Annotated in this window: 31 protein-coding genes, 1 tRNA gene and 5 pseudogenes; 16 read left to right on the forward strand and 21 right to left on the reverse strand. The window is 72.4% G+C overall.

The window, feature by feature from the left end; all coding sequences use genetic code 11:
• Window positions 1–197: 197 nt before the first annotated feature.
• Complete coding sequence (locus tag B1205_RS20745; RefSeq protein WP_089157135.1) at window positions 198–866, reverse strand: class I SAM-dependent methyltransferase; 669 nt, start codon at window positions 864–866, stop codon at window positions 198–200.
• 49 nt (window positions 867–915) lie between these two features.
• Here B1205_RS20745 and B1205_RS20750 point away from each other — a divergent pair, with 49 nt between their 5' ends.
• Entirely contained in the window at window positions 916–1,761 is an 846-nt protein-coding gene (locus tag B1205_RS20750; RefSeq protein ID WP_089157136.1) for a serine hydrolase, read from the forward strand.
• 1 nt (window position 1,762) lies between these two features.
• On the opposite strand, the gene B1205_RS20755 is transcribed toward B1205_RS20750, so the two are convergent.
• On the reverse strand, window positions 1,763–2,560 hold the full coding sequence (locus B1205_RS20755) for a tyrosine-protein phosphatase (RefSeq protein ID WP_089157137.1): 798 nt from the start codon (window positions 2,558–2,560) through the stop codon (window positions 1,763–1,765).
• Window positions 2,561–2,604: 44 nt separating this feature from the next.
• On the opposite strand from B1205_RS20755, the pseudogene B1205_RS32005 reads away from it, so the two are divergent.
• From B1205_RS32005 to B1205_RS20765, 3 genes and pseudogenes are all read left to right on the forward strand, one after another.
• Window positions 2,605–2,916, forward strand: a pseudogene (locus B1205_RS32005) (dipeptide epimerase); the annotation flags it as partial.
• Between the two features lie 181 nt (window positions 2,917–3,097).
• Window positions 3,098–3,667 (forward strand): mandelate racemase/muconate lactonizing enzyme family protein, encoded by a 570-nt coding sequence (locus B1205_RS32010; RefSeq protein WP_254910100.1) that lies wholly within the window; start codon window positions 3,098–3,100, stop codon window positions 3,665–3,667.
• Window positions 3,668–3,723: 56 nt separating this feature from the next.
• Entirely contained in the window at window positions 3,724–4,641 is a 918-nt protein-coding gene (locus tag B1205_RS20765; protein ID WP_089157138.1) for a C40 family peptidase, read from the forward strand.
• Between the two features lie 61 nt (window positions 4,642–4,702).
• Here B1205_RS20765 and B1205_RS20770 read toward each other — a convergent pair whose 3' ends face one another.
• A complete protein-coding gene (locus B1205_RS20770) occupies window positions 4,703–5,701 on the reverse strand; it encodes a TerC family protein (RefSeq protein WP_089157139.1) in 999 nt (332 codons plus the stop codon).
• Between the two features lie 535 nt (window positions 5,702–6,236).
• Between B1205_RS20770 and B1205_RS20775 the strand changes: the two genes are divergently transcribed.
• Window positions 6,237–6,530, forward strand: a complete 294-nt coding sequence (locus B1205_RS20775; RefSeq protein ID WP_089157140.1) for an antibiotic biosynthesis monooxygenase family protein — start codon at window positions 6,237–6,239, stop codon at window positions 6,528–6,530.
• 39 nt (window positions 6,531–6,569) lie between these two features.
• Here the strand turns inward: B1205_RS20775 and B1205_RS20780 are convergent, their stop codons facing one another.
• From B1205_RS20780 to rpsA, 4 genes are all read right to left on the reverse strand, one after another.
• Complete coding sequence (locus B1205_RS20780; RefSeq protein WP_089157141.1) at window positions 6,570–7,523, reverse strand: DUF5753 domain-containing protein; 954 nt, start codon at window positions 7,521–7,523, stop codon at window positions 6,570–6,572.
• Between the two features lie 73 nt (window positions 7,524–7,596).
• Complete coding sequence (uvrB, locus tag B1205_RS20785) at window positions 7,597–9,708, reverse strand: excinuclease ABC subunit UvrB (RefSeq protein ID WP_089157142.1); 2,112 nt, start codon at window positions 9,706–9,708, stop codon at window positions 7,597–7,599.
• A gap of 276 nt (window positions 9,709–9,984) precedes the next feature.
• Window positions 9,985–11,163: a dephospho-CoA kinase gene (gene coaE, locus B1205_RS20790; protein WP_089157143.1), complete on the reverse strand. Its 1,179-nt coding sequence runs from the start codon at window positions 11,161–11,163 to the stop codon at window positions 9,985–9,987.
• A 184-nt stretch (window positions 11,164–11,347) separates the two neighbouring features.
• Window positions 11,348–12,877 carry a 30S ribosomal protein S1 gene (gene rpsA / locus B1205_RS20795; RefSeq protein WP_089157144.1) on the reverse strand — a complete coding sequence of 510 codons (1,530 nt, stop codon included), beginning with the start codon at window positions 12,875–12,877 and terminating at the stop codon, window positions 11,348–11,350.
• Between the two features lie 319 nt (window positions 12,878–13,196).
• Here rpsA and B1205_RS20800 point away from each other — a divergent pair.
• The 4 genes and pseudogenes from B1205_RS20800 to B1205_RS20815 all read left to right on the forward strand — a co-directional run bounded on the left by B1205_RS20800 (window position 13,197) and on the right by B1205_RS20815 (window position 15,210).
• Window positions 13,197–13,965: pseudogene (locus tag B1205_RS20800) on the forward strand (class I SAM-dependent methyltransferase).
• Window positions 13,966–14,103: 138 nt separating this feature from the next.
• Window positions 14,104–14,619, forward strand: a complete 516-nt coding sequence (locus tag B1205_RS20805; protein WP_089157364.1) for a Uma2 family endonuclease — start codon at window positions 14,104–14,106, stop codon at window positions 14,617–14,619.
• A gap of 38 nt (window positions 14,620–14,657) precedes the next feature.
• Window positions 14,658–14,876 (forward strand): DUF2945 domain-containing protein, encoded by a 219-nt coding sequence (locus B1205_RS20810; RefSeq protein WP_089157145.1) that lies wholly within the window; start codon window positions 14,658–14,660, stop codon window positions 14,874–14,876.
• Entirely contained in the window at window positions 14,863–15,210 is a 348-nt protein-coding gene (locus tag B1205_RS20815) for a DUF3140 domain-containing protein (RefSeq protein WP_089157146.1), read from the forward strand. Before B1205_RS20810 ends, B1205_RS20815 begins: the two co-directional genes overlap by 14 nt.
• A gap of 9 nt (window positions 15,211–15,219) precedes the next feature.
• On the opposite strand, the gene polA is transcribed toward B1205_RS20815, so the two are convergent.
• The 8 genes and pseudogenes from polA to B1205_RS20865 form a co-directional block, all read right to left on the reverse strand.
• On the reverse strand, window positions 15,220–17,919 hold the full coding sequence (gene polA, locus B1205_RS20820) for a DNA polymerase I (protein ID WP_089157147.1): 2,700 nt from the start codon (window positions 17,917–17,919) through the stop codon (window positions 15,220–15,222).
• Between the two features lie 105 nt (window positions 17,920–18,024).
• On the reverse strand, window positions 18,025–18,735 hold the full coding sequence (locus tag B1205_RS20825; protein WP_089157148.1) for an ABC transporter ATP-binding protein: 711 nt from the start codon (window positions 18,733–18,735) through the stop codon (window positions 18,025–18,027).
• On the reverse strand, window positions 18,725–19,645 hold the full coding sequence (locus B1205_RS20830; RefSeq protein ID WP_176308715.1) for an ABC transporter ATP-binding protein: 921 nt from the start codon (window positions 19,643–19,645) through the stop codon (window positions 18,725–18,727). Before B1205_RS20830 ends, B1205_RS20825 begins: the two co-directional genes overlap by 11 nt.
• Window positions 19,638–20,792 (reverse strand): branched-chain amino acid ABC transporter permease, encoded by a 1,155-nt coding sequence (locus B1205_RS20835; RefSeq protein WP_089157150.1) that lies wholly within the window; start codon window positions 20,790–20,792, stop codon window positions 19,638–19,640. The genes B1205_RS20830 and B1205_RS20835 overlap by 8 nt, the downstream gene beginning before the upstream one ends.
• A pseudogene (locus tag B1205_RS20840) lies at window positions 20,789–21,684 on the reverse strand (branched-chain amino acid ABC transporter permease). Before B1205_RS20840 ends, B1205_RS20835 begins: the two are co-directional and overlap by 4 nt.
• Window positions 21,685–21,777: 93 nt before the next feature.
• Window positions 21,778–22,944 carry a branched-chain amino acid ABC transporter substrate-binding protein gene (locus B1205_RS20845; RefSeq protein ID WP_089157151.1) on the reverse strand — a complete coding sequence of 389 codons (1,167 nt, stop codon included), beginning with the start codon at window positions 22,942–22,944 and terminating at the stop codon, window positions 21,778–21,780.
• A 261-nt stretch (window positions 22,945–23,205) separates the two neighbouring features.
• Window positions 23,206–24,366, reverse strand: a complete 1,161-nt coding sequence (locus B1205_RS29260; protein WP_140158116.1) for a hypothetical protein — start codon at window positions 24,364–24,366, stop codon at window positions 23,206–23,208.
• Between the two features lie 48 nt (window positions 24,367–24,414).
• On the reverse strand, window positions 24,415–25,035 hold the full coding sequence (locus tag B1205_RS20865; RefSeq protein WP_089157154.1) for an ANTAR domain-containing response regulator: 621 nt from the start codon (window positions 25,033–25,035) through the stop codon (window positions 24,415–24,417).
• Window positions 25,036–25,116: 81 nt separating this feature from the next.
• Between B1205_RS20865 and B1205_RS20870 the strand changes: the two genes are divergently transcribed.
• Both B1205_RS20870 and B1205_RS20875 read left to right on the forward strand, forming a co-directional pair.
• Window positions 25,117–25,199 (forward strand) — tRNA-Leu (locus B1205_RS20870).
• Window positions 25,200–25,246: 47 nt separating this feature from the next.
• Window positions 25,247–25,981: a transcriptional regulator gene (locus B1205_RS20875; protein ID WP_254910101.1), complete on the forward strand. Its 735-nt coding sequence runs from the start codon at window positions 25,247–25,249 to the stop codon at window positions 25,979–25,981.
• Window positions 25,982–25,988: 7 nt separating this feature from the next.
• On the opposite strand, the gene B1205_RS20880 is transcribed toward B1205_RS20875, so the two are convergent.
• Entirely contained in the window at window positions 25,989–27,146 is a 1,158-nt protein-coding gene (locus B1205_RS20880; protein ID WP_089157156.1) for a trans-sulfuration enzyme family protein, read from the reverse strand.
• A gap of 103 nt (window positions 27,147–27,249) precedes the next feature.
• On the opposite strand from B1205_RS20880, the gene B1205_RS20885 reads away from it, so the two are divergent.
• Together B1205_RS20885 and B1205_RS20890 are read left to right on the forward strand one after the other, a co-directional pair.
• A complete protein-coding gene (locus B1205_RS20885) occupies window positions 27,250–27,729 on the forward strand; it encodes an Lrp/AsnC family transcriptional regulator (RefSeq protein WP_089157157.1) in 480 nt (159 codons plus the stop codon).
• Window positions 27,730–27,775: 46 nt separating this feature from the next.
• The gene (locus tag B1205_RS20890; protein WP_254910102.1) at window positions 27,776–28,786 is read left to right on the forward strand and encodes an LLM class flavin-dependent oxidoreductase; all 1,011 of its coding nucleotides are present in this window, start codon (window positions 27,776–27,778) and stop codon (window positions 28,784–28,786) included.
• Between the two features lie 175 nt (window positions 28,787–28,961).
• Here the strand turns inward: B1205_RS20890 and B1205_RS20895 are convergent, their stop codons facing one another.
• From B1205_RS20895 to pyk, 5 genes and pseudogenes are all read right to left on the reverse strand, one after another.
• Window positions 28,962–31,271 carry a rhamnogalacturonan lyase family protein gene (locus B1205_RS20895; protein ID WP_089157159.1) on the reverse strand — a complete coding sequence of 770 codons (2,310 nt, stop codon included), beginning with the start codon at window positions 31,269–31,271 and terminating at the stop codon, window positions 28,962–28,964.
• A 628-nt stretch (window positions 31,272–31,899) separates the two neighbouring features.
• Window positions 31,900–32,943 carry a sulfite exporter TauE/SafE family protein gene (locus B1205_RS20900; RefSeq protein ID WP_089157160.1) on the reverse strand — a complete coding sequence of 348 codons (1,044 nt, stop codon included), beginning with the start codon at window positions 32,941–32,943 and terminating at the stop codon, window positions 31,900–31,902.
• Between the two features lie 141 nt (window positions 32,944–33,084).
• Window positions 33,085–33,555, reverse strand: coding sequence for an RrF2 family transcriptional regulator (locus tag B1205_RS20905; RefSeq protein ID WP_089157161.1), 471 nt, complete (start codon window positions 33,553–33,555; stop codon window positions 33,085–33,087).
• A gap of 112 nt (window positions 33,556–33,667) precedes the next feature.
• Window positions 33,668–34,549, reverse strand: a complete 882-nt coding sequence (locus B1205_RS20910) for an acyl-CoA thioesterase (protein WP_089157162.1) — start codon at window positions 34,547–34,549, stop codon at window positions 33,668–33,670.
• Window positions 34,546–35,939: pseudogene (gene pyk, locus B1205_RS20915) on the reverse strand (pyruvate kinase). The gene B1205_RS20910 and the pseudogene pyk overlap by 4 nt, the downstream one beginning before the upstream one ends.
• Before the next feature lie 845 nt (window positions 35,940–36,784).
• On the opposite strand from pyk, the gene B1205_RS20920 reads away from it, so the two are divergent.
• From B1205_RS20920 to B1205_RS20930, 3 genes and pseudogenes are all read left to right on the forward strand, one after another.
• Window positions 36,785–38,767, forward strand: coding sequence for a SpoIIE family protein phosphatase (locus B1205_RS20920; protein ID WP_441338536.1), 1,983 nt, complete (start codon window positions 36,785–36,787; stop codon window positions 38,765–38,767).
• Window positions 38,768–38,850: 83 nt separating this feature from the next.
• Window positions 38,851–39,662: pseudogene (locus tag B1205_RS20925) on the forward strand (aldo/keto reductase).
• A 91-nt stretch (window positions 39,663–39,753) separates the two neighbouring features.
• Window positions 39,754–41,346 carry a GMC family oxidoreductase gene (locus B1205_RS20930; RefSeq protein WP_089157164.1) on the forward strand — a complete coding sequence of 531 codons (1,593 nt, stop codon included), beginning with the start codon at window positions 39,754–39,756 and terminating at the stop codon, window positions 41,344–41,346.
• Window positions 41,347–41,393: the final 47 nt, after the last annotated feature.

The raw sequence follows: 41,393 nt of genomic DNA on the forward strand, positions 1-41,393 counted from the left end.
CGCATCACACCACGACACCGCCACCTCGCCGAAGTGGCGGCATCCGCCCGCCACGATCCCGCCATACCGCCGAACTGGCGGCACCCGCCNGGCATCCGCCCGCCAGGATCCCGCCATATCGCCGAAGGGGCGTGGCGAGAGCCGCCCGCCGGACTGGCGGCAAGGGCGGGCAGGGCGGGAAGGCGAATCAGTGGGCGTCAGCGGGGCTTGGTGGCCTGGAGGGCCAGGACATCGGGGATGCCGGCGGCCGGGCCGGCCTCGCGGACCCGGGTGACCGTGAGACCGGCGGCGGTGACGGCGTTGAGCAGGTCCGCCAGCGGCAGGTGCCAGGCGCCGACCCGCGCCCGCACCCCGGACGGGTTCCACGAGCGGAACGTCCGCTCCCGCTCGGCGTAACCGCCGTCGATCACGATCCGCTCCAGGTCGGACCGGTCGGCGAACGCGCCGCAGAAGCACGGATGCACCCCGAGGTGCACCAGCCGGCCACCCGGCGCCAGCACCCGCGCCGCCTCGGCGATCGCGGCCGGGTAGTCCGGCATGTCGGTGTGCGCCAGCACGCAGGCCACGGCCGGCACCGCGCCGTCGGCGAACGGCAGCGCCGTCGCGTCACCTCGGACCACCGGCAGCCGGGCGGCGGCGTGACGCAACTGCCCGCCGGACAGGTCCACGCCCACCGGGGTCCAACCGAGGCGGCGCAGCTCGGCGGCGTGCGCCCCGGTGCCGCAGCACAGGTCCAGGCAGCGGCCCGGGCCGCCGCCCAGCAGCTCCGCCAGCACCGACCGGGCCCGGTCCAGGTACGGCGCGGAGGTGTCGGAAGCGTACTCCTCGTACCAGTCGGCGATGTCGTCGTACAGGGCGGTCGTCATCCCTCCACGCTAAACCCTGCCCGCCGCGGGGATCCGCTACCGTGCCCCCATGATCTTCGACGAGCTCGACGCGGACCTGGACCGGGCGGCCGGCATCGTCTCCGGGTACGTGGGACGCCTCGGCGCCCGGCCCACCTGGAGCCGGCGGGCCGACGCCACCCACTACGCGGCGAGCACGATGAAGGTGGCCGTGCTGGTGGCGTTGCACCGGGCCGCGGAGGCCGGCCGGCTCGACCTGGACGCGCCGGTGCCGGTACGCAACTCGTTCGACTCCGCCCTGCCCGGCGCGACCCGGTTCGCCAACGACCGGAACGAGGACAACGACGAGGCGGTCTGGGACGCCGTCGGCGGCACCGCGCCGCTGCGCTGGCTCGCCGAACGGATGATCGTCCGCTCCAGCAACCTGGCCACCAACCTCTGCATCGGCCAGGTCGGGCTGCCCGCCGTGGCGCAGGCCTGGACGCTGGCCGGCGCCCGGCACAGCGTCACCGGCCGCGGCATCGAGGACTTCGCCGCCCGCGACGCCGGCATCGACAACCTGGTCACCGCCGCCGACCTGGCCGCCCTCCTGGGCGGGCTGGCGCTCGGCGCGACCCGGCCCGGACCGCTCGCCTCGCCGGCCGGCTGCGCGGCCATGCTCGACGTGCTCGTCGCCCAGGAACACCGCGAGGACCTGGCCGCCGGGCTGCCCGACGGCACCCGCATCGCGCACAAGAACGGCTGGGTACGCGGTGTGCGCCACGGCGCCGGCGTGGTCTTCCCGGCCGACGCTCCGCCGTACGCGATCGTCGTGTGCACCACCACCGACCCGGCCGACGGCGACGACGACGCCTGCCGGCTGATCGCGGACGTCTCCGCGCGGGTCTGGGCGGCCCGGCACGGGCTGGCCGACTGACCTACTCCAGCAGGTGCTCCCGCAGCGCCGCGCGCACCGGTTCGGTCACCCCCAGACCGTCGCGCAGGTACGCGTCGAAGGAGCCGTGCACGCGCCGCACCTCGTCGTACGCGGCGTCCAGGTACTCCGGGCGCACCTCCAGCAGCGGCCAGGCCACCGCCGGGTCCAGGTCCGGCCGGCGCCGGGTCATCGCGCCCAGCAGCACCTCGCGCAGGCTCTCGGTCAGCTCGTTGTGCCGCAGGTAGTCGGCCCGGATCGCCGGCTCCGGCACGCCCAGCGCGGTCAGCAGCACCACCGACAGCCAGCCGGTGCGGTCCTTGCCGGCCGAGCAGTGAAACAGCAGCGGCAGGTTCGCGTCGTCCGCGGCCAGCCGCACCGCCGCGCCGAACCCGGCCCGCGCCGACTCCCCGGTGACGAACCAGCGGTAGATCGTCGTCATCGCCCCGGGCATGCCCTCGCCGGCCAGCTCCGCGTACGCGTCGAGATCGTGGCCCTGCAACACGGCCGAGACGTACGTGAACACCGGATGGGCCGGGTCGTGGACCGGCAGGTGCACCACCCGGGGCTCACCGACCAGCCGGTCCGGCGGGGCCACCGCCTGCTCCTGCGCGTCGCGCAGGTCCACCACGCAGGCCGGGCCGAGCTTGCCCAGCACCGGCAGGTCGGAGTCGGTGAGCCGGCCCAGCGCCGCCGTGCGGATGAGCCGCCCGGCGCGGACCCGACGTCCGTCGCCTGTCGGCAGCCCGCCCAGGTCGCGGGCGTTCGGCGCGCCCACCAGCTCCCAGTCCCGCACCGTCATCGGCCCTCCCCTGCTCGCCGTCGGTTGCCTATAGGGTGCCCCACATGACGATCGCCGCGGTACGCACCCACCGGCTCTCGGCCCCCCTGCACACCCCGTTCGTCACCGCGCTGCGCCGCACCACCACCGTGGAAACCCTGGTCGTCGAGGTGGTCGACAGCGACGGGCGCTCGGGCTTCGGTGAGGCTCCGCAGGTCTGGCAGGTCACCGGCGCGTCGGTGGCCGGTTCGGAGGCGTGCGTACGCGAACTGCTCGCACCACTGCTGGCCGGGCACGACGCCGACGACCTCCAGGCCCGCTGCGCGCAGGTGCGCCGCGCGGTGGTGGGCAACGAGGCGGCGAAGGCGGCCGTCGACGTGGCGCTGCACGACCTGGCCGCGCGGCGGCTCGGCGTACCCCTGGTGCGGTTGCTCGGTGGCACCGCGCTGCGCGTCCCGACGGACGTCACCCTCTCCGCCGGCGACGCGGTCGACCTGGCCGCGGCGGCCGGCCGCCGGCGGGNCGGACCCCGCCGGCGACCTGGACCGGGTCCGGTCGGTGCGCGCCGCCGTCGGCCCGGACGTGCGGATCCGGTTGGACGCCAACCAGGGCTGGACGCCGCGGGAGGCGGTCCGGGTGATCCGCGGCATCACCGACGCCGGGCTCGACGTCGAGTTGGTCGAGCAGCCGGTGCACCGTCGTGACCTGGACGGGATGGCCTGGGTCAGCGACCGGGTGGAGGTGCCGATCCTCGCCGACGAGTCGGTCTTCGACGTGCGCGACCTGGTCGAGGTGATCCGGCGGCGGGCGGCCGACATGGTCAACGTCAAGCTGGCGAAGTGCGGTGGCCTGCAACCGGCCCGCACGCTGCTCGACCTGGCCGCCGCGCACGGCATGGGCACGATCGTCGGTTCCATGATGGAGGGTCCGGTCGGCGTGGGCGCGGCGGCCAGTCTGGTCGCCGCGTGCGGCACCACGGCGGTGTCCGACCTGGACGCCGCCTGGTGGCTGGCCTGGTCGCCGGTCGCGGGTGGCATCCGGTACGACGGCGCGAGCGTGCTCCTGCCGGACGCGCCGGGTCTCGGCATCGCCGACGTGAATGAAGCTAAGGTTCAGCGTCACGGTTGAGTGTTGGCGAAATTTTTCATAGTGTCGCCCGCAGGAGTGTGGGAGGAGGGGTGCGGATGGCGCCTCAGCCGGGCCACCAGGCCGTCGTACGGGTCCCGGTGGCGACCCTCTGGACCGCCCCCGAGGCGGTCCGCCCGATCGATCGTCCCGCCCTGGCCGACGCCCCCGACGTCGCCGCCTGGGTCGCCGGGACGGAGCACGCCCAGCGCATCGGCGACTGCGTGCTGACCCAACTGCTGCTCGGCGAGCCGGCGCTGGTCACCGAGGCCCGGCCGGACGGCTGGGTCCGGATGCTCGCCCTCGGGCAGCCCGCCGCCGAACTCGACGTACGCGGTTATCCGGGCTGGATGCGCACCGCCCACCTGGCCCCGGCCGCCGACGTCGATCCGCCCACCGACACGCTGGTGGTCGACGTCCTCCGCACCACGCTGCGCGCCGCCCCCGACGGCCCGCCGGCGCTTCCCGGCGTGGTCCTCGGCACCCGCCTGGCCATGGCCGGACGACCGGTGGACGGCTGGCAACCCGTCCGGGCACCCGGCCGGACCGACCCGCTCTGGGCCCCGGAAGGCGACCTGGTGCCGCTGCCCACCGAGCGGCCCGAGGCGAAGGAGGTCCTCGCGGTCGCCGAACGCCTACGTGACCTGCCCTACGTCTGGGGCGGGTTGTCCACCGACGGCATCGACTGCTCCGGCCTGGTCCACCTGGCCTGGCGGCGGTACGGGGTCACGCTGCCCCGCGACGCCGACGACCAGGCCGAGGCGACCACGACCCTGGCCCTGGACGACGAGCGTCCCGGCGACCTCTACTTCTTCGCCCGGCCCGGCCGGCGCATCCACCACGTCGGCATCGTCTCCGCCGAACCGCACGGCGGCCGACGCCGGATGCTGCACGCGTGCTACCGCACCCGCCGGGTGGTCGAGGAGGAACTGCCGCCGGACCGGGTCGACACCCTGGTCGGCGCGCACCGCGTCTGACCTCCGGACGCGCCACCGGGGCGCTCCCGACCCGCGGGACCGCCCCGGACGTGCGCGACGGTCAGCGTCGGGCCTCGGCCAGCTCTCGACGCCGGTCCCGGGACGACTTGGCCAGGCTCGCCGCCGTGGCCACGGCCAGCGTGCCGAGGATGACGGTCAACGACAGCCAGATCGGGATGTGCGGAGCCCACGCGACGTGCTCACCGCCGTTGATGAACGGCAGGTTGTTGTCGGCCAGCGCCTCCAGCACCAGCTTCACGCCGATGAAGCCCAGCACCACGGCCAGCCCGTAGCTGAGGTAGATGAGCCGGTCCAGCAGACCACCGAGCAGGAAGTAGAGCTGCCGCAACCCCATCAGCGCGAAGACGTTCGCGGTGAAGACCAGGTACGGCTCCTGGGTGATGCCGAAGATCGCCGGGATCGAGTCGAGCGCGAAGATCAGGTCGGTGGTGCCGATCGCGATCATCACGATCAGCATCGGGGTGAAGAGCCGCCGCCCGTGCTCATGGGTGGTCATCCGGGCCCCGTCGAAGTCGCGGGAGATCGGCAACGCCTTGCGGCTCCAGCGGATCAGCACGTTCTCGCTGAACTCGTCCTCGTCCGGCTCGCCCTGCCGGGCCAGGTTCACCGCGGTGTAGATGAGGAACGCCCCGAAGATGTAGAACACCCAGGAGAACTGGGAGATCAGCGCCGCGCCGGCGGCGATGAAGCCACCCCGCATGACCAGCGCCAGCAGGATGCCGATCAGCAGCACCTTCTGTTGGTACTGCCGGGGCACCCCGAAGCGGGCCATGATGATCACGAAGACGAAGAGGTTGTCCACCGAGAGGCTGTACTCGGTGAGCCAACCGGTGTAGAACTGGCCGGCCACGCCCGCCCCGGCGGTCAACCAGAGCACCGCGCCGAAGACCAGCGCCAACGCCACGTAGAAGCCGACCCACAGGCTCGACTCGCGGACGCTCGGCTCGTGCGGGCGACGACCGATGATGAACAGGTCGGCGAGCAGGACCGCGATCATCGCGACCAGCGTTACCGCCCACACCAATGCGGACACGTTCAAATCCATCCTCCGGCAGACACGCAGCGTCGGGCACACCGTACGCCGGGTGTGGAGCCGGGGTGCGTCGACGCTGACTCTGGTGACTGTCGGAGGTCTCTTCCGCCGGTGCCCGGGTGGGCACCGACCGACGGAGCCGGGTCGAGCCGCCGGGGGTGCTGGCGGTCTTCCGTGCTGACGACTCCGTCGCGGGGGAATACTCCCCTCCTCGGCCGCCATTGTTCACCATCCACACCGGCTGGCGCATCTCCGGGCGCATGAATCACAGACGATGGCTCACATCCCGTCGCGCATCCTAGGAGGATAGGCGTATTTGCCTGGCACTGATGATGCGACCCGAGCGCCGTATACCTCCTGGTCATAATTATGACCAGGAGGTATACGGCCTGAAACGGGATTGCCCTTCAGGGCTCGACACGCCCGGCCGCCCCGCGCTCGCCCCGCCACCGCGGACGCCGGCACTGCGGACGACCAGCCGGCCGCCAGCAGAGCACCCCCGAGGCGTACCGGTGGTCGCCGGGCATGGGAGGCTTCGGGCATGGTTCTTGAGGTCGCGCTGATCGACGTGACGCCCGGACACGAGGACGCCTTCGCCGCCGCCTACGCGCAGGCGCGTCCGATCCTCGCCGGTGCGCAGGGGTGCCGCTCCGTGCGGATGACCCGCGGGGTGGAGTCGCCCACCCGGTTCGTGCTGCTGGTCGAGTGGGACTCGGTCGAGGCGCACGACGTCAACTTCCGGCAGACCGAGCGCTTCGGGCAGTGGCGCGGGCTGATCGGGCCCTACTTCGCCGGCCCGCCGCTGGTCGAGCACTTCACCGACGTGCCGGCCTGAACTGTCGTACCCCGCACGTAGTCTGCGCGCGACGCGCGGTCACCGGTCCCGACGGGCATCGGGGGCGCCGGGCCCGGTGGACGCGCGGCTCCAGTGCAGCTCGTGCGGCTCGCGCGGCCGGGGCACCGGCGCGGCGCCCAGCCGTCGGGCCAGCAGCTCGACCGTCGCCTCCGCCGGCAGCGCGGCCGCGAGCAGCCGCTCGATCATCTGCTCGTAGCGCGCCACGTCGGCCTCGGCGACCAGGCGCAGGTCGGTGGTGAGCGTCTCCACCAGCACCGTGCGCGGGTCGTCCGGGTCGGGATAGGCGTAGTACGAGAAGGGCGCGAGCGGGTACGGGTCGCCGCCGCCGGGCGAGGCGCCGCAGGGCATCACCCGCACGGTGACACGCGGCCGCTCGACCAGGGCCAACAGGTGCCGCAGTTGCTCCCGCCACACCTCACCCGGCAGCCCGCCCGGGTCGCAGGCCCGCTCGTCGATGAGCGCGGTGTAGTCCGGAGGGTCCGGCCGGTCCAGCAGCTTCTGGCGCACCGCCCGGGCCCGGACGTCGGCGTCCACATCCACCCCGTCGGCGAACAGCGCACCCGCCGCCACCCGCAGCCGGGCGTACGCCGGGGTCTGGAGCAGGCCGGGCACGAGCGCCGGTTGATATTCGACGATGCGCTCGGCGCCCGCCTCCAGCTCCGCGTACGCCCGCTGCCGCTCGCCCATCTCGCCGAGCGCCTTGGACCAGCCCCGCCCGGTGGCGGCGTCACGGGCGATGACGATCAGGTCGTCCCGCTGGTGCGGTGGCACCGCGTACACGTCGAGCAGGTCGAGCACGTCGGCCAGGTCGGGCCGGCTCTGGCCCAGCTCGATGCGGGACAACTTCGACGTCGATGCCCAGCCGAGCTGGGCACAGACCTGCTCCAGCGTGAGTGACTCACGTCGGCGCAGCCGGCGTAGCTCGACGCCGAGCCGGACTCGTCGGACAACAGGACTTGCTGACAACGGCATGCGCGCCTCCCAGGGAGGGAGCGTACGCATGACCATCACACACGGCAATACCTCGCTTGCGCAGAGCGACCGATCATCGCACTCCGGCGGCGTCCATTCCGCGCAGCTCCTTCTTCAGATCGGCGACCTCGTCGCGGATCCTCGCGGCCAGCTCGAACTGCAACTCGCGCGCGGCGGCCAGCATCTGGTCGTTGAGTTCCTGGATGAGGTTGGCCAGGTCGGCCCGGGCCATCCCTTCGCGGGAGGGTGCCGCCGCGCCACCCCGGCCGGCCCGGCTGCGGGTTTCCTTGACCGGCGCCTTGCCCCGGGAGAGCTGCCGCGCGGCCCCGCCGACCGTGGTGTTCTCCGTGTCCTCCGCCTCGCGGTAGATGTCGTCGAGGATGTCGTGGATCTTCTTGCGCAGCGGCTCGGGGGTGATCCCGTGGGCCTCGTTGTGCGCGACCTGCTTGGCCCGGCGCCGGTTCGTCTCGTCGATCGCGCTCGCCATCGACGGGGTGATCTTGTCGGCGTACATGTGGACCTGGCCGGAGACGTTGCGGGCCGCGCGGCCGATGGTCTGGATCAGCGACCGGCCGCTGCGCAGGAACCCCTCCTTGTCGGCGTCCAGGATCGCCACCAGCGAGACCTCCGGCAGGTCGAGGCCCTCGCGGAGCAGGTTGATGCCGACCAGCACGTCGTAGTCGCCCTTGCGCAGCTCGCGCAGCAGCTCGACCCGGCGCAGCGTGTCGACCTCGGAGTGCAGGTAGCGCACCCGGATGCCGTTCTCCAGCAGGTAGTCGGAGAGGTCCTCGGCCATCTTCTTGGTCAGCGTGGTGACCAGCACCCGCTCGTCCCGTTCGGTGCGCAGCTTGATCTCGTGCATGAGGTCGTCGATCTGCCCCTTGGTCGGCTTCACCACCACCTCGGGGTCGATCAGGCCGGTCGGCCGGATCACCTGCTCGACGAACTCACCCTGAGCCTGTTCCAGCTCCCACGGGCCGGGGGTGGCGGAGAGAAAGACCGACTGGCCCACCCGCTCCAGGTATTCGTCGAAGCGCAGGGGCCGGTTGTCGGCGGCGCTGGGCAGCCGGAAGCCGTGGTCGATCAGCATCCGCTTGCGGGAGGCGTCACCCTCGTACATGCCGCCGATCTGCGGGATCGTCACGTGCGACTCGTCGACGACGGTGAGGAAGTCGTCGGGGAAGTAGTCGAGCAGGCAGTGCGGCGGGCTGCCGGGCAACCGGCCGTCCATGTGCATCGAGTAGTTCTCGATGCCGGAGCAGAAGCCGACCTGCCGCATCATCTCGATGTCGTAGGTGGTGCGCATCCGCAGCCGCTGCGCCTCCAGCAGCTTGCCCTGCCGCTCCAGCTCGGCCAGCCGCTCGGCCAGCTCGGCCTCGATGTCGCGGATGGCCCGCTCCATCCGCTCCGGACCGGCGGCGTAGTGCGTCGCCGGGAAGATGACCAGGCTGTCCACCTCGCGGACCACGTCACCGGTCAGCGGGTTGAGGTAGTAGAGCTTCTCGATCTCGTCGCCGAACAGCTCGATCCGGACGGCCAGTTCCTCGTAGGCCGGGATGATCTCCAGCGTGTCGCCGCGGACCCGGAACGTGCCGCGCTGGAAGGCCATGTCGTTGCGCGTGTACTGGATGTCGACCAACCGGCGCAGCAGTTGGTCGCGGTCGAGCTCCTGCCCCACCGCGGCCCGCACGGCGCGGTCGAGGTATTCCTCCGGCGTGCCCAGCCCGTAGATCGCCGAGACGGTGGCCACCACGATCACGTCGCGCCGGGTGAGCAGCGACATGGTCGCCGAGTGCCGCAGCCGCTCCACCTCCTCGTTGATCGAGGAGTCCTTCTCGATGTAGGTGTCGGTCTGCGGGATGTAGGCCTCGGGCTGGTAGTAGTCGTAGTAGGAGACGAAGTATTCCACCGCGTTGTGCGGCAGCAACTCGCTGAACTCCTTGGCGAGCTGGGCGGCGAGGGTCTTGTTGGGCGCGAGCACCAGCGTGGGCCGTTGCAGCCGCTCGACCAGCCACGCCGTGGTGGCGCTCTTGCCGGTGCCGGTCGCGCCGAGCAGCACCGTGTTACGGTCGCCGCGCCGCACCCGACGCTCAAGGTCGTCGATGGCCGCCGGCTGGTCGCCGGCCGGCTGGAACTCACTGACGACCTGGAAGCGGCCGTCGAGTCGGGGAATGTCGAGCGCCATGCCGTCAACGGTACGCCCGCGGTCCGACACTTCCCCGGCAACCACGGACCGTCCGTGATCGGCTTCGATATTGCCGTTGTGTGGGTCATCCCACCGGACTACCCTCGTACCGTAGGCCGCTCGCGGCGGCCGACCGGGCCGGTGGCCGCCCCTTCCGGGGCCCCGGCCGCCCCCGGCGCCGGGGCCGCAGCACCCGGGACGACCGGCGTGCGCGCCCACGGTGGTCGCGCCGAGGCGCTCACCGGCCGCCGCGAGCGCCCCTGCACGTCGCCCCGCTCAGGGCCGCCAGCCGGTCCGCACGGCCCACTCCTCCGCCCGCAGGTGCTCCTCGTCGAACCACGGGTCGTCCAGCGTCGCAGGGTCGGCGCCGTCCGGCGCGGCAGCCACCAGATCGCGCTTGACCTGCAGGTACGCCGCTCGCTGGGCCGGGTCGGCGCGGAGATGGTCGCGCATCAGCAGCGCGTCCCGCCAGCCCGCCGAGCCGGCGACGCGCAGGTGCAGGAACACCGGTCGCCCCGGGTCGGCACCGCCGTGCAGCCGCTTCGCCCACTGCACGCGGTCCGGGCGGCGCGGCGCGTCCCACCACTCGCCGGGCAGCCGGGGAAAACCCGCCTCGGCCAACCGGTCGGCCAGCGGCCCGTCCGCCTCGGCCAGCGAGGGCACCGTGAGCTGGACGTCGATGACGTCCGGCGCGCTCACCCCGGGCACGGCCGTGGAGCCGACATGGTCGACCCGGACGTCACCGCCGGCCGCGTGCCGGACCCGGGCGGCCAGCCGGGCGTACTGCTCGGGCCAGGTCGGGTCCGGTTCGGTCAGCGTCGTCGGGTCGGGCCGGACCGCGCGCCGCTCGCGGACGTTGCGCTCGTAGGGCAGCAGGCGCTCCCGCCACAGGTCGTCCACCGCGGCGTGCAGCGCGGCCAGCGTGCCGTCGTTGGTGAGCAGCACGTCCGCCACCTCCCGGCGGCGGGCGTCGTCGGCCTGCGCGGCGATCCGGCGCTCGGCCTCCGCCGGGTCCATCCCGCGATCACGGGCGAGTCGCGCCATCCGGGTCGGCACCGCCGCCTGCACCACCAGCACCAGATGGTACGTGGGCGCGAGCCCCACCTCGACCAGCAACGGCACGTCGTTGACCACCACCGCGTCGGCGGGCGCCGCGGCGACCAGCTCGGCGGCCCGTGCCCGTACCCGGGGATGGGTGATCGCCTCCAGCCGCCGCCGGGCGGTCTCGTCGCCGAAGACCAGGGCGCCCAGGGCGGCTCGGTCCAACGCCCCGTCGGCGTCGAGGACCCGCTCGGAGAAGGCGGCGACCACCTCGGCCAGCCCCTCGGTGCCCGGGGCGACGACCTCGCGGGCGATCCGGTCCGAGTCGACGATCACCGCGCCGAGCCCGGCGAGCCGGCTCGCCACCGCGCTCTTGCCGGATCCGATCCCCCCGGTCAGCCCCACCTTCAGCATCCGGACAGTCAACCGGATCCCCGGCCCGCATGCCAAGCGGTCGGTGACGGGCCCTGGAATCCACGGCGACCGCCGCCTGGGCACGACGAACGGGCCCCGCCCCCGACGCTCCGCTGGTACGGAACGCGGGGACNCGAAGGCAGCCCGTCGGTCGCCCGAAGGCGGACCCGACGTCAGCGACCGGTCACTTGCCGCCGGCGAGCTTCTCCCGCAGCGCGGCGAGCGCCTCGTCGGTGGCCAGCGTGCCGGCCGGCTCCTCGGCCTGACGGCTCGGGGCCGAGGAGGTCGAGGTGGTCGTGCCGCTGGTGGCGGGAGCCGGGTTGGCAGCGGCCTCGGCGTCGGCGGCGCGGGAGGTCTGCACCTGCTTGGTGTGGGCCTCCCAACGCTGACGCGCCTCGGCGTACTGGTTCTCCCAGGTCTCGCGCTGCTTGTCGTAGCCCTCGAGCCACTCGCCCGTCTCCGGGTCGAAGCCCTCTGGGTAGATGTAGTTGCCCTCGTTGTCGTACGTCGCGGCCATGCCGTAGAGGGTCGGGTCGAAGTGCTCCTCGCCCTCGACGAAGCCCTCGTTGGCCTGCTTGAGCGACAGCGAGATCCGGCGGCGCTCCAGGTCGATGTCGATGACCTTGACCATGACCTCGGAGCCGACCTGCACGACCTGCTCCGGGATCTCCACGTGGCGCTCGGCCAGCTCGGAGATGTGGACCAGGCCCTCGATGCCGTCGTCCACCCGGACGAACGCGCCGAACGGCACCAGCTTGGTGACCTTACCCGGCACGATCTGCTGGATCGCGTGGGTGCGGGCGAACTGACGCCACGGGTCCTCCTGGGTCGCCTTCAGCGACAGCGAGACCCGCTCGCGGTCCAGGTCGACGTCCAGGACCTCGACCTCGACCTCCTGGCCCACCTCGACGACCTCGGACGGGTGGTCGATGTGCTTCCAGGACAGCTCGGAGACGTGCACCAGGCCGTCCACGCCGCCCAGGTCGACGAACGCGCCGAAGTTGACGATCGAAGAGACGACGCCCTTGCGGACCTGCCCCTTCTGCAGCTTGTTGAGGAACTCGGTGCGCACCTCGGACTGCGTCTGCTCCAGCCAGGCCCGGCGGGACAGAACCACGTTGTTGCGGTTCTTGTCCAGCTCGATGATCTTGGCTTCGAGCTCGCGGCCGACGTACGGCTGGAGGTCACGCACACGCCGCATCTCCACCAGCGACGCGGGCAGGAAGCCGCGCAGGCCGATGTCGAGGATGAGACCACCCTTGACGACCTCGATGACCGAGCCGCGAACGACGCCGTCCTCGTCCTTGATCTTCTCGATCGTGCCCCAGGCCCGCTCGTACTGCGCCCGCTTCTTGGAGAGGATCAGCCGACCCTCCTTGTCCTCCTTCTGGAGGACGAGGGCCTCGATGTGGTCGCCGACCGAAACCACCTCGGCCGGGTCCACGTCGTGCTTGATCGACAGCTCCCGAGAGGGGATCACGCCCTCGGTCTTGTAGCCGATGTCGAGCAGGACCTCGTCCCGATCGACCTTGACGACGGTGCCTTCGACAATGTCGCCGTCGTTGAAGTACTTGATGGTCTCGTCGATCGCGGCGAGGAAAGCTTCCTCGGAGCCGAGATCGTCGTGCGTGACCTTGTTGGCGCTCGAGGTGGCCTCGATGCTGCTCGTCATGTGGGCGGTTGCTCCGGTCGGATGGGTTGTCACAGCGGGCATGGGTGTCGCGGTGACTCTTCCGCGCCAACGGATCCGCCGCCGGGCACACCGAACGATCGACGCGAGAAGATCATTAGTGGCTCCGGTGACCGCGCACCTGCTCCCTGCCGAGGCACACGATCCGCGAGCGCATCGTCTAGCCTACCCGCTGCATTACCACAGCGTGCAAGCCCTCCCAGGTCCGCGAGCCCTCATCGACTGCGAAACCGGAGATTTCGCGCGGTAAGGCGTCACTCCTGTCTCGTCCGTCACACCAGTCCCACCCTTGACACGCCGCCCCGCGCGCGACCCGCCGCCGGACCGGCCCTAGCGTGGACGGATGGACGACGACAGGGTGACCCGCCGGCGGGGCGGGNGACACCGACGCCGACGCGTACCAGGCCGAACACGGCACCTTCCTCGGCGACGTCGACTTCGTCTGGTGCCCGGAGGGGCTGCGCGAGGCCGACGCCCGGCTGCTCGGCGAGGTGACCGGCCGCCGGATCCTCGAACTGGGCGCCGGCGCGGCCGCCGCCGCCCGGTGGCTCGCCGCCGAGGGCGCCCGGCCGGTCGCCCTGGACCTCTCCGCCGGCATGTTGCGGCACGCCGCCGAGGCCGCCGACCGGAGCGGGGTACGCGTGCCGCTGGTCCAGGCCGACGCGCTGGCGCTGCCCTTCGCCGACGCCACCTTCGATACCGTGTGCACCGCGTTCGGGGCGATCCCGTTCGTGGACGACTCCGCCGCGGCGATGCGGGAGGTGGCCCGGGTGCTGCGCCCCGGCGGTCGATGGGTCTTCTCGGTCACCCACCCGATGCGCTGGATCTTCCTCGACGACCCGGGCGAGGGCGGGTTGACCGCCGTGCACTCGTACTTCGACCGCTCCCCCTACGTGGAGCAGGACGCGCGGGGCGTGGCCACGTACGTGGAGCAGCACCGCACCGTCGGCGACCGGATCCGGGAGCTGGTCGGCGCCGGCTTCCGCCTGCTCGACCTGGTGGAGCCGGAGTGGCCGGCCGGGCACGAGGGGGTCTGGGGGCAGTGGAGCCCGCTGCGCGGCCGACTCTTCCCCGGCACCGCCATCTTCGTCACCGAGAAGCCGGCGGGCTGACCCGACGGACCGCGGGTGCGACATCACCGGCTGTCGGCCCGCGAGCCTGAACGGGTGCCCAGCTTGATCGCGTCACCGGTCTCCTCCTGGCTTCCGGATTTCACCCGGCAGCAGCAGGCCGATCACACCGTGGAAGACATGCTGAGGCTGCCGGACGACGCGCCAGCGGTCGAACTGGTGGACGGCATCTTCCAGGTGAAGCCGCTTCCCACCGTCGGCCACCAGGCCATCTCCTGCCTGCTGACCGGGTGGCTGCGCACACACGCGCCGACGACCGTGCGCGCCACCCAAGCGGTCACCGTGGGCCTTTCCGTCGACACGGCCCGTCAACCAGACGTGCTGCTGCACCGCTGCGGGCTGGCATCCGACCGCCGCCTCCTGCGACCAGCGGATGTCGTCCTGGCCGTGGAGATCGTCTCCCCCGGCACCCGGCGGGTGGACCGGTTCGCGAAGCCGGGCGAGTACGCCGCCGCCGGCATCCCATTCTACTGGCGGATCGAGCAGGACCCGGTGCACCTGTACGCCTACCGCCTCGGCGACCGCGCCGCGCCGGACGGCGAGCGCCGGTACGAGTTGGTGAACGAGGGCAGCGAGGTGGTCGAGCTGACCGAGCCTTTCGCCCTCAAGCTGCCGATCGCGGAGATCCGGCCCTGACCGCGGTTGCCCGCCCCGACGGCGGGTAACCGGGCCGCATGGCCGAGAACGAGTTCCGCGCCGGCGACCACGTCTCCTGGGCCAGCCACAGCGGGCGGGCGCACGGCGTGGTCAGGGAGAAGCTGACCGAGCGCACCCACGTCCGCGGACACCCGGTGAACGCCTCGCCGGACCAACCGCAGTACCGGATCGTCAACGACGACTCCGGCCGCGACGTCGCCCACCGCCCGGAGGTGCTGCGCCATGAGCCGCAGTGAGGATCCGCAGCAGACGTACCGCGAGTTCACCGACGCGGTGAACATGAAGCCGGCCGAGCTGACCCGCTGGTTGGACACCGACGAGTCCAAGCACGTCGGCTGGCACAAGAAGGGCACCAAGGGCGGCGAGTCCGTCGGGCACGACTCCGGCCGGCGCATCGTCGACCTGCTGCGCCGCAAGCGCGCCGAGCTGACCGCCGCCGACTACAAGCACATGCGCAAGGTGATCGGCTACGTCCACCGCCACCTGGCCCAACGGCCGTCCGGCGACGTCCGGGACACGAAGTGGCGCTGGTCGTTGATGAACTGGGGCCACGACCCGCTGAAGGGCTGACCCCACCCGTCAGTGGTCGGCGCTGTTCCAGTCGCGGCCCTCGCCCACCGACACCTCCAGTGGCACCGACAGCGGGTGGGCCTGTCCCATCTCCCGGCGGACCAGTGCCTCCAACGCCTCCCGCTCACCGGGGGCGACCTCGAAGACCAGCTCGTCGTGCACCTGGAGCAGCATCCGGGAGCGCAGGCCCGCGTCGCGCAGCGCGGCGTCGACGTGCAGCATGGCCACCTTGATGATGTCGGCCGCCGAACCCTGGATCGGGGCGTTGAGCGCCATCCGCTCGGCCATCTCCCGGCGCTGCCGGTTGTCGCTGACCAGGTCGGGCAGGTAGCGGCGGCGGCCCAGGATGGTGGAGGTGTAGCCGTCCTGGCGGGCCCGCGCCACCACCTCGTGGAGGTAGTCGCGGACCCCGCCGAAGCCGGCGAAGTAGTTCTCCATCAGCCCGCGTGCCTCCTCGGCGGTGATGCCGAGCTGCTGGGACAGGCCGAACGCGCTGAGCCCGTACGCCAGGCCGTAGTTCATCGCCTTGATCTTGCGCCGTTGGTCGGCGGTGACCTGGTCGACCTCGACGTTGAAGACCGAGGAGGCGGTCGCGGCGTGGAAGTCGTGCCCGGAGTTGAACGCCTCGACCAACGCGTCGTCGGCGGACAGGTGCGCCATGATCCGCATCTCGATCTGGCTGTAGTCGGCGGTGAGCAGGCACTCGTAGCCCTCGCCGACCACGAAGGCACGCCGGATCCGCCGCCCCTCCTCGGTGCGGATGGGGATGTTCTGCAGGTTCGGCTCGGTGGAGGAGAGTCGCCCGGTCGCGGCCACGGTCTGGTTGAACGTGGTGTGGATCCGGCCGTCGTCGGAGACCGACTTGAGCAGCCCGTCGACGGTCGACTTGAGCTTGGCGACGTCGCGGTGACGCAGCAGGTGGTGCAGCAGCGGGTGCTCGGTCTGGGCGTAGAGCCACTGGAGGGCGTCCGCGTCGGTGGTGTAGCCGGTCTTGATCTTCTTGGTCTTGGGCAGCGCCAGCTCGGTGAAGAGGATTTCCTGGAGCTGCTTGGGCGAGCCCAGGTTGAACTCCCGGCCGACCACTTCGTAGGCGCCCTGGGCGGCAGCCTTCACCTCGGCGGCGAAGTGCGCCTCCAACTCGGAGAGGTAGTGCGTGTCGGCGGCGATGCCGACCCGTTCCATGCCGGCGAGCACCCGCATCAGCGGCAGCTCCACCTCGGCCATCAACCGGGCGGACTGCTCGCCGTCGCGGGACAGCTCGGCGTCGATCGCGCCGGCCAGGTCGAGGGTGGCACGCGCCTGGAGCATGAGGTTCTGCTCGACGACGCCCTCGTCACCGAGCCCGTCGAGGGTGAGCTGGCCGCTCTCCGGCACATCGACCCGCAGCTCCCGGTGCAGGTAGCGCAGGGCCAGGTCGGTCAGGTCGTAGGAACGCTGGTCGGGGCGGGCCAGGTAGGCGGCGATCTGGGTGTCGCGGGCGATGCCGTCCAGCGGCCAGCCGTGCGCGGCGAACGCCAGCACCGCCGGCTTGCTGTCGTGCAGCACCTTGGGCCGGGCCGCGTCGGCCAGCCAGGCCGCCAGCGCCGCCTCGTCCGTCTGCTCCAACGTGGTCGGGTCGAACCAGGCCGCCGCCCCGTCGGCGGTGGCCAGTGCCATGCCGGTGACCGAGGCGGTGTGCCGGCGGTTCGGGCCGGTGTCCAGCTTGACGGCCAGGCCCACCGGGACGGCGGCCGGCGCGTGCGTCTCCAGCCAGCCGGCCAGCGCGCCCGGCTCGGCCAGCACCTCACCGGCCAGGTCGAAGCCGGCCTCCGCCTCCGGCTCGACGGCTTCGAGGTATTGGTAGAGCCGGTCGCGCAGGATGCGGAACTGGAGCGTGTCGAAGACCTGGTGCACGGCCTCCCGGTCCCAGCCCTGCCAGCGGGCGTCCTCCGGGCGCACCGGCAGCTCCAGGTCGGCGACCAGGCAGTTGATCTCGTAGTTGCGGATCACGTCGGCCAGCCGCTCGCGCAGGCTGTCGCCCGCCTTGCCCTTGATCTCGTCGGCCCGGGCGACGACGCCCTCGACCCCGCCGTACGTGGTGATCCACTTGGCCGCGGTCTTCGGGCCGACGCCCGGGATGCCGGGCAGGTTGTCGCTGGTCTCGCCGACCAGGGCGGCGAGGTCGCGGTAGCGCTGCGGGGGGACGCCGTACTTCGCCTCGATCGCCGCCGGGTCCATCCGGGCCAGGTCGGAGACGCCCTTGCGCGGGTAGAGCACGGTGACCTGGTCGCCGACGAGCTGGAAGGCGTCCCGGTCGCCGGTGCTGATCAGCACGTCCATGCCCTGGTCGCGGGCCTGGCAGGCGAGGGTGGCGATGACGTCGTCGGCCTCGTAGCCCTCCTGCTCGACAACCGGGATGCGCAGCGCCGCGAGGACCTCCTTGACCAGGCTGACCTGGCCCTTGAAGTCGCTGGGGGTCTCGCTGCGGCCGGCCTTGTACTCGGCGTACTTCTCGGTGCGGAAGGACCGGCGGGAGACGTCGAAGGCGACCACGATGTGGGTCGGCTGCTCGTCGCGGAGCACGTTGATCAGCATCGAGGTGAAGCCGTAGACCGCGTTGGTCGGCTGCCCTGTCGTGGTCGAGAAGTTTTCCACCGGCAGGGCGAAGAACGCCCGGTATGCCAGGGAATGTCCGTCGACGAGGAGCAGGCGCGGCGTCGTAGCTGTCACGGCAGCGACTCTACCGCCCGGCCCCGACAGCCCCCGGGACACGCACCGACGACGCAACGGCCGGCCTCCCCCGCACGGGGAAGGCCGGCCGTCGAGCGGTACGGCTCAGGCCACGCCGAGGTACGCCTCCTTGACCGCCGGGTCGTGCAGCAGGTCCCGGCCGGTGCCCTCCTTGACGATCCGGCCGGTCTCCAGCACGTAGCCCCGGTGGGCCCGGGAGAGCGCCTGCTGGGCGTTCTGCTCGACCAGCAGGATGGTGGTGCCCTGCTGGTTGATCCGGGTGATGATCTCGAAGATCTGCTGGATCAGCATCGGCGCGAGCCCCATCGAGGGCTCGTCGAGCAGCAGCAGCTTCGGGCGGGCCATCAACGCCCGGCCCACCGCCAGCATCTGCTGCTCGCCGCCGGAGAGCGTGCCGCCGGCCTGCTTGCGCCGCTCGTGCAGCCGGGGGAAGAGGTCCATGACCATCTTCATGTCCTCGGCGACGCCCGCGCGGTCCCGGCGGGTGTACGCGCCCATCTCCAGGTTCTCCACGACCGTCATGCCCGGGAAGACGCCCCGGCCCTCCGGCGCCTGCCCGATGCCCCGGGCCACCCGCAGGTCGGCCCGCATCCGGGTGACGTCGGTGCCGTTGAAGACGATCGAGCCGTTCGCCACCGGGCGCAGCCCGGAGATGGCCCGCATGGTGGTGGTCTTGCCGGCGCCGTTCGCGCCGATCAGGGCCACCACCTCACCCTCGTCGACGTGCAGGCTGATCCCGTGCAGCGCCTGGATCCGCCCGTACAGCAGGGTCAGGTCGTTGATCTCAAGCAGCATCGGTCGGCACCCCCAGGTACGCCGCGATCACCTTCGGGTCCTCGCGGACCTCGGCCGGCAGGCCCTCGGCGATCTTCTTGCCGAACTCCAGCACCACGATCCGGTCGGTCACGCCCATGACGAGTCGCATGTCGTGCTCGATCAGCAGCACCGTGGTGCCATTGTCGCGGATCTTCCGGATCAGCCCGTTCAGTTCCTCCTTCTCCGCCGGAGTGAAGCCGGCGGCCGGCTCGTCCAGGCAGAGAAGTTTCGGCTCGGTGGCCAGGGCCCGGGCGATCTCCAGCCGGCGCTGCTCGCCGTACGAGAGGTTGCGCGCCAGGTCCCCGGCGCGGCGCTCGATACCGACGAAGCGCAGCAGTTCGAGAGCCCGCTCGCGACCCTGCCGCTCCTCCCGCCAGTGCCGCGGCAGCCGCAGCATCGCGGAGATCACGCTGGTCTTGTGGTGGGCGTCCGCGCCCACCATCACGTTCTCCAGCGCGGTCATCTCCGGGAACAGCCGGATGTTCTGGAACGTACGGGCGATGCCCGCCTTGGTGATCCAGCTCCGGCGCCGGCCGTTGATCCGTTGCCCGGCGAACCGGATCTCGCCCTCGGTGGGCCGGTAGACACCCGTCATCGCGTTGAAGCAGGTGGTCTTGCCGGCGCCGTTCGGACCGATCAGGCCGAGGATCTCCCCCTTGTACAGGGTGAACGCGACGTCGTTCAGCGCCACCACACCGCCGAAGCGGAGGGTGACGTGGTCGACCTCCAGCAGCGGCTCGCGGCCGGCCGGCGCGGTGGCGCCCGGCGTCGGCTCCACCGGGGTGTCCGAGCCGGACGCCGGCGGCGTGCCGACCGTGCTGCGCCCGTCGTCGGCGATGTCCCGCTCGCTCGTCGCGTCGCGCTCGCTGTGCATCTGCGGCTCACTCATTGGGCACCGTCTCCTGGGGAACCGCTTCCTTGCGCCGGTCGGCGAACTCGGCCGCCCGCCGCCGGTTGGGCACCAGACCCTGCGGCCGGAAGACCATCATGACGATGACCACCAGACCGAAGACCAGGATCCGATACTCGGCCGCGTCGAACTCCACGTTGAACAGGTCGCCGATGCCCCGCAGCCACTCCGGCAGGTACCAGGTGAGCGCGCCGCCGACGATGGCGCCCTTGATGTTGCCGGCCCCGCCGAGGATCACCGCGGCGAGCACCAGGATGGAACTCTCCAGCACGAACTGGTCGGAGTTGATGAACGTCTGCTTGCCGGCGAAGACCGCGCCGGTCAGACCGGCCACCGCCGCGCCGATGGCGAACGCCCACAGCTTGTACTTGAACGTGGGCACACCCATGATCTCGGCGGCGTCCTCGTCCTCCCGGATCGCCACCCACGCCCGACCCACCCGGCTGTTGGCCAGGTTCCGGACCAGCACCAGCACGACCAGGATCAGCGTCAGCATCAGCCAGTAGTACGGCCGGGAGTCGACCACGCCGAACAGCGCCTTGCCGTCGCTGCCGTTGCCCGGCGGGTGCGGGATCGCCGGGATGCCCCGCTGGCCCTGCAGGATGCCCTCGTTGCGGGCCGCGTAGAGGCGGATCATCTCGGCGAAGCCGAGCGTCACGATGGCCAGGTAGTCGCCGCGCAGCCGCAGCGTCGGGCCGCCGAGGATCACGCCGGAGACCATCGCCACCATCACCGCCAGCGGCACCGCCGCCAGCCACGGCCAGTTCGTGCCGAACCGGCTCTCCGGCGAGGTGAGCAACGCGACCGTGTACGCGCCGAGCGCGTAGAAGCCGAAGTAGCCCAGGTCGAGCAGGCCGGCGAAGCCGACCACCACGTTCAACCCGACGGCGAGCAACACGAACACGGCGGTGTCGAAGAGCACGCCGGCGAAGTCCGAGCGGGTGGTGTAGAAGGCGAAGTACTCGCTGCCGATCGGGAAGCCGAGGTATTCGTAGAACCACTTGTTGGGCAGGATGTAGAGCAGCACGATGAGCGCGGCGATCGCCGCCCAACGCACCTGCTTGGGCATCGCGGCCCAGCGGGTTCGGATGCCCGCGGTCCGCTTCTTGTCCACGGTGGCGGTCATGCGCGCGCCCTCCCGAGAGATTCGCCGAGCAGACCGGTCGGCCGGAACATCAGCAGCACGATCAGCAGCACGAAGCCGGTGAAGTCCTTCCACTCGCCGCCGAACAGGCCGGCGGCGTAGTTCTCCGTCACACCGAGCAGCAGGCCGCCGAGCAGCGCGCCGCGCAGGTTGCCGATGCCACCGAGCACCGCGGCCGCGAACGCCTTGAGGCCGATCAGGAAGCCGACGTTGAACTTGGTGAAGCCGAACCGCAGGTCCCACAGCAGCGCGCCGACGCCGGCCATCAGGCCGCCGAGCACGAAGACCAGCAGGATGACCCGGTTCTTGTTGACGCCCATCAGGGCGGNACGAACTGATCCAGCGCCACCATCATGACCAGCGTGACGCCGAGGATCACCAACTGGAGGTTGGTCACCGCGGCGCCGAAGATGGTGAAGACGGTGTCCTGCGTGATCATCGTCGGCATGCCGAACGGCGCGCGGCTGGTGCCGATGCCGAAGGACTCGGCGAGCACGAACGAGGCGCCGATCGCGGTGATGAGGAAGGCCAGGGGCGGCGCGTTGCGCTTGCGCAGCGGCCGGTAGGCCACCAGCTCGACGGTGACCGCCGTGGCCGCCGCCGCGACCATCGCCACCGCGAGTCCGGCGACCAGGGCCACCAGCAGTGGTCCGAGTGCGGGGGCGGCGGAGTTCTGGTCGTAGCCGAGGGCCTGCCAGGTCCACAGGGCGGAAAAGGTACCGACCATGAAGACCTCGGAGTGAGCAAAGTTGATCAGACGCAGAACGCCGTACACCAGGGTGTAGCCGAGGGCGATGAGCGCGTAGATCGCGCCCTGTTCCAGCCCGGTGATGGTCAGCGTCGGGAAGTTCCCGAACAACTCATCGAAGTTCAAGTGGGGGCTCCAACTGTGCGGCCAAGCGGTGCGGCCGGGAGGTAGCCTCCCGGCCGCACGCCTGGTGTCCCGTTACCGGACCGGACGAACCGGTCAGCTCTTGGGGATCTCGATGTCGGGGACGACCTTGCCCGCGTTCACCTTGAACGCCCACACGAGGACCTGCGCCGGGTCCAGCTCACCGGTGGACTCGAACTTGTAGGTCACGCCGGTGGCGCCACCGACCTTGTTGTAGGACTTGATGAAGCTCAGCAGGTCGGCGCGGGTGCCCTTGCCGTCCTTGATGCCCTCAAGCATGATCTTGGCGAGGTCGTACGACACATCGGCGTAGGTGCCCGGCTCGGCGTTGTCGAACGCGGCCTTGTAGTCGGTCACGAACGAGCCCTTGGCCGCGGTGGCCGGGGCGCAGGGGCAGGTCAGGATCGTGCCCTCGGCGACCTGCTGGCCGGCGACCTTGATGAAGTTGGCGTCGTTGACACCGTCGCCGGCGACCATCGTGCCCTTCCAGCCCGCGCCCTTGAGCTGCTTGAGCAGCAGGCCGGCCTCGGTGTAGTAGCCACCGAAGAAGAGGACGTCCGCGCCGCTGCTCTGGATCTTGGTGACCACGGCGGAGAAGTTGGTCTGCTTGACCTGGATCTTGTCCTCGCCCGCGACCGCGCCGAGGACCTTCTTCACCTCGTCCACCAGACCCGCGCCGTACGCGGACTGGTCGTCGACCACGTAGACCTTCTCGGACTTCAGCACGCTCTTGATGTAGCGGCCGGCGGCCGGGCCCTGCGAGGTGTCGTTGCCGACGCCCCGGTGGAAGATCTTCCAGTTCTTGGTGCTCAGGCTCGGCCGGGTCGCCGACGGCGTGATGATCGGCAGGCCCGCCTCGTCGAAGATCGGGTCGGCCACCTCCGACTCACCCGAGAACGCCGGGCCGACGATGCCGACGACCTTGGCGTCGCCCACCGCCTGCTGCGCCAGCGCCGGAGCCTTGGCCGGGTCACCCTGCGAGTCGTACTCCTCCAGGTTGACCTTGCAGTCCGCGTTGTCCTTGTTGTACTGGTCGATGGCCAGCTTGGTGCCGTTGCGCATGTGGATACCGAGACCCGCGGCATCGCCGGTCAGCGGGCCGAAGAAGCCGATCTTCAGGTCGCAGGCGGCCTTGCTGTCGCCGCCCGCGTCATCACCACTGTCAGCCTTGCAGGCCGCGCCACTGAAAACGAGCGCGCCGATGGCCACACCACCGAGCACCCGTGCGAGCTTCTGCCTCACGGCTCGTACCCTCCTCCGTCCGAAGGCCCGGAAACCACCCAGCACGAATTGGACCTTGCGAGGGGTTGGCCGGACCGACCGCGATCCCGGTCTGGGCGGGGACGTTATCCCACCGGCGGGGGCCGAAGGTAGACCTGGGGAGCGGGGTTGACCTAACCGTTACGTTGAGTGGCCGGATTCACGGCTGTGGTGTAACACACCGGATCACCGCATGGGACCAACGGACATCCGACACAGATCGGAAACACGCTGGTGAAAGGCTCAGGCGGGACGCCACGACCCCTCCGCCGACCACATCCGGGCCTGCCCACCATCGTCCACCGCCAGCAGGGCGACGTCACCGGCCGCCGCCACCGCGACCGACCGTTCGTTACCCCACGGCACCGCCACCGGCAGCGTCACCGGCAACCACCGGTCACCGTCCGGCGTGAACCACCCCGCCTCCGCCGCCGCCCCACCCACCACCGCGAACGCACCGTCACCACGCGCCGCCAGACCCCACACCCGGCCCGGCCGCTCCCCGCCGCCCGGACCACCCTCGCCCGACCGCCAGGCGTCACCGTCGGCCACCCACGCGCCCAGACCATCGCCACGCCGACCCACCGCCACCGCCCGGTCGCCCACCCGGACCACCCGTTGCAGGTCCTGGTCGACACCGCCGCCGGGCAGCACCGCGCGCCGCCAGGCCGACCCGTCCGGCGAGGTCCACACCGCCGCATCCGTTCCGGTACGCCCCGACGGCAGCACCGAGCCCACCATGAGCCACCCCGACCCGGCCGCCACCCCGTCAGCCACCCACGGCCGGCCCGCCCCGTCCGAGGCCAGCCCCGGCACGCCGCTCACCAGACGGAAGTCCGACCCGTCCGCCGACACCCAGGCCGCCGCGCCGGTGGCCCGGTTCCCGGAGATCAACCAGCCGCCCGGCCCGCCCGCGACCCGGCCCACGTTCACCGCGTCCGGCCCGCCGAACACCTCGAACTCCGCCGGCACCTCCACCAACGAGCCGTCCGTGTCCAGGCGCCAGGTGCTGATCCGGGGATTGCCGTGCACCCCGCCACTGCGACCACCGACCGCCACCGGCCGGCCAGCCCGGCAGCCGACCGCGGTGAGCAGGTTCTCCGCGCCGTACGGGCTGCGCGGCACCGGCCGCAGCGGCGTCCAGGAACGCGCGTCCACACTGGACCACGCGGCCGGACGGGGCGTGCCGTCGGCGGCCAGCACCGCGCCGACGGCGAACCAGCGGCCCGCGCAGGCGGCGGCGTCCCGCAACGCCACCCGCCCGGGCAGCCCGGCCGGGAGCGGCAGGTCGACCGCCTGCCAGGCCGGACGCAGCGGCTCGGGCGCGGGGGCGGGGGCGTCCGCGGCGTGACAGGCGGTCACCAGCGCCACGACCAGACCGAGCACCGCCAGCAGACGTCGCATGCCGGCAAGCGTATCGATCGCCGGCGACGCCCGGAACCGACCGGCGGGTCAGGAGGCGGGCTGCGTCACCTCGCCGCCAGCGGTCTCCGCGAGGATCCGCTCGGCGACCTCCTTCATGGTCATCCGGTGGTCCATCGCGGTGCGCTGGATCCACTTGAACGCCTGCGGCTCGGTCATGCCGTACGTCGTCATCAGCGCGCCCTTGGCCCGCTCGACGGTCTTGCGGATCTCCAGCCGGTCGGTCAGACCGGCCACCTCCGACTCCAGGGCCGAGATCTCCGAGTAGCGGGACAGCGCGATCTCCACCGCCGGCACCAGGTCGCTCTTCTGGAACGGCTTGACCAGGTACGCCATCGCGCCGGCCGCCCGCGCACGCTCGACCAGGTCACGCTGGCTGAACGCGGTCAGGATGATCACCGGGGCGATGCGGGCGCCGGCGATCCGCTCGGCGGCGGCCAGCCCGTCCATGATCGGCATCTTGATGTCGAGGATGACCAGATCCGGCTTGAGCTCCTCGGCGAGCTTGACGGCGGTCTCGCCGTCGCCGGCCTCGCCGACCACCTCGTAGCCCTCCTCGACCAGCATCTCGGCCAGGTCCAGTCGGATCAGCGCCTCGTCCTCGGCGATCAGAACGCGCTTGCGCTCGGCGTCCGCCTGCATCTCGCCCACGAGCCACTCCCACCATCGATCTCGGCACGGTCACCACCCATGCTCCCGCATGAGCCTAGTCGGGTACAGTTACCCCACCCCGCCGGGATGGTGGAACGGCATACACGGAAGTCTCAAACACTTCTGCCCGAGAGGGCTTGCGGGTTCGAATCCCGCTCCCGGCACTTTTGTCATACACCTGTTCGAAGATACTGCTGTGCATCCTCCCGAAATGCGGGCGCGTGCCCGCGCTCTCCGCGCCCGGGGTCACAACATCCGTTCGGTGGCCCGCAGTCTCTCCCTGCCCTACACCACCGTCTGGCACTGGTGTGTCGACCGGCCTGAGCCGGCGATGTTCGGCAGCGCGGTCCGCTGCTTCCGCTGCCGCCCCGACCAGGCAGATCCACCCGATCAAGCCGCCTACGCGTACCTGCTCGGGCTATATCTCGGTGACGGCCACCTGGTCACCACCGACCGGACGCCGGTGCTCCGCATCTACTGCGCAGATGCCTGGCCGAACCTGATCGACAAGTGCGACGCCGCGATGCGCGCGGTCCTGGCCAACAAGGTGCAGCACATCCAGAAGCGAGGTTGCGTCGCCGTGCAGAGCACCGCGCTCCACTGGCCATGCCTGTTTCCTCAACACGGGCCCGGCAAGAAGCACGAACGGCCGATCGTCCTGGCCGATTGGCAGCGCACCATCGTCGAAGCCCACCCGGGCGACTTCCTGCGCGGCTTGTTCCACTCCGACGGCTGCCGCTTCGCCAACCGCGTCACCGTGCGCGGGAAGGAGTACCGCTATCCCCGCTACATGTTCTCCAACCGCTCCACCGACATCATGGCGCTCTGCCAGTGGGCCCTGGACCTGCTCGGCATCGCCTGGCGGATGAACCTGGCATGGTCGCTGTCGGTGGCCCGCCGGGAAGCGGTAGCCGCGCTCGACCGGCACGTCGGTCCGAAGTCCTGACCGGGCGTCAGATCGACGCGAGCGCCCGTGCCAGGTCCGCGCGCAGGTCCTCCGGGTCCTCCAGCCCGACCGAGACCCGCAGCAGTCCGCCGGCCGGCTTCGCGTCGTCCTCGACCGGCCGGTGGGTCAACGACGCGGGGTGCTGGATCAGCGTGTCGACGCCGCCGAGCGAGACGGCGTGGGTGATCAGCTCGCAGGCGCCGGCGACCGTGGCCGCGGCGGGCGCGCCGCCGCGTACCTCGAAGGCGAGCAGGCTGCCGCCGCCGGACATCTGGCGGCCGACCAGCCCGGCCGGGTCGTGCCGGGAGGGGTGGTGGACCCGCTCGATCGCCGGGTGGCCGGCGAGCCAGGCGGCGAGCTTCTCGGCGCCGGCCTGCTGGGCGCGGACCCGCAGCGGGAGCGTCTGCAGGCCGCGGTGCAGCAGGTACGCGCCGAGGGGGTGCAGGACGGCGCCGGTGACGGCGCGAACCTGACGCAGTCGGGCGGCCCAGTCGGGGGCGCAGGCGACGACGCCGGCGAGGACGTCACCGTGGCCGCCGATGCTCTTGGTGGCGCTGTGCAGGACGAGCGCGGCGCCGTGCCGGGCGGGCTGCTGGAGCACGGGGGTGGCGACGGTGTTGTCGACGAGCAGCGGGACGTTTCCGGCGGCGGTGGCGAGCGCGGCGATGTCGACCAGGTCGAGGGTGGGGTTGGCCGGGGTCTCGACCACGACTACCGCGGTGTCGGGGCGGATCGCGGCGGCGACGTCGTCGGCGCGGGCCCAGGTGACCTCGGTGCCGAGCAGGCCGCTGGCGAGGACGTGGTCGGTGCCGCCGTAAAGCGGGCGGACGGCGACGACGTGGCGTTTTCCGTCGCGGGTGGCGGCGAGCACTGTGGCGGTGAGCGCGGCCATGCCGCTGGCGAAGGCGACCGCCTCGGCGGTGCCTTCGAGCTGGGCGAGGGCGGTCTCGAAGCGGGCCACGGTGGGGTTCCAGAGCCGCTGGTAGACGGCGCTCCCGCCGGCCGGGAGCGGGTTGCCGGTGGCGAGGGTCTCGTACGCGTCGCCGCCGTCGGCCACCGAGGGCAGCGGGTTGGTGGTGGACAGGTCGATGGGCGGGACGTGGACGCCGAGCCCGGCGAGGTCGTCGCGTCCGGCGTGCACGGCGGCGGTGTCCACGGCGGTCATGGCCGGAAGCGTCGAACATGATGACGCTCCAGGACAAGGGAAGCGAACAAGATTCTGTGAATCTCGCTTCCGTTTGGGCGCGGATTCGGTGCAGGATGTCGGGATGCCTGCCGCACCGAATGATGTACGGCCGTTCGCCGGCCTGGACGACACCGACCGCGCGATCCTCACCGAGTTGGCGGCGGACGGCCGGCTGCCGAACAACGCGCTGGCGGAGCGGGTGGGGGTGGCGCCGTCGACGTGTCTGACGCGTACCCGGGCGCTGCGGGAGAGCGGGGCGATCCGCGGGTTCCACGCCGAGGTGGACCCGGCGGCAGTGGGGTTGCCGTTGCAGGCGCTGGTGTCGGTGCGGTTGACCGCGCACGAGCGGGCCGCGGTGGACGCGTTCCGGGCCCGGTCGGTGCGGCTGCCGGGGGTGGTGTCGGTGTTCCATGTGGCGGGCGCGGAGGACTACGTGCTGCATGTGCGGGCGGCGTCGGGGGACGCCTTGCGCGACTTCGTGCTCGATCATCTGGCGGTGGATCCGGTGGTGCGGCACACCCAGACCAGTCTGATCTTCGAGCAGGCCCGGGGTATGGGCTGACCCACTCGACGGAACAATTCCGGCACCTGGCGGGTTGGATCCAGGCGTGATCGACGTACCCATGTCTGTTCTTGATCTTGCCCCGGTGGCCGCGACCGGCGACGCCGGTGAGGCGTTGTGGCACACCACCGAGCTGGCCCGCCGCACCGAGGAGCTGGGCTACCGCCGGTTCTGGGTGGCCGAGCACCACAACATGCCGGCGATCGCCAGTTCGGCGCCGGCGGTGCTGCTGGCGCACCTGGCCGCCCACACCAGCACGATCCGGCTGGGTTCGGGCGGGGTGATGCTGCCCAACCACGCGCCGCTGGTGGTGGCCGAGCAGTTCGGCACGTTGGAGGCGCTGCACCCGGGCCGGATCGACCTGGGCATCGGCCGGGCGCCCGGCACCGACCAGGTGACCGCGCTGGCGTTGCGGCGCACCATGGAGGGCCTGTCCGCGGAGCACTTCCCGCGTGAGCTGGCGGACCTGATGAACTACTTCAGCGGCGCCGAGCCGGGCCCGATCACCGCGACCCCGGGGCGTGGGCGGTCGCCGCAGGTGTGGCTGCTCGGGTCGAGCGGGTTCAGCGCCCAGCTCGCCGGCCTGCTCGGGTTGCCGTTCTCGTTCGCGCACCATTTCAGCGCGCAGCACACGGTCCCGGCGTTGCGGCTCTACCGGCAGCACTTCCGGCCGTCGCAGTGGCTGGACCGGCCGTACGCGATGGTGGCGGTGAACGCGGTCTGCGCGGACACCGACGAGCGGGCCGAGTGGCTGGCCGGACCGGCCGGGTTGTCCTTCCTGAAGCTGCGGTCCGGGCGGCCCGAGCCGCTGGTCACGCCGGAGGAGGCGGCGGCCTACCCCTACTCGGACCTGGAGCGGGAGTTCGTGGCCCAGCGCCGTGACGGCCAGGCGACCGGCTCGCCGGAGACGGTGGCCCGGCAACTCGGTGCGCTGCTGGAGCGCACCGGCGCGGACGAGCTGATGCTGACCGCGATGGTGTACGACGTGGCCGACCGGGTCCGCTCGTTCGAGTTGGTCGCCGAGAAGGTGGCCGGGGGCCTGCGCCGGGACGGCTGAAACACGCTCTTCATAGCCACGTCACCGCAGCGTCGCGCGGGACGCATAACTTTATCCCCGGTGGTGGTACGGCATTCCCGGTCGGGACGGGTCGGGAATGCTGCGGTGTGGTGCACCGGGTCGCCGGCTGAGCGGATTCCGCGGCCGGCGGCCCGGTGCCTTCGTTCTACGCCCCTCAGCGCAGGTAGATGTTCGGCGCGGGCGGCGTGCTCATGCCGTTCGTGCTCATGCCGTCACCGAGGAAGAAGCCGGGGTGCGGCGGCTGGTTGTAGGCGGTGTTCTGCCAGGCGACGGCCACCCGGTACTGCGGGTCGTGCATCAGGGTCGGCAGCCGCAGGCCGGTGGGGACGGGCGTGCTGTAGATCCGCAGCGCGGTGTTGTCGGCGGTGCGCCAGACCACCTCCTCGCGCCAGTCGCCGAGGATGTCGCCGGAGAGCGACGGGGTGCTCTTGGTGCCGTTGTTCGAGGCGACGTTGCTGCCGGTGAGCAGCCGCGTCTCGCCGCCGGTGCCGTACTTGTCGATCTTGGTGGCGTCGAGCAGCTCGCGGACCGGGTCCCCGTCCCACCAGATCAGGAAGTTCGCCGACGACGGCTTGCGGCCGACGTTCTGCCCGCGCGTGTTGAGCAGGCCGTCCGCCGCGGACGACCAGGACTCGGCGCCGGGGCTGCCGGCCCAGACGTCGTCGGATACGCCGCGGCCGTTGTCGCCGTTGGGCGCGGTCTGCCAGAGGATCTGACCGGTACGCGCGTCGGCCATCCACGAGCTGGGCTTGCTGCCGTCCTCGTCGACCTTGAAGACCTCCAGGCCGGCGCGGGACGGGTCGAGGTCGCCGACGTGCAGCGCGTCGCCGTGCCCGTTGCCGGTGGAGTACAGCAGCCGGCCGTTGTCGTCGATGGTGGCCGCCCCGTACACGATCTCCTGGCGGCCGTCGTTGTCCACGTCGGCGACGGAGAGCTGGTGGTTGCCCTGTCCGGCCGCCGCGCCGTTGCCCGAGGCGTTGGAGTCGAACGTCCAGCGCTTGGTCAGCGAGCCGTTGCGGAAGTCCCAGGCGGCGATGACCGCGCGGGTGTAGTAGCCACGCGCCATGATCAGCGAGGGCCGCTGCCCGTCCAGGTAGGCGGTGCCGGCGAGGAAGCGGTCGACCCGGTTGCCGTACGAGTCGCCCCAGGACGACACGGTGCCGCGCGGCGGATCGTAGTCGACGGTGGACAGGGCGGCGCCGGTGCGGCCGTCGAACATGGTCAGGTATTCCGGTCCGGCGAGCACGTAGCCGCTGGAGTTGCGGTGGTCGGCCGACGACGAGCCGATCACCTGGCCGGTGCCGGAGCGGGTGCCGTCGGCGGTCTTCATGGCCACCTCGGCGTCCCCGTCGCCGTCGTAGTCGTACACCTGGAACTGGGTGTAGTGGGCGCCGGCGCGGATGTTGCGGCCGAGGTCGATGCGCCACAGCCGGGCGCCGGTGAGGGTGTACGCGTCGACGTAGACGTTGCCGGTGTAGCCGGACTGCGAGTTGTCCTTGGCGTTGGACGGGTCCCACTTGAGCACGAACTCGTAGCGGCCGTCGCCGTCGAGGTCGCCGACGCTCGCGTCGTTCGCCGCATAGGTGTACGCCTCGCCGCTCGGCGTGGTGCCGCCGGGCGGGGCCTGGATCGGCACGTCCAGGTAGCCGTTGGCGAACTGCAACGCCGGGGCGGACGCCGCCTGCTCGGCGCCGTTCACCACGGCCCGCACGGTGTACGCGGAACCGGCGGCCGCACCGCTGTCCAGGTACGTGGTGGCGCCAGTGATCGGGCTGGCGTTGACCTTCGTGCCGCCCCGGTAGAGGTTGAAGGCCACCCCCGACGTCTCGGTGCCGAGCAGCCGCCAGGAAACCAGGTTCCCGCTGCCGGAGCGGACGCTGACCAGCCCGCGGTCGAGCTTCTCCATCTGCTTGGCGCCGGCCGGCGGGTTGGTCGGGGGCGGGGTGGTGGTCGGCGGCGGGGTGGTGGTCGGCGGCGGCGTGGTCGGTGGCGTGGTCGGGCTCGACGTCGGCGCGGTGGTGGTCGGCGTCGAGGTCGGGGCCGCGCCGGTGCACGCGGTGCCGTTGAGCGTGAAGGCGGTCGGTGCCGGGTTGGCGGCGTCGTTCCACGAGCCGTTGAAGCCGAAGCTGACGCTGCCGCCGGTGCCGATGGCGGCGTTGTAGCCGGCGTCGCGGGCGGTGACCTGGGTGCCGGACTGGGTGACCGTGGCGTTCCAGGCCTGGACGACCTGCTGGCCGGCGGCGAAGCTCCAGCCGAGCGTCCAGCCGCTGACCGGGTCGCCGAGGTTGGTCACGGTGACGTCGGCGCCGAAGCCGCCGCCCCACTGGTTGGTGATCTTGTAGTCGACCCGGCAGGCGGCGGCCGCCGCGGAGGCGGTCACGGTGGCGAGCGCCCCGGCCGTGACGGTGGCCGCCGTGGCGGCGGCGAGCAGCGCGAGCCGGCGGCGTGGGGTGGTGAGGTGCACAGGGGTGCCTTTCGCGAAGGTCGGACACGCGGTGACGCCGGCCTGCCCGGACCGGCGAGACGGTGCGTGCGCGTTGACGCGACGAGACGCCAGATATCGACGTCGATGATTAGGCTCCTGCGCTCCGCCAGCGTAGGACACCGACACGCCCCCCACAAGCAACGCGGGGCGTCGTACCCCGCCGAGCCGGGTCGGCGACTCCGAGCCGCCCAGCGGCCGCAGCCTGCGTGGCGGCCCGACGGGCGGGCGGCCTGACGGCGTTCTGCGCTCGGGAATCGATGACACCCGGCCTTCGCGGCCCGGAATGGCCCACTCGTAACACTGCGTAACGCCGACTGGGGAATGGGCAACTTCGACGCGTCATACCCGTGAGGCATAAATATGACTCATGGGTATGACGCTTGAAAGCGATGTGTCTACAGCGCGCGACACGCCGAGGAACGGGGCCGTGCACACCCGCCGAATTTTCCTCACGACGGTCGCGCGTCGCGTCGCGTTCGACCCTCAGCTCGGAGACCGGGCGCCAGCTCTCCGGCCGCGTAGACGGCGGCGACGGGCTGCGGCACGCCGGAGCCGTCAGCCGCGCCGAAGACGCGTCAGGACCTCAGCTCGCCGGGAACGCTCGGGCTCAGCTCTCGACGGCTGCGGCAAGCCGCTGGGGCTCTCCGGGCCCGGCAACGTCTGCCGGAGCGGCAGCGCCGGCCGGAGCGGCAGCGCCGGCCGGAGCGGCAGCGCCGGGCTGAGCCGCACCGCCGGGCTGAGCCGCACCGTCGAGCGGCGCGGCGGTGAGGGCTGCCTCGACCGTGGCCCGCGCCCGGCGGGCGCGACGCAGCGCCCGTACCGCCAAGGTGACCGCGACGACCCAGCCGGTGGCGAGCGCCGCGTAGACCAGCGCCGGCACCGGGCCGCCCAGCTCGCCGGCGCGCAGCAGGGTCCGGGCGTTGGTCAGCACGATCACCCCGCCGATGACGGCGCCGAGCACCTGGGCGGGAACGATGCGAACCAACCAGGCCGCGATCGGGGCGGCGATCAGGCCGCCGATCAGGAGCGCGGCGACGGTGGGCAGCAGGAAACCCTCGGAGCCGAGGCCGATCAGGAAGCCGACGCTGGCCGCGCCGGCCACCACGAACTCGGAGGTGTCCACCGAGCCGATCACCTTGCGCGGTTCCATCCGGCCGGAGACCAGCAGCGCCGGGGTGGCGACGGGGCCCCAGCCGCCACCGCCGGTGGCGTCGACGAAGCCGGCGACCAGGCCGAGCGGGGCGAGGAAGCGGCTGCGCAGCCGGCCGCCGGCGCGGTTGGCGCGCAGCGGCCGGGAGAAGCGGACCAGCAGGTACGCCCCGAGGGTGAACAGGATGGCGGCCATCCACGGGGCGGCCGACTCGGTGGAGATGGAGCTGAGGAAGGTGGCGCCGGCGAACGCGCCGATCGCGCCGGGCAGCGCGATCCGGCCGACCACCTTCCAGTCGACGTTGCCGAAGCGCCAGTGCGAGACGCCGGCGGCGAGCGTGGTGCCGATCTCGGCCAGGTGCACCGAGGCGGAGGCGGCAGCCGGTGCGACGCCGGCGAACAGCAGCAGGGTCGAGGAGGTCAGCCCGTACGCCATGCCGAGCGCGCCGTCGACGAGTTGCGCGGCGAGCCCGACCAGAGCCAGTACCAGCAGCTTGCGCACGAGCGCCCCCCGACTTTTCGGTATCTCCTATCAACTTGGTCGACAATGCGGCACGGGGACGGTCCGGGTCAAGTCCCCCGACCGGTTGGTGGGACGCGCCGGACGGCCCCACCTCGGGGGGCCGAGACGGGACGGCGGCCGTCAGCTCCAGGCGCGCGGGTCGGCGGCCAGCTCGTTCACCCGGCCGGGAAGCGTGCCGGCGGCGACGTCGGCGATGGTGACCAGTTCCAAAATCTCCCGCTCGCTGGCCCGCAGCGCGATCCACACGTCCTGGAGCGCGCGGGCGGCACCCTGGTAGCCGAGCTGCTCCGGGCGCTGGCCACGGACGTGCGCGAGCGGACCGTCGATCACGCGGATCACCTCGGCCAGGGAGATCTCCGTGGCCGGGCGGGCCAGCCAGTAGCCGCCCTCGGGGCCCCGCTGCGCGTGCACGATGCCGCCCCGACGCAACTGGAGCAGGATGCTCTCCAGGAACTTCGGCGGGATCTCCTGCGAGCGGGCGATCTGCTCGGCGGTCACCGGCCGGCTCCGTCCGGCGCCCACGCCGTCGGCGACCGAGGCCAGCTCGGCGGCCGCACGGAGGGCGTAGTCGACCCGGGCGGAGAGACGCATGCCGGCAAGGTTAGTCGCCTGCTCAGCCGACCGGACCCTCGCCCCTCGGCCGAACGTTAATAGGGGGCCCCGCCTCTACCGGAGGCGTTAAGAAGGGGCCCTTCCTTACCGCTCAGCCGCCGACGCGGCGCAGCAGGCCCTCCTGCACGGCGCTGGCGATGTGCCGGCCGTCGGTGGTGAACATCCGGCCGGTGGCCAGGCCGCGGGCGCCCGACGCGGACGGGCTCCAGCAGTCGTAGAGGAACCACTCGTCGGCACGGAACGGGCGGTGGAACCAGAGCGCGTGGTCGAGGCTCGCGCCGACCACGCCGCCCGGCCCCCACACCTCGCCGTGCACCGACAGCACCGAGTCGAGCAGCGTCAGGTCGGAGGCGTACGTCAGGGCGCAGGCGTGCAGCAGCGGGTCGTCGGGCAGGGTGCCGTCGATGCGCATCCAGACCCGCTGGTGCGGTTCGGCCGGGCGGTCGCCGGGACGCACCCAGCCGGGCTCGCCGACGTATCGGACGTCGATCGGGCGCGGGATCTGGCCCCAGATGCCGAGCCGTTCCGGGTAGCGGGCGAGCCGGTCGCTCATGGTGGGCACGTCGTCCGGGGCGGGCACGTCGGACGGGAGCGGGGCGTGGTGGTCCAGCCCCTCCTCCGCCCGCTGGAACGAGGCCGACATGAAGAAGATCGGCTGGTCGTGCTGCAACGCCACTGAGCGGCGCACCGAGAAGGACCGGCCGTCGCGGACGTTCTCCACCTGGTAGTCGATCGGCTCGGCCGGGTCGCCGGGGCGGACGAAGTAGCCGTGCAGGGAGTGCACGGCCNCCGGGTCGACGGTGCGTCCGGCCGCGACCAGGGCCTGGCCGGCGACCTGGCCGCCGTAGACCCGCTGCGGGCCCACCTGCGGGCTCATCCCCCGGAAGGCCATCTCGCCGGTCCGGGCGAGGTCGAGCACCTCCAGGAGCTTGTCGACCGCCGCCTGCCCGGTCGCGACCGGAGCGTCACTCATTGCAGGGCGCGGGCCGCGGCGGCGTCGACGAGCGAGCCGAGCTGGTGTACGCGCAGCGTGTTGGTGGAGCCGGGGGTGCCGGGCGGGNCGCCTGGTCGACCTGGCGGAACATGTCGTCGGTGTGCTGGACGAACGGCATCAGGAACGTCTCCACGCCCCAGCAGAGCGCGAGCTGGTTGCGCACCTCCGGCACCGGGGTGAAGGCCAGCAGCGGCAGGTCGCAGTGCAGCCGGCTGAGCCGCTTGACGGTGTCGCCGGTCTGCGAGAACGCCACCATGGCCTTGGCGCCGATGGCCCGGGCGATGGAGGAGGCGGCGACGGTGAGCGCGCCGCCGTGCGTACGCGGGTCGTGCTGGAGCCGGGGCACGGCGATGGAGCCGGCCTCGGTGGTGGTGACGATCCTGGCCATGGTGCTGACGGTGAGCACCGGGTACTTGCCGACGCTGGTCTCGCCGGAGAGCATCACCGCGTCCGCGCCGTCGAGCACCGCGTTGGCCACGTCGGAGGCCTCGGCGCGGGTGGGGCGCGAGTTCTCGATCATGGAGTCGAGCATCTGGGTGGCCACGATGACCGGCTTGGCGTTCTCCCGGCAGAGTTGCACGGCGCGCTTCTGCACCAGCGGGACCTGGTCCAGCGGCATCTCCACGCCGAGGTCGCCCCGGGCGACCATGACGCCGTCGAAGGCGAGCACGATCGCCTCCAGGTGGTCGACAGCCTCCGGCTTCTCGACCTTGGCCAGCACCGGGCGGCGCACGCCCTCCTCGTCCATGATCGAGTGGACGAGCTTGATGTCCTCCGGGGAACGCACGAAGGAGAGCGCGACCAGGTCGACGCCGAGGCCGAGGGCGAAGCGCAGGTCCTCGGCGTCCTTGTCGGACAGGGCCGGGACGCTGACCGCCACGTTCGGCAGCGAGACGCCCTTGTTGTTGGAGACCGGGCCGCCCTCGGTGACCAGGCAGCGGATGTCGTTGCCGGCGACGTCGCTGACCTCGACCGCGACCCGGCCGTCGTCGATCAGCAGCCGGTCACCCGGCTTCACCTCCTGCGGCAGCTTGCGGTAGGTGCAGGAGACGCGCTCCTTGGTGCCGACGACGTCGTCGCCGGTGATCACCACCGAGTCGCCGGTGCGCCACTCGTGCGGCCCGTCGGCGAACCGACCGAGCCGGATCTTGGGGCCCTGGAGGTCGGCGAGCACCGCGACCGGGTGCCCGGACGCCTCGGCCGCCTCCCGGACCAGCCGGTAGACCGCTTCGTGGTCATCGTGACTGCCGTGGCTGAAGTTCAACCTCGCCACGTTCATGCCGGCCTCGACGAGCCCCCGGATGCGCTCCGGGGACGAGGTGGCGGGGCCGAGAGTGCAGACGATCTTCGCGCGGCGTGTCACGCCCATCAGGCTAGTCTCTCCTCCGGATCGGCCTGGCGGCCGACCCCTTGCGGACGGTGGAACAGTGGTCCAACGACGCGCGAAAAACCCGCGCGGACGGGCGGTAGGCGTACCGCACCGGACGTCGTCTGTGGCGGGCATCGGCGACCGCGCGGCGGAAATCGTACCCCTCCCCGTCACCGGGCGGCCGGGTGCTCCCGCGCCGACCCGCGCGACCACGGCGTCGGCCCGGTCGCCGGCGTCCCGGGACGTTTCCCGCCGGCCGCGCGACGGGCCGCTTCGGCCTTCGCCCACGGCGGTGACCCGCTGGTACGTTTCGGCGGTACCTGCCGACGCCCACGGCCCAGCGGAGGTTCCGGGTGAGCCCCACCCCGCCCGACGACGTCCGGTGGCCGCACGTCGTGGCCGCCACCGGTGGGCGCTCGGGCGCGGTGATCGCGGCGCACGACTGGTCCGGCTCCCCGCTCGGCCCGATCGGGGGCTGGCCGCAGAGCCTGCGCACCGCGCTCGCGCTCTGCCTGCACCTGCCCGCCCCGGCCGTGCTGTGGTGGGGTGACCAGGCGGTGCCGTTGCCCAACGACGCGTACCGGCGGTTGCTCGCCCCGGACCGCGACGTCCCACCGGGGCGACCCGGCGGCGAGGTGTGGCCGGGCGCCTGGGACGCGCTCGCGCCGCTGCTCGCCGACGTGCGCGCCGGCCGGGGCGCCACGCAGGGCCCGGACCTGCCGGTGTCGTGCGAGCACGACGGCGTCGTCACGGACCGCTGGTACGCCGTCACGCACAACCCGGTGACCGACGAGTCGGGCCGCCCGGGCGGCGTCCTCAGCGTCGGCGTGGAGACCACCGACCGGGTGGTCGGCGACCGGCGGCTACGGCTGTTCGAAGCACTCGTGGAACGCTCCGGCGACTTCATCGCGGTGGCCGCCCCGGACGGGCGGACCGTCTACGTCAACCCGGCCGGCCGGGCGCTGGTCGGGCTGGACGGCCGGGAGCGCGTCGACGGGCTGGGCCTGGTCGACTTCGCCGCACCGGACGCCCGCGAGTTGTGGCGTGCCGAGCTGATCCCGACCGCGCTGCGGGAGGGGCACCACCGGGCGGAGAGCCGGCTGGTCCACCGGGTCACCGGCGAGCCGATCGACGTCGACCACCAGACGTTCACCGTCACCACCGGCGACGAGCGGGACGCCACCGCGTTCGTGGCCACCGTGGCCCGTGACGTCAGCGACCGGCAGCGGGCGCTGCGGCGGGCGGAGGCGCTCGCCCGGCTGGCCGCCGCGCTCAGCTCGGCGCGGGGCCCCGACGCCATCGTGGAGGTGGTGACCACGCTCGCCCCGGCCGTGGTCGACGCCGCCGCGCTGCGGGTCGCGCTCGCCCGGCCCGGCCGTACCGTGCTCGACGTGGCCGGCGTCGGCGGGCCGGCCGGGCGGNGGGCGGTCCGCGACAACGGGGTGGTCCCACTGGCCGGCCCGGGCGACCAGACGCGCGGGCTGTGCCTGCCGCTGCGCTACGGCGACGGGGTCGCGCTGGGCGCGCTGGAGGTGCGCTGGACCGGTCCGGTCGCCGCCGACGAGGCGCCGCGCAACCTGCTGGACGCGGTGGCCGGGCTGTGCAGCCAGGCCCTGCAACGGGCCGAGCTGACCGGGTCCGCGCAGGCGATGGCCGGGTTCGCGGCCCGGTTGAGCGTGACCCGCTCCACCGCCGAGGCGATCGAGGTGATCCTCGACGCCGCCACCACCGCGCTCGGGGCGGAGCTGCCCGGCCTGGCGATGCGGGACGAGGGCCGCCGGGTCCGGCTCTGGCACCACGACGACCTGCCGGGGACGCTGGCCGCCGCGTTCCACGACCTGACCATCGACGATCCGCATCCGCTCGTGCGGGCGCTGCGCAGCGGCGAGCGGATCGTGCTGCGCGACCGCGCCGACTTCACCGCCCGGTTCCCGGGCCTGCCCGACCCGGTCGGCCGACACGGCCTGGTGACGACCGTGTCGCTGCCGCTGTTCGGCGCGGGGCACCGCCCGATCGCCGCGCTGGGTTTCGGCTGGCGGCGGGAGCGGCCGCTGCGCGACAGCGACCTGGCGTTGCTGGACACGGTCGCCGACCTGTGCGAGCAGACCCTGGAGCGGGTACGCCTGGCCGCCGCCGAGCACAACCTGGTGACCCGGCTGGCGGGCCGGTTGCGCAGCTCGGCGCTGTCCGCCCCGGCGAGCCTGGAGGTGGCCACCCGCTACCGGCCGGCGATGAGCGGCCTGCACCTGGGCGGCGACTGGTACGACCTGGTCCGGCAGGACGGCGACCGGCTGGCCGTGGTGCTCGGTGACGTGGTCGGGCACCAGGTCGAGGCCGCCGCGGACATGGCCCAGCTCCGCACCATGCTGAACACGCTGATCCGGTTGGGCGTGCCGCTGGCGGAGGTGTTCCTGCGGCTCACCGATCTGCTCGGCGTCGGGTTCCTGGGCACCTGCCTGGTCATGGTGGTCGATCCGGCGGCCGGCACGGCGCAGGTGGTCCGGGCCGGGCACCCGCATCCGGTGCTGCTGCCGGCCGGGCAGCCGCCGCGCACCGTGCACACCGTCAACGCGATGCCGCTGGGCATGGTCGACCGGCCGATGACCGTGACCACCGTCGAGTTCCGCGCCGGTGACCTGCTGGTGGCGTACACCGACGGGCTGGTGGAGCGGCGCGGGCGGCCCTACGACGAGGGCGTCGCGGCGCTGCACCGGGCGGTGCGCGCGGTGCGCGACGAGCCGGCGGAGGTGATCGCGGACGCGCTGCTGCGCGATCTGGCCGGCGCCGAGGACGACCAGGCGCTGGTGGTGCTGCGACATCTGGGCTGAGCAGGAGTCGACGGCCCGATTCGGGGAACGTCCACCGGTCGGGGCGTGCCCGCCCGCCGACCGCACGACACAGGAGGACCACGATGACCACCAGCACCCAGCCCGCGAAGGCGTCGGGCAGCTACCGGATCGGCGGTGACCTGCGGGTCGACCGTCTCGGCTACGGGGCGATGCAGCTCACCGGCCCCGGCGTCTGGGGCGACCCGAAGGACCCGGCCGAGGCGGTGCGGGTGCTGCGCCGCGCGTACGAGCTGGGGGTGACGTTCATCGACACCGCCGACTCGTACGGGCCGTTCGTCAGCGAGCTGTTGATCAGGGAGGCGCTGCACCCGTACGCCGACGACCTGGTGATCGCGACGAAGGCCGGGCTGACCCGCTCCGGTCCGGGCGACTGGCGGCCGGTGGGCCGCCCGGAATACCTGCGCCAGCAGTGCGAGCTGAGCCTGCGGCACCTGGGTCTGGACGCCATCGGGCTCTACCAGTTGCACCGCATCGACGAGAAGGTGCCGTTGGAGGATCAGCTCGGCGAGCTGNCGACCAGATCGAGGCGGCCCGGAAGATCACCCCGATCGTGTCCGTGCAGAACCTCTACAACCTGGCCGACCGCAGCGCCGAGGACGTGCTGACCCACTGCGAGCGCAACGACCTGGCGTTCATCCCCTGGTTCCCGATCGCCACCGGCAACCTGGCCCGGCCGGGTGGGCCGCTGGACGCGATCTCGACCGACCACGGCGCCAGCCCCGCGCAGCTCGCCCTGGCGTGGCTGTTGCGCCGGTCGCCGGTCATGCTGCCGATTCCGGGTACGTCGTCGGTGGCGCACCTGGAGGAGAACGTGGCGGCGGCCGAGGTGGAGCTGACCGACGAGGAGTACGAGGCGCTGGCCGACGCCGCCTGAGCCGGGCCGCCGGCCGACCGGTGCTTTGCGTGCCGTGAGCGGGCAACTACTGTCGGAAGGATTTTCGCGTCCGGAAGACTGGGGGTCCGCAGTGGACGGGTTCGATCACATCGTCGTCGGCGCCGGCGCGGCGGGATGCGTGCTGGCCAACCGGCTCACCGACGATCCGGGCACCCGGGTGCTGCTGCTGGAGGCGGGCGGCTGGGACCGCAGCCCGTACGTCCGGGTGCCGAAGGCGTTCTCCCGGCTGATGGACGACCCGCGTACCGCCTGGCACTACCCGGCGACGGTCGGGCCGGGACGGCAGGAGACCTGGCAGCGGGGCCGGATGGTCGGCGGCTCGACCTCGGTCAACGGCATGATCTGGAGCCGCGGCGCGGCCCGGGACTGGGACGCGCTGGCGCCGCTGGGCTGGGGCTGGTCCACCATGCGGCCGGTGTTCCAGCGGCTGGAGGACCACCCGCTGGGGCCCGCGCCGCACCGGGGCGTCGGCGGCCCGCTGCGCCTCTCCGTCGCCACCGGCACCGACCCGCTCGCCGAGGAGATGCTGGCCACCGGCGAGGAACTGGGCCTGCGCCGGGTGGACGACCTGGACGCCGACGACGACGAGCGGATCGGCTACCCGACCGCCACCATCCACCGCGGACAGCGGGTCAGCGCCGCCCACGCGTTCCTGCGCCCGGTGCGGCGCCGCCCCAACCTGACCGTCGTGGTCGACGCCGTCGTGCTGCGCGTGCTGGTCGAGGGCGGCCGGGCGGTCGGAGTACGCGTCGCGCGGCGCGGCCGGGAGGTCGAGCACCGGGCGGCCGGCGAGGTGATCCTGGCCGCCGGCGCGCTCGCCACCCCGCAGCTCTTGCAGGTCTCCGGCATCGGGCCGGCCGACACGCTGCGCGCCGCCGGCGTACCGGTGCTGCTCGACCGTCCCCGGGTCGGCGCCGGCCTGCGGGAGCACCGGTCGATCGCGTTGCAGTACCGACTGGCCGAGCCGGGCGGGCACAACGCCCGCCTCGCCGGCCCGCTCGGGCAGGCCCGCGCGACGCTGCGCTGGCTGCTCACCCGCGGCGGCCCGCTCGCCCTGCCGGTGCTCGACGTCGCCGCCCACCTGAAGTCCCGGCCGGACCTGGACCGGCCGGACGGTCACCTGCTGATGGCGCCGTTCTCCGCCGCGCCGCCGCGCCCCGGCCGGGCACTGGAGCTGGAACGGGAGCCGGGCGTGATGTGCCTGGGGACGGTGACCCGGCCGGACGGCGAGGGTCACCTCACCGTCACCGACGCCGATCCGCGCACCCCACCGGCGATCGAGGCGAACTACCTCGCCACCGAGCGGGACCGGCGGGTGGCGGTGGACCTGTTCCGCCGGATGCGGGAGTTCTTCGCCACCGGCCCGATCGCCAAGCGGCTGCACGCGGAGACGGTGCCCGGCGCGGCGACCCACACCGACGAGGAGATCGTCGAGGCGGCCGTGGCCCGCGGCTACTGCGGCTACCACGCGATCGGCACCTGCGCGATGGGCGCCGACGACGACCACGTGGTCGATGCCGAGTTGCGGGTACGCGGCGTCGACGGGCTCCGGGTGGTCGACGCGTCCGTGCTGCCGGCGATGGTGTCGGGCTGGACCAGCGCGCCGGTGACGGCGGTGGCCTGGCGGGCCGCCGACCTGATCACCGGCCGCGCCACGACCTGATCACCCGGCCGGGCGTTGCGAGCCGACGGCGCGGCCGGGTGCGGCGG

The organism is Micromonospora sp. NBS 11-29 (assembly GCF_002140155.1).
GTDB lineage: Bacteria > Actinomycetota > Actinomycetes > Mycobacteriales > Micromonosporaceae > Micromonospora.

Coding starts and splice junctions, on each gene's coding strand:
- B1205_RS20780 (WP_089157141.1), bottom strand. CDS start 7,523: ATGCCGTTGTCAGCAAGTCCTGTTGTCCGACGAGTCCGGCTCGGCGTC.
- B1205_RS20880 (WP_089157156.1), bottom strand. CDS start 27,146: ATGACCGCCGTGGACACCGCCGCCGTGCACGCCGGACGCGACGACCTC.
- B1205_RS20875 (WP_254910101.1), top strand. CDS start 25,247: ATGCGGGCGCGTGCCCGCGCTCTCCGCGCCCGGGGTCACAACATCCGT.
- uvrB (WP_089157142.1), bottom strand. CDS start 9,708: ATGGCGCTCGACATTCCCCGACTCGACGGCCGCTTCCAGGTCGTCAGT.
- B1205_RS20815 (WP_089157146.1), top strand. CDS start 14,863: ATGAGCCGCAGTGAGGATCCGCAGCAGACGTACCGCGAGTTCACCGAC.
- rpsA (WP_089157144.1), bottom strand. CDS start 12,877: ATGCCCGCTGTGACAACCCATCCGACCGGAGCAACCGCCCACATGACG.
- B1205_RS20745 (WP_089157135.1), bottom strand. CDS start 866: ATGACGACCGCCCTGTACGACGACATCGCCGACTGGTACGAGGAGTAC.
- B1205_RS20765 (WP_089157138.1), top strand. CDS start 3,724: ATGGCGCCTCAGCCGGGCCACCAGGCCGTCGTACGGGTCCCGGTGGCG.
- coaE (WP_089157143.1), bottom strand. CDS start 11,163: ATGCTGAAGGTGGGGCTGACCGGGGGGATCGGATCCGGCAAGAGCGCG.
- B1205_RS20825 (WP_089157148.1), bottom strand. CDS start 18,735: ATGCTGCTTGAGATCAACGACCTGACCCTGCTGTACGGGCGGATCCAG.
- B1205_RS20755 (WP_089157137.1), bottom strand. CDS start 2,560: ATGACGGTGCGGGACTGGGAGCTGGTGGGCGCGCCGAACGCCCGCGAC.
- B1205_RS29260 (WP_140158116.1), bottom strand. CDS start 24,366: ATGCGACGTCTGCTGGCGGTGCTCGGTCTGGTCGTGGCGCTGGTGACC.
- B1205_RS20750 (WP_089157136.1), top strand. CDS start 916: ATGATCTTCGACGAGCTCGACGCGGACCTGGACCGGGCGGCCGGCATC.
- B1205_RS20885 (WP_089157157.1), top strand. CDS start 27,250: ATGCCTGCCGCACCGAATGATGTACGGCCGTTCGCCGGCCTGGACGAC.
- B1205_RS20835 (WP_089157150.1), bottom strand. CDS start 20,792: ATGACCGCCACCGTGGACAAGAAGCGGACCGCGGGCATCCGAACCCGC.
- B1205_RS20805 (WP_089157364.1), top strand. CDS start 14,104: ATGCTGAGGCTGCCGGACGACGCGCCAGCGGTCGAACTGGTGGACGGC.
- B1205_RS20830 (WP_176308715.1), bottom strand. CDS start 19,645: ATGAGTGAGCCGCAGATGCACAGCGAGCGCGACGCGACGAGCGAGCGG.
- B1205_RS20905 (WP_089157161.1), bottom strand. CDS start 33,555: ATGCGTCTCTCCGCCCGGGTCGACTACGCCCTCCGTGCGGCCGCCGAG.
- B1205_RS20775 (WP_089157140.1), top strand. CDS start 6,237: ATGGTTCTTGAGGTCGCGCTGATCGACGTGACGCCCGGACACGAGGAC.
- B1205_RS20810 (WP_089157145.1), top strand. CDS start 14,658: ATGGCCGAGAACGAGTTCCGCGCCGGCGACCACGTCTCCTGGGCCAGC.